Raw genomic sequence first — 55,495 nt, forward strand, 5'->3', positions numbered from 1 at the left:
AGATCACCTCCGGCCATCAGGAATGGCGCGACCGCGACTGTCATTTCATCTTCGGCGACGTCTGCACCGCCGTGCTGATGGAGCGCGTCGACGGCGAGGCGCCGGGCGCCTGGGAGATCCTGTCGACGCGCCTCGTCACCGAATTCTCCAACAACATCCGCAACAACAACGGCTTCCTGCGCCGCACGCACGACCAGATGGGCGAGCGCCGCGATATGCAGTTCATGCAGGAGGGCCGCAAGGTCTTCAAGCAGGTGGTGCCGATGGTGGCCGAGCTGATGCTGGGACATCTCGCCGACGAGGGCATGAAGCCGTCGGACCTGAGCCGCATGTGGCTGCACCAGGCCAACAAGAACATGAACGACTTCATCGGCCAGAAGGTGCTCGGCCGCGAGCCGTCGCGCGAGGAGCAGCCGAATGTGCTGCAGGACTATGCCAACACGTCGTCGGCCGGCTCGATCATCGCGTTCTCGAAATTCTCGGACGACCTGCCTGCCGGCAGCCGCGGCGTCATCTGCTCGTTCGGCGCGGGCTATTCTGCCGGCAGCGTGATCGTTCGGCGGATGTGACGCCGATGGCCGCCGACCAGCCCCGCAGCGCACGCGAGAAGATGGCGGCGGGCGAGTGGTACAGCTTCTGGGACCCGGAGCTGACGGCGCTGCGCGAGCGGGCGCAGGAGGCGATCTTCGAGCACAACACCCTGCCGCCGTCTAAGCGCGGCAACATCGCGCCGGCGCTGACCGCCATCCTCGGCGCGGTCGGCGAGGGCTGCCGGATCGAGCAGCCGTTCCATTGCGCCTACGGCGTCAACATCGCGATGGGAGACGGCGCCTATATGAACTTCGGCTGCGTGATCCTCGACCATGGCGGCGTCACCATCGGCCGCAAGGCGATGATCGGCCCAAGGGTGCAGATCTACACGGTGGAGCATCACAGGGAGCCCGACCTACGCAATGCCGGCGTGGAGGTCGCGCGGCCGGTGGTGATCGGCGACAATGTCTGGATCGGCGGCGGCGCGATCATTCTCGGCGGCGTGACCATCGGCGACGGCGCGATCGTGGCCGCCGGCTCGGTCGTCACACGCGACGTTCTGCCGGGAACAACCGTCGCCGGCAACCCGGCGCGGGCGGTCGGCTGAGCGCCCGGACGCCTATCGCGCGACGATCAGCGCCCAGTAGCGCCGGTCTCCTTCGCCCTTGGCGGAAGCGAGCCCGAAACGGGTGAAGCGGGGGTCGAGCATGTTGCGCCGGTGGCCCGGCGAATTGACCCAGGCCTTGAAGAGACCGTCGAGGCCGAACCGGCCATAGGCGATGTTCTCGGCGGCGGCGGTTTCGACCCCGTTGCCGCGCACGCGGGTGAGGAAGTCCTTTCCCCGGCCAGTCGTGTGCTTCATCCTGCCCGCGGCGGCCATCAGCTCGGCCTGCTGGCGCGCGGCGGCTTCAAGCTGGCTGTCGGGGGCGAGGGGGGAGAGGCCAGCGCCCTTGCGGATCGCGGCGAGATGTTGCTCTGCGCTGGCATTCGCGCCCGCGCCTTCGACCCGGAGCAGCGAGATCGACTGGCACCCCGAGAGCACCAGCGCCATCATCAGCGCCGCCATCGCGACGCCCAGGGGCCAGAAGATCTTCGCTACCGTCTTGGTCACAACACTACCCACTCGTGCACTGCGGCTTCCAAGAGCGCCGGATCATGGCTTTTTGCGGATCGCCGAAGCAGCAGCCACCGGGCTCCGTGCCCGGCGATGAACTTTTTGTGACGATCCGTGATGGCCGTGCCGGAAACTTGCGCGTGAAAGCACCCGTATCCAGATCAACCGCCCAATGATGGACGGGGAACACTGATCCAAGGTTAACAGGAGAGAAACCATGACGAAATTTGCACTCGCCGCCGCGCTGACCCTCATCGCCGGTTCCGCTTTCGCGCAGGAAGCGCCGTTCTGGATCGTCGATGGCGCTGTCGTCTACACCGGCCAGACCATGTCGAACGGCACGACCTTCGAGGGTGGCGCGTCGGCAACGGCTTCCCCCGCGTTCATGCTCGACGGCGGCAACATCAACTGGGACCAGAACTATAGCGGCAAGTAAGCCTTTCGCGACGTCAGCCTCAAACATCGAACGCCCGCCGAAAGGCGGGCGTTCGTGTGTCCGGATGCGAAAGGCCGATCGGTCAACTTGTTGTTACGGCATCCAATTTAGGTGCGATGAAACCCGATCGCGTCCCATCCGTTGACTGGGCAGACCGTCGCAGATCGGTCGACGAAGCCGAACCGGAAAAGGAGACTGTCATGAAGAAGATCATTCTCGCCGCCGCGATCACCGCCGCCGCTGCGGGCGCGGCCTTCGCTCAGGAGCCGCCCTACACCGTCATGAACGGCGAGGTAAAGTACCCCGGCCAGATGGAGCGGTATGAGCCGCGCGGCCCGTACTATGGTGACGTCTACTACGGCGATGCCTATGCGCAGGTCTCGCCCAGCTACTACGTCGAGGAGCCCGGCTACACGATGGAGCCGCGTTATTCCTATGAACGCGTGCCGTCCAGCGCCCCGGGCATCTACGTGTTCGATGGGCTGAACCTGAACAACGACCAGAACTACAGCGGCAAGTAAGCGCTGCATGCTGAATCGTCGAAACGCCCGCCGCGAGGCGGGCGTTTTCGCGTCAGAACCGGTCTCTGAGGGCGAACCAGGACAGGGCCAGGAACAGCAGCGGCGAGCGGAAACGCCGGCCGCCCGGGAAAGCCGGGATCTTCAGTTCCTCGAAGAGCTTCAGCCGGTCGCGGTTGCCGGAGACCGTCTCGGCGTAGAGCTTGCCCATGAAGTTGGACAGCATCACGCCATGGCCGGAATAGCCGCCGGCGGAGATGACGTTCGGCATCACTTCGCGCACGAACGGCTTGCGCGGCGCGGTGATGCCGACATAGCCGCCCCAGCCATGGGTGATCTCGACATCCTTGAGTGCCGGGTAGATCTCCGCGATCTGGCGGCGGATGTGCACATGAATGTCCTTCGGATCCTTCACGGCGTAGATCTCACGTCCGCCGAACAGGAGCTCGCCGCTCGGCGCACGCCGGAAATAGCGCACCACAAAGCGTGAATCCGACACCGACTCGCCGCCGGCCAGTACAGGGCTCTCGGCGCCGAGCGGCACCGTCGCGCCGATGAAAGAGCCGATCGGCATGATGTGGGCGGCACTCACCGGTTCGAGATTGTCGCCATAGGCGTTGGTCGCGATGAGGCATTTCTCCGCGGTAACCGTTCCGCGCGGCGTCGTGACCCGAACCTTTCTGGCCTGCGTGGCGATGTCCGTGGCGGGCGTCTTCTCGTGCAGGCGCGCACCCGCTTCGGCTGCCACCCGCGCGGTGCCGACAAGCAGCTTCATGGGGTGGATGTGGCCCGCGCCCGTATCGCGCACGCCGCCGACATAGTGCGTCGAGCCGATCCGCTCCGCAGTTTCGGCTGCGTCCATGAGGGACATGTGCGGATAGCCGAAGCGCGCCGCGGCCTCCATGTATTTGATGAAGTCGGGCAGCTCGCGCTTCTTGTGCGTGACGTTCAGATGGCCTGGACGAAAATCGATCTCGATCCGGTTCGTCGACGCGAATTCGAACAGATGCGCCTTCGCCTCCTCGGCCAGGTCGAACAGCGCCTTGGCGCGAGTGAAGCCGAGTTCCTCTTCCATCTCTTCCGGTCCGGCGCGCTGGCCGGTGCCGAGCTGGCCGCCATTGCGACCCGACGCGCCATCGCCGAAACGATGCGCTTCGAGAAGCACGACGCTGGTTCCCGCCTTGGCGAGATGGACGGCGGCGGAAAGACCGGTGTAGCCGCCGCCGATGATGACGACGTCGGTCACAACGTCGCCGTCGAGCGGCGGGTATTCGGGCCGTGCTCCGACGGTCGCCTCATACCAGGAATAGCCAGGGGAGATGGGGGAGGAATAAGGCATGATGCGTCTCAGTCGAATTTATCCGGCCATCGCTGCGCGCCGTGCATCACGGCAAGAATCTCGATCGTCTGCGAGACCCGGTAAGCGACCACGTAGGACGTGCCGCCAAGTACGAGTTCGCGCGTTTCGTCCACTCTGCCGGGCCGGCCGGCTTCGGGATTTGCGGCCAGCAGCTGCTCTGTCCGATCGATGATCTCGTTGATGAGCCTGTAGGCAGCGACAAGGTTGCGTGCCGCAACATAATCCTGGATTTCGTCCAGGTGCGAGAGGGCGGGACGGGTCCAGCGAACCCTCACGAAGGACGATATTTCTGCCGGACCCTGTCGATCTCGGCTTCGGTCGCGAAATCTCCCCGATCTGCCGCGGCGATCCCGTGCCTGATTTTCGCGAGGAAGCTCTCCTGCCAGTCGAGCGAATGGCCGTGCTCCAGCGCGTCGACGATCACCTGTGTCTCGGAACGACCGGATTTCTGCGCAATGTCGCTCACACGGCGCTGCATCTCGGGTGTTATGTCGACCTTTATCGTCATCGATCTTTTATCTCACGCTGTCCCGGTGTTGGGAAATGCGGCTGTGTCCCTAGACGTTCAGCAGCAGATACTCCCGCTCCCAGGGGCTAATCACCTCCATGAAGGTCTCGAACTCGGCCTTCTTGATGGCGGCATAGGTCGACACGAACACGTCGCCCAGCATCGCCCGCAGCTGCTCGTCGTTTTCGAACAGCTCCACGGCCTCAAGCAGGCCGCGCGGCAGGTCGATCTCGTCCTCGTTCGCCGTCGTTCCGACCGGCGCGTCCGGCCGGATCTTCTGCTGTATGCCGATCAGGCCGCAGGCGAGCGAGGCGGCGAGCGCCACGTAAGGGTTGGCGTCGGAGGAGGGGATGCGGTTCTCGACGCGGCGGGCCGCCGGGTCCGAACGCGGCACACGGAAAGCGGTCGTGCGGTTATCATAGCCCCACTTCGTGTTCACCGGCGCGGAGGCGGCCTGGGTCAGCCGCCGGTACGAGTTCACATAGGGTGCGAACATCACGAGTGCTGCAGGCACGTGCTTCTGCATGCCGCCGATGAAATGGCCGAACGCCTCCGTCTCCGAGCCGTCCTCCGCGGTGAAGACGTTCTTGCCGGTCTTCTTGTCCACGATCGACTGGTGGATGTGCATCGCGGACCCCGGCTGGCCCTGGATCGGCTTCGCCATGAAGGTCGCATACATGTCGTGCTTCAGCGCCGCCTCGCGGATCGTGCGCTTGAACATGAACACCTGGTCGGCGAGCTCGATCGGGTCGCCGTGGCGCAGGTTGATCTCGAGCTGTCCGGCACCCTCTTCGTGGATCAGCGTGTCGATCTCGAGACCCTGGCTGGCCGAGAAGTGGTAGATGTCGTCGATCAGTTCGTCGAACTCGTTGACGCCGGCGATCGAATAGCCCGACCCGCCGGCGATCGGCCGGCCCGAGCGTCCGACCGGCGGCGTGAGCGGATAGTCGGGATCGGGGTTCTTGCGCACGAGATAGAACTCGATCTCGGGCGCGACCACGGGCTTCAGCCCCATCCTGGTGTATTCGCCGAGCACCCGACGCAGCACGTTGCGCGGCGTGAACTCGACCAGCCGCCCGTCCTGGTGGACGAGGTCGCAGATGACCTGCGCCGTCGGGTCCGTCTCCCAGGGCACCAGCGACAGGGTCGAAAGATCCGGCACCAGCTTCAGGTCGCCGTCATCCTCCGGATATTCGAAACCGTTGCCGTCCTCCGGATAGTCGCCGGAGATCGTCATCATGAACGGGGCGGACGGCAATGCCAGCGAGGTGTTGGAGGTAAACTTCGTCGACGGCATCATCTTGCCGCGCGCGACGCCGGCCTGGTCCGGCGTGATGCATTCGATGTCCTCGATGCTGCGCCATTCCAGCCACTGGCTGGCTTCCTTCCAGTTCCTCACGCCGCGGTAGTTCTTCAGGAATGCGGGCGTGCGTCTTCCGCCGCCTCGGCCTGACGGTCGGACTTCCTTCTTCGCAGGAGGCATCAATCACCAAAAGATGTTGCTGGTAAAGCCGACTATAGCCGCGCCCTCCGTGACTTGGGAAGGCCCCGAGGCTGGATTCCCGCCGATTCCGGCTATTGCGGAGCGCCCGCAAGCACTGCGACGGCCGGCGGCCCCGCTTCGCGCCAGATGCGAATGGACCGGTCGTAGCCGCCCGTCAGCACGGTGCCCTCCGGCCCGAAGGCGACCGAATAGACCGGTCCGCGATGGCCGACATACTGGGCGATTTCGGCGCCGTTCTCGATATCCCACAGTCGCGCCGTGCCGTCGAGCGAGCCGCTGAGGATCCGCGTGCCGTCGCCCGACAGCGCGATCGCATAGACGGTCTGCGAATGCCCGTCGAACTGGCGCACAAGCCGCCCGCTCTCCAGGTCCCACAGCTTGATCGTCCGGTCGCCGCTGCCGGTCACCGCTAACTTTCCGTCGTGGGTGAAGGCCATGCCGTAGGTGCCGCGCTCGTGCCCGCCCCAGTAGCGCAGCAGCGTGCCTTCGTTGACATCCCAGAGCTTCAGATCGCCGTCGATGCTGCCGCTCAGCGCGCGGCTGCCATCGTCCGAGATCGCGACGCCGGCGACCGACCAGCCATGGGCGCGTTCGACGTGCAGCGGCACGAGCTTCTCGAGATCCCAGAACAGCACCGTCCCCGCCTCGTGCCCGCTCACCATCCGCCGGCCGTCGGGGGAGATCGCGATCTTGTTCACGCCGCCGTGGTCCTTGGCGGAGAACACGTGCAGTGGAGCCCCATCGGCCAGGTTCCTGACGACGATCTCGCCATCGTCGCCAGCCGTGACGATCCGCGCGCCGTCGGGCAGGAAGATGGCCGATCGCACCATGTCGGGATGGCTTGCGACGGTCCTGACCAGCTTCCTGTCCGGAATGCTCCAGAGCTTGACGGTCTTGTCCGTGCTGGCGCTGAGGAAGGACTTGCCGTCCGTCGCGAGCGACAGCCAGACCACGGCGTCGCGGTGACCTTCAGCCTGCGTCGGCATGGGGTCGGGTTTCGGCAGCGGCACGGTCGTGACCGGAGGGAGTGCCGGCGGGGCAATTTCGACAGGCGGTGCCGCAATCGGAGGCGCGGCGGCGGTCTCCTGGGGCGCGGGCGGGGAGACAGCAGGCTCGGCCGGCGCTTCGGGGGCGGCCGGCGCAGGCGAAGTCTTTTCCTCGACGCTCGCCGAAGGCGTCGCGGGTGCGGCCGGCGGCGCCTGAGAACCGGACGGGCCGGGTTCGCTCGACGCCTGTTGTCCAGAATCTGCGACGGGCTGTCCGGTCGTGCGCAGCAAGCCGAACTGATGGGTGCCAAGCGCCGCGATGCCGACCACGCCCGCAACGGCGAGGAGGGGCACCAGCAGCGACCGGCTGGGCTTGGTGTCGACCGCGAACCTGCCGAACTGCTGGGTGTTCTGGACGTCGACGCGCGGCCTGTCCGCCAGCCTCAGGAGTACGAGCATCGCTCCGAACAGGCAGACCACGCCGCTGGCGCCGAGGATCGCCACCAGAGCCGTATCGCCCGTCCATGACAGCGTCGACGACGTGCCGAGCAAAAGGTAGGCGGCGCGAAGGCACCAGATGCCGATCGCCGCCGCCACGATGGCGAGAATGGCTTGGGGAAGCCTGCCGACCTGCATCAGCTCAACCCTCCTCCCCGCACTCTATCCCGCATGACGCAACGAAAGCTACCTGGCCTCCGCGCTTCAGACGCGGCGATCTCGGACAGTCTCGATCAGGGGTTGCAGGCGCTCCGGCGTGACCGGCTTGGCGACGACGGAATCGATCAACCCACCCAGGTCCACGGCGTCCGGCGGCATGTTCTGCACGGTCAGTAGCACGACATGCGGCCTCGCGCCGTCAGACATGCGCTTCTGCGTCGCGATCGGGCCCAGCGCGACGTCGCATTCGTGCATGTCGCTGCCTCCGTCCAGGATAACCATCAGCGGATCGATGCGGGCGATATGGGGTCCGGCCCGTTCGGGTTCGCAGCTTACCGCCTTGAGACGCGCGCGCTCGACGATCCGCGACAGCACGATCAGGTTCACCGGCGACGCGCTGACGACGATCACGGTCTCGGACTGGGCGAGCGTCTGTCCGATGATCGCTTCGTGCGCTTCGTCGCGCGTGGCGATCGGGTCGACGTTCTCATTGGGCATCGGGCGGTACCGGCGGGCTGTTGGTGAGGATATTCCCGTAATCATGTCAGGACCGCGGCTCGCGTCGAGCCATGGGCCTAATGCTGAGGACGGATTTCAACTATAACGGGATTTCCTGTCAAGAAAAGCAAAAAGGCCGGTGGATTTCTCCATCGGCCTTCGCGTCATTATGTGTGGGAGCAGGACATTCAGCTCTTGTGCGATTGCGTCACGATCACCGGGATCAGCAGATCGCCCCAGTTGCCTTCGCCGCCGTGATGGCGGGCCGAACGGACCAGCTCGACCGATACACCGGCCTCGACGGCCTTCATCACCGACTGGTTCAGGCGGTGCAGGTCGTTGGCGACCATGCGGATCACCGCCTGCTGGTCGTCGTTCATCGACGAGGACTGTTCCTCGGCGCGTTCCTTGACACGGGTCCTTGGGGTCATGGCTGTCGTTCCTTAGACTTCTTGTGGCCGCTCCTGGGCGTTTCCTCTGTTACATCTCTCCGGGGCAGGTGTCCCGGAGATTTTTTCGCGGACGGACCGCTTACTCGGCGGCCGGACGGAACTGCTCGTGCTCCGTCGACTCGTGCATGGCGGTGGTCGACGACTTGCCGCCGGTGATCGCCATCGACACGGCGTCGAAGTAGCCGGTGCCGACCTCGCGCTGGTGCTTCGTCGCGGTGTAGCCGTTGGCCTCCGCCGCGAACTCGGCCTCCTGCAGCTCCGAATAGGCCGCCATCTGGCGATCCTTGTAGCCGCGGGCGAGCTCGAACATGCCGTAGTTGAGCTGGTGGAAGCCCGCCAGCGTGATGAACTGGAACTTGTAGCCCATAGCGCCGAGTTCACGCTGGAACTTGGCGATGGTCGCGTCGTCCAGGTTCTTCTTCCAGTTGAAGGACGGCGAGCAGTTGTAGGCCAGCATCTTGCCCGGATGCGCCTTGTGCACGGCCTCGGCGAACTTCCGCGCCTGGGCGAGGTCCGGCTTGCCGGTCTCCATCCAGATCAGGTCGCAGTTCGGCGCGTAGGCGATGGCGCGGGCGATGCACGGCTCGATGCCGTTGCGCACCTGGTAGAAGCCCTCGACCGTGCGGCCGGCGTCGTAGTCGACGAAGGGCTGGTCGCGCTCGTCGATGTCCGAGGTCAGGAGCTTCGCCGCCTCGGCGTCGGTGCGGGCGACGATCAGCGTCGAGGTGCCCATGACGTCGGCGGCGAGGCGTGCCGCGTTGAGGTTGCGGATATGCGCCGCGGTCGGGATCAGCACCTTGCCGCCGAGATGGCCGCACTTCTTCTCGGATGCCAGCTGGTCCTCGAAGTGGACGCCGGCCGCGCCTGCCTCAATGAACGCCTTCATGATCTCGAACGCGTTGAGCGGGCCGCCGAAGCCGGCTTCGGCATCCGCCACGATCGGGGCGAACCAGGTGTCGACCGACAGGCCATTGCCTTCAGAGGTTTCGATCTGGTCGGCGCGCTGCAGCGTGCGGTTGATGCGCTTGACGAGCTCCGGCGCCGCGTTGGCCGGGTAGAGCGACTGGTCCGGATACATGGCGGACGCCGTGTTGGCGTCGGCGGCGACCTGCCAGCCGGACAGGTAGATCGCCTTCAGGCCGGCGCGCACCTGCTGCATCGCCTGGTTGCCCGACATGGCGCCGAGCGCGTTGATGAAGTTCTCTTCGTGAAGGAGCTTCCAGAGGCGGTTTGCGCCCATCTCGGCCAGCGTCTGCCTGATCTGGACCGAGCCGCGCAGCCGCTTGACGTCTTCAGGGCTGTAGGGGCGCTCGATGCCCTCGTAGCGGCCTTCCGGTGCGGACGGGACGAGATTGTAAAAATCGGTCATTGCGAGTCTCCAGTGACAGGACGGGCATTTCGGTCCCGCCGTTTCCGATGTGACGGCATTTACATCGCAACGCACCAAAAGCCAGAAAACTTCGAAAAATCAGCCCGAAAATCAAGTCAGCCTGTGTTGCGATTTACTGTTGCGGTGTGTAAATCTGTAAAGTCTGTAAAAGCCGCGCGACCGCAGGATTGGTCAAAAGTTGTAAATCAGGGGTCGCGAGCCATTGGGAGCCGCCGTATGGCCGAGCAGAAGATCTTCGCCGGACCGCGCATCCGGCGCATCCGCAACGCCAAGGGATTAACCCAGACGGCGATGGCCGAGGGGCTGGGCATCTCGCCCTCCTATCTTAATCTGATCGAGCGCAACCAGCGGCCGCTGACCGTCCAGCTCATCCTCAAGCTCGCCTCCGTCTACAAGGTGGAACCCGACGAGTTGCAGGCCGAGGCGGGCGGCACGATTTCCGCCCTGAAGGAGGTGTTCGCCGACCCGCTCCTGGCCGGCGAACTGCCCGGCGACCAGGAACTGCTGGAGATCGCCGAAGCCGCGCCCAATGTCTCGTCGGGCGTGATCAAGCTTTTCCGCGCCTATCGCGAGCAGGCCGAGCGGCTGTCGGACCTGTCTGAGATGCTCGCGCGTGACGGCCGCGCCACGGCGCTGTCCTCAGCCCGCCTGCCGATCGACGAGGTGCACGAGGTGTTCGAGCGGCGGGCGAACCACTTCGCCTCGATCGAGGAGGAGGCGGAGGCATTCACGGCGCTGCTCCAGCCCGGCGATGACCTCGCCGGTGCGTTGAAGGCCTGGCTGAAGCGCGAGGCGGGGATCGTCGTGCGCGTGCTGCCGGTCGCCACCATGCCCAACTGGCGCCGCCGCTACGATCGCCATTCGCAGCGCCTGTTCATCTCGGAGCGGCTGTCGCCGTTCGACCAGCTGCGCGAGATCGCGATGGAGGCTTGCCTCGTGCGCATGAGCGTGGCGATCGGGGCCGAGCTCCAGGCGCTGAAACTGTCGTCGGACGAGGCGCGCAGGCTGGCGCGCTTCGAGCTGGCGCGCTACGCCGCCCATGCGCTGATGATGCCTTACGGCGCGTTCCATTCCGCGGCTGTGCGGGCGCGTTACGATATCGACGTGCTGCGCTCGCGCTTCGGCGTCTCCTTCGAGCAGGCGGCGAACCGGCTGACGATGCTGCAGCGGCCGGGCGCGCAGGGCGTGCCCTTCTTCATGCTGGAGGTCGACAATGCCGGCCACCGCTTCCGCAAGGCGGGCGCGCAAGGGTTCCCGCAGGCGCGCTTCGGCGGCGGCTGCCCGAAGCTCTCGGTCCACGCCGCGTTCGCCCAGCCGGCCCAGATCCTCGTCGAGGCTGTCGAGATGCCGGACGGGGCGGAATTCCTGACCATCGCCCGCACGCTCGAAGGCCCGCAGGGCGCCTTCAACGAACGCCCCCGCCGCACCGCGCTGCTGCTCGGCTGCGACATCGGCTTCAGGGAGGAGATCGTCTACGCCATGGCGCTGCCGGGCGGCCAGCCCGGCACGGCGGCAAAGCCCGGCCAGGTTCCGGCGACGCCCGTTGGGCCGGCCTGCCGTCTGTGCGAGCGCTCCGGCTGCCTGGCGCGGGCCGAACCGCCGGTGACGCGGCCATTGGGTTTGGACGAGATGGTGACGGGACTGAGCGCGTTCGATTTCAGGTGAGGAGATCGAGGACGATACCGTCTACGTCCCGTCGCGCATCGATGACCATCACGATATGGACACGGTCGGCGTTACCGATGACTTGATAGAAGATGATGTGATTACGATAGATCAATGCTCGAAACAGATCGTTGTAGCGTCGGCCCGATCGCGGAAAATCCGCAAGCTTTCTGCATGCGTTGACGAGACCTGATCGATATTTTCGTGCCGCTGCAGGGCTGGCTTCTGCTATATGCGCAATGATTTCGTCGAGGTTTTCCCTCGCTTCCTCGAGCCAAACGACTTCACTCGCCATACTTCTGCCGAAGCTCCTCGTAGAAAGTCTCGGCAGGGATTTCACCTCCACGACGAACCGCAGCTTCCAGCCGCGCGTCTATCCGCTTTCGAACGGCCATCTGGTGGAGAGCACGGGCGATCTCCTCCTGGTCCTTTTCAGGCAACGCTTCGACCTCTCGGATCGCGTCCCGCAAAGAGTGATTCATGGCTTTCTCCGATGCTCGGCGCAGCATATCACGGTCTCGTCCTGCGGATAAGAAGCTCACCCCACATCCAGCACCACGTTGCCGACCGACCTGCCGGCTTCGACCTCCTCATGCGCCCTCGCAATGTCGCGCAGCAGGAAGCGCGGGCCGATCGAGTGGCGGATGCCACCGTCCTCGAGCGCCTTGGTCAGTTCGGCGATCGTCGCCTTACGGTCCTCCGGCTTGAGCTCGTAGAGGAGGAAGAATTTCAGCGTGTAGCTGTTCCAGAGCAGGGCGAGGAAATTGAGCGCGATGTCGGTCGGCTGGTTCGAGCCGTAGCAGACCATCGTCCCGTGCGGCGCCATCACCGCTTCGGCTATCAGCCGCGCGGTCGAGGAGAGGTCCATGTCGATGATGCCGTCGACGCCCTTGCCCTTGGTCAGGTCCTTCACGACCTTGGCGACATCCTTGTTCTGGTAGTCGACAACGAAGTCGGCTCCGCCGCTGCGGGCATGCTCGGCCTTGGCCGCAGAGGCGGTGCCGATCACGCGCGCGCCGCGCGCCTTGGCGAACTGAGAGGCATAATAGCCGACCGACGATCCGGCGCCGGTGATGAGCAGCGTCTTGCCACCGACGGGGCCGAGCAGGCGCAGGGCCTGAAGCGCGGTCAGCGCGGGAATGCCCAGGCACGCGCCGGTCGCGAAGTCGATCTTCGAGGGAAGGTGCACCGCCTGCTCGGCGGGAAGCACGCAATATTCGGCCGCGGTGCCGAACGGCCGCTTCCACTGCCCGTTCCAGATCCAGACGCGCTCGCCGATGCGGGCATGGTCCACGCCCTTGCCGACGGCGTCGATCACGCCGGCCCCGTCCGAATGCGGGATGATGCGCGGCCACATCAGCGGCCGCCCGCGCCGGCTCTTGACGTCGGAAGGGTTCACGCCCGAGGTGTGGATCTTCACCCGCACCTCGTTCAGCCCCGGTTCGGGCGTCTCCATCTCGCCGACATGCAGCACCTGTGCTGCGGCGCCGTTGTGTTCGTACCAGGCTGCTTGCATGGGATGTCTCCTCCGAAACGATGGTCTGCCCGAACTCAATTGGAGAGGTAGCGGATCAGGTTTGGAATGTCGCGTCTTCCATCGATGACGTCCGCCACGAAGACGCGATCCGATTGCGTGTCGACGACATAAGGATCACGTGATTGCGAAAAACGAGGATCCGCCGCTTGCTGTCGAAACGCCGCCCCTTGTCCGGAAATTCGGCGAGCGATGCGACTGCTATCCTCAGCTCGGAGATGTAGCGTGCGGCAGCGTTGGGACTGCGTGCCCGGATATATTCTTCGATCTCGTTGAGATGGCGGACAGCGCGATCCCGCCAGACGATGCTAGCCACGCGTTTTCTTCATCAGCGTATCGAAGACCTCGTCATGTGGCGTCTCCCCGCCCTCTTCTTCCGAGGCTGCAAATATCGCGTCGATTTTCTTGCGGAGCGCCATCTCCATCAGTGCGTGGCCGAGCTCCTCCTGTTCCTCTTCAGGCAGGTTTTCCGCTTCCGTGACGGCGCGCTTCAATATCTGGTTCATGACCGGCTCCTGTCTTTCAGATTAGCACGGAAAACAGGCGGGAAGAAATGTCGTGCGACACGCGCCAGCCAGAGCCCGGCCAGCGGCCCGAAGTGGACCAAGGCTTCGAATGGCGACGCAGATAGAAGCAGCCAGTGAGCGAGTGTCAATGCAGCCGACACATAGGCGAGGCGCTGGATACGCTTCCACCATCGTCCGAGCCGTGTGACGGCCGTCTGGTTCGATATGGCTGCAATCCCTGCCAGCAGCGCGAAGGCGATCCAGCCGGTCCACATCGAGGCGAAGGCCATGCCCTGGATGATCCAGTCGAGCCGGCCGATGCTGGCAGAGAAGACGACCACGTGGAACAGCGCATAGAAGAAGGCCGAGAGGCCGAAGACCCGGCGGCGCGAGACCAGCCAGGCGATCCAGCGGCCCTGCGGGAACAGGGCGCGCAGCGGCGAGATGCAGAGCGTGACGACCAGAAGCTTCGTCGCGACGTCGCCAGACGGGCGGATCGCGAAGCGCCAGGGCTCTCCGCCTGCGAGTCCCGCCGCGAGCAGCATCGCCGGCAGCGCCAGCAGCAGGCAGAGAACGGTACTGGATCGCGAAAGGGTCGGCATGTGTCCCGTGTCGCAGGTGATACAAATCAAAGCGCGGGCTGGATCACGCCCCGCTTCGCCTTCTGCTCTAACGCGATAGGAGGATTCGCTCAGGCCGCGCAACCGCGCGGCCGGCAGCATACGGCACCGGGTCATGGCAGAGACGGCAGTTCAGGCTTCGCCGACGCGCGGCGACGAGAGACTGGGGTTCATCCTGGTCACGCTGTCGGCGCTGTTCTGGAGCTTTGGCGGAGCGATCGCGCGGTTCGTCGAGGCGGGCGACAGCTGGACCGTGGTGTTCTGGCGCTCGGTCTGGGCGGCGGCGTTCCTCATCGGCTTTATGGTCTGGCGCGACGGCGTGCGTGGCACGCTGGCGCTGTTCAGGGACATGGGCCTGCCGGGCGTCGCCGTCGGCGTCTGTTTCGCGATCGCCTCGACCAGCTTCGTGGTCGCGCTCGCTTACACGACGGTCGCGAACGTGGTGCTGATGCAGGCCGGCGTGCCGCTGCTTGCCGCCCTGATGGGCTGGATCATCTTCCGCGAACGGGTTTCGCTTCCGACCTGGTTCGCCATCGCGGCGGTGATCGCCGGCGTGGCGATCATGGTGTCCGAGTCCTTCACCGGCGACGTGTCCCCGATCGGCGACGGGCTGGCGCTGTTGATCGCGGTCGCCTTCTCCTCGGCGACCGTGATGACGCGCAGGTTCGCCCATGTGCGGATGACGCCGGCGACCTGTCTCGGCACGCTAATCGCGGCGGTATTCGCCGCGACGCAAGTCTCGACCGTCCTGGTGAGCGGCATCGACATGGCGTGGCTGTTCGCCTTCGGCGCGCTCAATCTCGGCCTCGGCCTCGCGCTCTTCGCCACCGGCGCGCGGCTGATTCCGGCGGCCTTCGCAGCACTGCTGGGAACGCTCGAAACCGTGCTCGGCCCGGTCTGGGTGTGGCTGATCCACGGCGAAACGCCGTCGGCGCGCACCGTGCTCGGCGGAACGGTGATCTTCGCTGCCCTTCTCGTCCACATCGCGCTCGAATTCCGCCGCCAGGCGCAGCCGCGCAAGCCGGGCGTCACCGGCATGCCGGCGCCGCGCTGAGGCCCCCCTTGTCCGCCTCTGGCCGGTTGCCGTTCCCTCCTGGATTTCGAGGCTTGCCGCACTGCGAAAACGCCAATAGGCTGCGCACAAACCCGGCCCTGAAGGACCGCTGTGGGAGCCGGGATTGGGGTTAAGACAGAGGAGAATACTCGATGCGCAAGGCAATCGGGATCACGGCCGCGACCGCACTGGCAAGCATCTTCGCCTACGGCGCCTTCGCTCAGGAAAAAGTCGTCAACGTCTACAACTGGTCTGACTATATCGACGATTCCATCCTCGAGGACTTCACTAAGGAGACCGGGATCAAGGTCGTCTACGACGTGTTCGACTCCAACGAGATCCTCGAGACCAAGCTGCTCGCGGGCGGCACTGGCTACGACGTCGTCGTTCCCACCGGCGCGTTCCTCGCGCGTCAGATCGAGGCTGGCGTGTTCCAGAAGCTCGACAAGGCGAAGCTGCCGAACATCTCCAACATGTGGGACGTGGTGGCGACGCAGACGGCGAAATACGATCCGGACAACGCCTATTCGGTCAATTACATGTGGGGCACGACCGGCATCGGCTACAACGTCAAGAAGATCCAGGACGCGCTCGGCGTCGACAAGATCGACTCGTGGAAGACCGTGTTCGATCCGGAAGCGATGAAGAAGCTCAACGAGTGCGGCGTCTACATGCTCGACGCGCCGCAGGAGATCATCCCGACGGCCCTCAACTTCCTCGGCCTCAATCCGGATAGCCGCGACCCGGCCGAGCTCGCCAAGGCTGAGGAACTGCTGCTGGCCATTCGGCCCTACGTGCGCAAGTTCCATTCGTCCGAATATATCAACGCGCTCGCCAATGGCGACATCTGCCTCGCCGTCGGCTGGTCGGGCGACGTGTTCCAGGCGCGCGACCGCGCGGCGGAAGCCGACCAGGGCGTCGAGATCGCCTATTCCATCCCCGCGGAGGGTGCGGAGATGTGGTTCGACCAGCTGGCGATCCCGGCGGACGCCAAGCATGTCGACGAGGCGCATGCCTTCATCAACTACATCATGAAGCCGGAAGTGGCCGCCAAGGCCTCCAACTACGTCTTCTACGCCAACGGCAACAAGGCCTCGCAGGAGCTTCTCGACAAGGAGGTGCTCGACGACCCGGCCATCTATCCGGACGAAGCGACGATGGCGAAACTCTTCATCACGCTGCCCTACGACCCGAAGACGCAGCGGCTTATCACCCGGAGCTGGACCAAGATCGTTTCGGGACAGTGACATGAGAAAGCCCCGGCACGACCGGGGCTTTTTTCTTCGGGAACAGGGGGCGGGGGACGCCACATGAAATCGCTCGGCAGCATTCGCAGAAGCTTCGCGCCCTGGACGGACGCGACGGCGAAGCCTTACATCGTGTTCGAGAACGTCACCAAGAAGTTCTCCGACTTCGTCGCGGTCAACAACCTGTCGCTCTCTATCTACGAGCGCGAATTCTTCGCACTGCTGGGAGGCTCCGGCTCGGGAAAGTCGACGCTGCTGCGCATGCTGGCCGGGTTCGACGAGCCGACATCGGGCCGCATTCTGCTGGACGGCCAGGACCTGCGCGGCATCCCGCCCTACAAGCGGCCACTCAACATGATGTTCCAGTCCTATGCGCTGTTCCCGCATATGACGGTGGCACAGAACATCGGCTTCGGCCTCAAGCAGGAGGGCGTGGCGAAAGCCGAGATCGAAAAGCGCGTCGCCGACATGCTCAAGCTGGTCAAGCTCGAGCAGTTCGCGCAGCGCAAGCCGCATCAGCTCTCCGGCGGCCAGCGGCAGCGCGTGGCGCTGGCACGCTCGGTGGCGAAACGGCCGAAAGTGCTTCTGCTCGACGAGCCGCTCGGCGCGCTCGACAAGAAGCTGCGCGAGGAAACCCAGTTCGAGCTGATGGACCTGCAGCAGAACCTCGGCCTTACCTTCATCGTCGTCACGCACGACCAGGAAGAGGCGATGACGATGGCCGACCGCATCGCCATCCTCGACAAGGGACAGCTGATGCAGGTCGCGACCCCGGCGGAAGTCTACGAGGCGCCGGTGTCGCGCTTCGTCGCCAACTTCGTCGGCAATGTGAACATGCTCGAAGGAAAGGTCGCCGAGAGGGTCGAGAAGACCGCTCGGATAACCGGCGCGAGTGGCGCGCAGATCAACGTCGAGAATGCAGGCGAGGCAAAGGCCGGCGACGAAGTGACCTTTGCGATCAGGCCCGAGAAGATCAAGGTGTCGTCGCGCCGGCCCGAAGGGGCCGCGAATGCGATGGAGGGAGAGATCTACGACCTCGCCTACCTCGGCGACATGACGGTGTACCACGTCAGGCTGGCGGACGGTCAGGTGGTGAAGGCAAGCGCGCTGAACAGCGCGCGCGTCACCGAGGATCCGCTCACCTGGAACGACAAGGCCTGGATTTCCTTCGCGCCCGACGCCGGCGTCGTGCTGACGCGCTAGGAGAAGGCGCATGTCCGATCTCAGCACGTCCCTCCCGCAAGCCACCGCTCCACGACCCGATGTCGTGACGCATACGCTGTGGGGCGCGATCAGCAGCCGCCTGGTGATCGCCGTTCCCTATCTGTGGCTGCTTCTGCTCTTCCTCATCCCTTTCCTGATCGTCTTCAAGATCTCGCTGTCGCAGACGGCGATCGCGATGCCGCCTTACACGCCGACCTTCGACCTCTCGGCCGGTATTTCGGGCCTGTGGGAGGGGATCAGGGAATTCTCCTTCGACAACTATCTCTGGCTCGTCGACGACCCGCTTTACTTCAACGCCTATGTGTCGAGCGTGGTCATTGCGGGCATCTCGACCTTCCTCGCCCTTCTCGTCGGATTCCCCATCGCCTACGGCATGGCGCGCGCGCCGACGACGCTGCGCCCGCTGCTGCTGATGCTGGTCATCCTGCCGTTCTGGACCAGCTTCCTGATCCGCGTCTACGCCTGGATCGGGATCCTGAAGCCCGAGGGCCTGCTCAACCAGTTCCTGATCTGGACCGGCATCATCGACCAGCCGCTGATCATCCTGAATACGCATACGGCGATCTTCATCGGCATCGTCTATTCCTACCTGCCCTTCATGGTCCTGCCGCTCTATTCGACGCTGGAGAAGATGGACTATTCGCTGATCGAGGCGGCGCAGGATCTCGGCTGCCCGCCCATCGCGGCGTTCTGGAAGATCACCTTCCCGTTGGCCATGCCCGGTATCGTCGCCGGCTGCCTGCTGGTCTTCATTCCCGCGACCGGCGAGTTCGTCATCCCGGACCTGCTTGGCGGCTCGCAGACGCTGATGATCGGCAAGACGCTGTGGAACGAGTTCTTCGCCAACCGCGACTGGCCGGTCTCCTCGGCCGTGGCGGTCATTCTGCTGCTGCTGCTGGTCGTGCCGATGATGTTCTTCCAGCGGGCGCAGGCCAAGGCGCAGGAAGAGGGGCGTTGAGATGAACCCGACCTGGTCCCGCTTCAATATCGCCTCGGTCGTGCTGGGCTTCGCCTTCCTCTACCTGCCGATCGTCCTTCTGGTGATCTTCTCGTTCAACGAATCGAAGCTCGTTACCGTCTGGGCCGGCTTCTCGACCAAGTGGTACGGCGAACTGTTCCGCAACCAGAGCCTCATGGATGCGGCCTGGGTGACGGCGCGCGTGGCCTTCCTGTCCGCGACCTTCGCCACCATCCTCGGCACGATGGCAGCGCTGGCGCTCACCCGCTACACCCGCTTCCGCGGCCGCATGCTGTTCTCGGGCATGGTCTTCGCGCCGCTGGTGATGCCTGAAGTGATCACCGGCCTGTCGCTGCTCTTGCTGTTCGTCGCCGTCGGCCTCGACCGCGGCTTCCTTACCGTGACGCTGGCGCACATCACCTTCTCGATGTGCTTCGTCGCCGTCGTCGTGCAGTCGCGGCTGATGACGTTCGACCGCTCGCTGGAGGAAGCGGCGATGGACCTCGGCGCTACGCCGACGAAGACCTTTTTCCAGATCACGCTGCCGGTGATCCTGCCGGCGGTCGTTTCGGGCTGGATGCTCGCCTTCACGCTGTCGCTCGACGACCTGGTCATCGCCAGTTTCACCTCGGGCCCTGGCGCCACGACGCTGCCGATGAAGATCTATAGCCAGGTGCGCCTCGGCGTGACACCCGAGATCAATGCGGCGTGCACGATCCTGATCGGCATCGTGGCGACCGGCGTCATCATCATGTCCATCGTCAACAAGCGCCGAGAGGTCCAGCGGCTTCGCGACGAGAGGGCAGCCGAACGCGAGGTCGGCTAGGGACCTCGCGGCGGCCGCAGAAGGGCGACCACCAGCCAGATCGGCAGGATCACCATCGAGCCGAGGATGAGGTTCGGCAGCGCCCAGGCCGCACCCTGCTGCAGGAGCGCAAGCGTCCGCTCCGGCGTGAGGCCCAGTTCGATCAGGATGTCGGCGGCGGACAGGTCGAGCGCCGACAGCGCTGCACCCGTCAGCAGCGATACGACCACGATCTTGAATACGCCGGAAATGATTCTGAACATTCCGCGTCCCGCCCGCAGGGGAGACTATAGCGATTCGCCGCTGAGTTGAATCTCTCTCGCGCCGGCTACGGCTCGAATGTCGACAGAACCGCCGACATGTAGGGCGCCTCCCAGGATCCGCCGATGAAGAAGAACCTGGGCTCCTCTGTCGGAGGTTGTGCCGGCTGTGCGCCCGCAGGCGCACGCTTGTCGAGGCTGAGCGAGAGAGCGAGGCTGCGGCCGACGAAGGGCACGATGCCGTTGAACGTCAGCACATCGCCGGAGGTCCACGCCTTGGCCGCGTCGATCCGTGCGACCCCGCTGCCGATCGTCGCCTTGAACTCCGCGCCCTCGATCGCGAGGGCGCCGCCTCCGACCGCGCTGAGCGGGAAGAACCCCGCGCCCGGCTGGTTGGCTCTCAGTTTGTCGAGGTTGAAGTCTTGCAGTGCGCCCGGCCCAAGCTTGCCGCTGATCGTGCCCTCGGTCGTGTAGGGCAGGGAGGTCGTGTCGGTGATCGGGCTCTTGAGCACGACACTCAGCGATCCTTTCGCCTGCGGGGCATTCCGGCTCCAGCCGATCCGCTCCGCCATCTGCGCCCAGTCGATTCCGACCGCCGAGACCCGCATCTCGCCGATCTCACCCTCCGGCTTCCGGTCGACCCGGAATCCGGCCTGGATCTCGCCGCCGAGCGCGGTCGCGTCGGAGATGTCGAACGCGGCGAAGCCGCTTCTGACCTGCGCGGTCGCGGCGACGTTGCTCAACTGGATGTCGCCGCCGGTCGCGCGCGCCGCCGAAAGGCGCAGGTCCAGGCTCAACTGGTCGGTGAAGGCGAGGTCGAAGACGGGACGCTTCGAGGTCTGGCTGAGAGGGGTGGAGAAAGCGGCAAGGAAGCGGCCGAGATCGAGCGTCTCGAAGGCGAGCGTGCCCGACACGCTGGGCACCGGTCCGGCAAGGGCGAATTCCAGCGCGCCCACACCCGGATTCTCATTGATCGACAGGCGCGCGTCGGAGAGTTTCACCCCGTTCATGTCGCCGGACGCATTGCCGGTGAGGGACAGCGCGCCCATCGCGGCCCCCGGTGGGATGTTGGTCTGCGACCATTCGAGCGCCCGGCGCACGGAAGGCGAGCTCGCCGTCAGTGATCCGTCGAAGGAGAAGCCTTCGCTGCGCGATACGACACCCGAAAATGCGGCCTTGAACGGATCGGACTCGAAGGACGCCGTTACCGCGGTCGCATCGCGGGCTGCGAGCTTCAACGGGGAATCCACCCGGACCGCGTATCGAATGGATTCGCCCCGCCATATTCCGCTGCCGTTGAGCAGCGCCGGCGAGCCCGCCGTGCTCCATTCCGCGAGGCCGGTCAGGTCGGTCGCGATGTCGCGATCGCCTTTCGCGCTGACCAGGCGTCCCTCCGAGAATCGGATGACGCCGAGCGCGGGGCCATTCCGCGGCATATCCTTTCCGGCCGATTTGAGAATCTCGGCAAGGCGTCCGCCGTCGGGCAGGAAGGGGAGTTGGAAACGCTGGCTGATCTGCTCGACGCGCAGCACGGGGCGCTCCAGCGTCACCATGTCGAACTCGATCCATCCGAGCAGCGCCTGCCAGGTCGACAGGTTGACGACCAGCCGTTCGGTCTCGAGCACCGGCGGAGCGTCGGGCGCGCCCCAGCGGCGGAAGCTGACATTCTCGAAGACGGCCTTGAGCGAGGGCCACAGGACCAGATCAGGGGCCTCGCCGAGCGTCACCCGATATCCGGTGCGCGCCGACAGTTCCTGCGAGATGCGGGTGCGCACGATCTGCGTGGAGGCGATGAGCGGCAGGGAAACCAGCACGAGCGCAATCACGACGCAGACTGCGACGACCGCCCAGATGGCTTTCCTGACAAGGGGAGCCGGCATACATCCTCGATGTCGGTCACTTAGCCGCCGACATGCCCCGTTTATCGTATGGAAGTGCCTTTTCAAGCCATTGTGGCTGGTCAATGACGGTTGCGCACAGGCCTTGCGTATTTCTGCGACTTGCCCTCGATGGACGCGACATGCATAACCCGGTCGCTTCCGGGAGAGAGTTGCCGATGACCGCCGCCAAGCCCTTGTGGACCCCTTCCTCCGCCTCGGTGGAGGCCGCGCCGATGACGCGCTTCATGCGCGCGGCCGAGAAGGCGGGCGCCGGCCCGTTGTCCGGCTTCGACGACCTTCATCGCTGGTCGATCGAGGACCGCGAGGCGTTCTGGAACCTTGTCTGGGATTTCACCGGCATCGTCGGAGAAAAAGGGTCACGCGTGCTGGTCGACGGCGACCGCATGCCGGGCGGGTCCTTCTTCCCCGACGCGAAGCTGAACTTCGCCGAGAACCTTCTTAAGATGCGCGGCGCGGGCGACGCCATCGTCTTCAAGGGCGAAGACAAGGTCTCGCGCCGGATGTCGTGGGACGAGCTGCGCGCGCTGGTCTCGCGGCTGCAGCAGGTGTTCGCGGCGGCCGGCGTCAAGGCTGGCGACCGCGTCGCGGCGATGATGCCCAATATGCCGGAGACGGTGGCGTGCATGCTGGCGACGGCTTCGCTCGGCGCCATCTGGTCGTCCTGTTCGCCTGATTTCGGCGAGCAGGGCGTGCTCGACCGTTTCGGCCAGATCGAGCCGGTGGTCTTCGTCGCACCCGATGGCTACTGGTACAACGGCAAGCAGAACAATGTCGTCGGCAAGGTGAAGGCGGTCCTGCAACAGCTGCCGACCGTTCGCCAGGCGATCATCGTCGACTATCTCGGAACGGCGTCGCAGGCGGTGACGGATCTGCCGAACGCGGTGACGCTCGAAACCGCGATCGAGGCGCTCTCCGCGGCCGAGCCGACCTTCGTCCGGCTGCCCTTCGCGCATCCGCTCTACATCCTCTTTTCCTCCGGCACGACCGGCATTCCGAAATGCATCGTCCATTCGGCCGGCGGCACGCTGATCCAGCATGCCAAAGAGCATCGGCTCCATGCCGGCGTCGAGGACGGCGACCGCGTGTTCTATTTCACCACCTGCGGCTGGATGATGTGGAACTGGCTCGTCTCGGCGCTGGCGTCGAACGCCACCCTGCTGCTCTACGACGGCTCGCCGTTCCATCCGGACGGCAACGTGCTGTTCGATTTCGCCCAGGCCGAGAAGATGACCTATTTCGGCACCTCGGCGAAGTTCATCGACGCCCTGCGCAAGGCGGGGCTTTCGCCGAAGGACACGCATGATCTGTCGACCGTGCGCGTGATCTCGTCCACCGGCTCGCCGCTGTCGCCGGAAGGGTTCGCCTACGTCTACGAGGCGATCAAGCAGGACGTGCATCTTGCCTCGATTTCCGGCGGCACCGATATCGTCTCGTGCTTCGTGCTTGGCGTGCCGCTGAAGCCGGTCTGGATCGGCGAGATCCAGGGGCCCGGCCTCGGCATGGCGGTGGATGTCTGGGACGACGACGGCAAGCACGTGGTTGGAGAGAAGGGTGAGCTCGTCTGCACCCGCGCCTTCCCGTCCATGCCGGTGATGTTCTGGAACGATCCGGACGGCGCGAAGTATCATGCGGCCTATTTCGACCGCTTCGACAATGTCTGGTGCCATGGCGATTTCGCCGAATGGACCGAGCATGGCGGCATGATCATCCATGGCCGGTCGGATGCGACGCTCAATCCGGGCGGCGTGCGCATCGGCACGGCGGAAATCTACAACCAGGTCGAGCAGATGCCCGAGATCATCGAGGCGCTCTGTATCGGCCAGGACTGGGACAACGACGTGCGCGTCGTGCTGTTCGTCCGCCTCGCCTCCGGCGTGGCGCTGGACGAGGACCTGGAGAAGCGCATCCGCACGAAGATCCGTACAGGTGCCACGCCGCGGCACGTGCCGGCCCGCATCGTAGAGGTCGCCGACATCCCGCGCACCAAATCGGGAAAGATCACCGAACTCGCGGTGCGCGACGTGGTGCACGGGCGGGGCGTGAAGAACAAGGAAGCACTCGCCAACCCCGAGGCGCTGGATCTCTTTCGGGACCTGCCGCAGCTGCGCGGCTAGGCTCCGGCTTGGTTAACGCTTCGTGACGGAGAAATTTACCTAGACTTCAGGTGTGGTACACTTCGGTAAACAACCGGATAAGCAGGTAAGGAGTTGTTAAGAAACGACCCCGATAGTCGTATGTAACTTGAGGGAGAAATCCCTGTGTCCGGTCAGGCCGGATTCAGCCATTCGCTCAAGCCCCGTGTGACAGCAAATCTGACTGAGGCGCCATCGGCGCCTCTCTTTTTGTCTAGAGTTCCGCGTCGCGGTCGCGCATCAGGGCGCCCGACAAAAGCGCCACGGGCACCAGCGACGTCGCGATGATGGCCAGCGCGGCGATCGCCCCGTCCTCGACGACCCCGCGCGAAGCGTTCTCGTAGACATAGGTCGCGAGCGTGTTGAAGCCGAAGGGCCTGAGCAGGATCGTGGCCGAGAGCTCCTTGATCGTGTCGACGAACACCAGCACCGTCGCGGTGAAGATCGCGGGGCCGAGCAACGGCAGGATCACCGTCGCCGCACTCTGCATCGGCGTGCGACCGAGGCTGCGGGCGGCCTCGTCGAGATTGGGCGGCAGCTTCTCTATCCCCGACCGGATCGAGCCTTCGGCGAGCGCGAGGAAGCGCAGCGAGCAGGCGAGGATCACGGCCATCGCCGATCCGGAGATCAACAGTCCGGTCGAAACGCCGAGATATTGCCGCGCCAGCGCGTCGACACCGTTGTCGAAGCGGGCGAGCACGAACAGCAGGCCGAGGCCGAGGATTGTGCCGGGCAGGGCGTATCCCAGCGTCGCAAGCCGGACCAGCATCCCCATATCGCGCGTGCGCGCCAGCCGCAGCGCATAGGTGAGCAGCAGGGCCGCCGAGACGGTGATGGCCGCCGTGCCCGTCGCCGCCACGACGCTATGGAACAGTGCCCAGCCGAGCGTGGGATCGAAGAACTGGTCGAGCCGCCGCATGGCATAGCGCGCGAAGACGTAGAGCGGGATGCCGAAGCCGGCGAGAACGGGCAGGGCGGCCGCGGCCATCGCGAGCAGCGCCCGCCAGCCCCGCAGGACGGTGCGCGGCGGCCTGACCTTCATCTGCGTCGCGCGCGCCGAGTGGAAGCGCTGGTTGCGCCGCGCCCAACGCTCCGCCCACAGCACGGCGAAGACGATGGCGAGCATCAGGAGCGCGATCTGGGCCGCACCTTCGAGGCTGCCGCGATTGAGCCAGGTGGAATAGACGGAGAAGGTGAGCGTGCGCACGCCGAGATATTCCGACGCGCCGATGTCGTTCAGCGTCTCCATCAGCACCAGCGCCACGCCGGCCGCGATCGCGGGCTTGGCCACCGGCAAAAGGATGCGCGTCAGCACCTTGAAGGGCGAGGCGCCGAGCGTGCGCGCCACGTCTGCTATGTTGCGACCCTGCATGATGAAGACGATGCGGGTCGTCATATAGACATAGGGAAACAGCACCGCCGACATGACCAGCGCAGCTCCAGCGGTCGAGCGGATGTCGGGGAACCAGTAGTCCGCGCGGCTCTGGAAGCCGAACAGCGCCCGGATCGCGCTCTGGACTGGGCCGGAGAAATGGAAGAACTCCGCGAAGGCATAGGCTGCCAGATAGGGCGGCACCGCGAAGGGCAGCACCAGCGCCCAGGACAGGAGACGGCGGAACGGAAAGTCGAACGCCACCACCAGCCAAGCACTGACCACGCCGATGGAGGCGGTGCCGAGCGTCACGAGGAAGAGCAGCAGCGCCGTGGTCCGCACGGCTCCCGGCAGCACGTTGCGGATCAGGTGGGGCCAGTCCTCTCCGCTGCCCGACAGGGCGATGAAAGCGAGTGCGACGACAGGCGCGAGCACGGCGGCCGCGATCAGCACCGCCGGCAGGAGCGCCAGCGCATGGCGCGGGCGTCGAACGCGCAGCGGACGGTCGGTATGTGCCTTTTCCACCAGAGTCATGCGGTTTCCGTCACGACGAAGGCCGGGAAGGTCGCCCCGCCCGGCCTTCGCAGATCATTGTCGTCCGTCTCAGCTCGCCGGGCCGTCGTCGAGGCCGACGCGGTCGACCATCTCGGAGGCTGCCTTACGATTCTTGGCGATGTCGGCGAGCGGCAGCGTGTCGGCGTTCAGCGCGCCGAAGCCCTTGACGATGTCGGACGGCGCCAGGCCGGGCTCGACCGGATATTCGAACACCTGCTGGGCATAGACCTGCTGCGCCTCATGCGAGGACAGGAACTGGATGAGCTTCACCGCATTGTCGCGGTTCGGTGCGTTCTTGGCCAGCGCCACGCCCGACACGTTCACATGCGTGCCGCCGTTCTCGAAGGTCGGGAAGACGACCTTGATGGCTTTCGCCCAGTCCTTCTGCTCCGGATCCTTCTCGTTGGTCATCATCAGGCCGACATAATAGGTGTTGCCGAGCGCGATGTCGCATTCGCCGGCCGCAATCGCCTTCGCCTGGTCGCGGTCGCCGCCGTCGGGCTTGCGCGCCAGATTGGCCTTCACGCCCTTCAGCCACTCCTCGGTCTTGGCCTCGCCCCAATGCGCGATGGCGGCCGAGATGAGCGCCAGATTGTAGTCGTGCTGGCCCGAGCGGATGCAGATCTTGCCCTTCCACTTCGGGTCGGCGAGGTCGGCATAGGTGATTGCGTTGTCGCTGACGCGGTCCTTTGACGCGTAGACGACGCGAGCGCGCTTGGTCAGACCGAACCAGTTGCCGGACGGGTCGCGGTATTCGGCGGGGATGTTGCCGTTGACGGTGGCGTCGTCGAGGGGCTGGGTCACGCCCGCGTCGACCGTCTTGGCAAGGCGGGCGATGTCGACGGTGAGGATCACGTCGGCCGGCGAGTTGACGCCCTCGGCGGCGATGCGCTCTTCGAGGCCCTTGTCGAGGAACAGCACCTCGGTCTTGATCCCGGTCTCGGCCGTGAAGGCGTCGAGCACCGGCTTGATCAGGTCCGGCTGGCGGTAGGAATAGATGTTGACGGTCTGCGCGGACGCGCCCGAGGCGGCCAGCCCGATCGCGAGAGTGACACCGGCGAATGCGGCGTTGCGTGCGAAGGCTCGTATCATGGTCGTCTCCTGCCCTTCATAATGAGTTTTCCCGTCAGCCGGGACAGCCGCCGGGGCGGAAATCCTGACTGCGCGGCTCCTCAATGAAGCGAAAGGCGTTTTCCGTCAAGGAAAACGTAGTGAATTCAGTGGTTTAGAAACTTTCTAAACAACTTTCCTCATGTTTTTCAGGGACTTGCCGGCCGAGTCTGAGGCATCAGCCGGCGAGGACGCGCTGCGAGGGGAAGACGATCTCGACCATCGTTCCCTCGCCCGGGACCGAACTGATGGAGAAGCGCGCCCGATTTGCCTCGACCATGGCCTTTGTCAGCGGCAGCCCGAGCCCGGTTCCTTCGCCGCGCGGCCGTTTCAGCGCGTTGATCTGCTTGAACGGCTTCAACGCCTGCTCGATCTCGCCCTGCGACATGCCGACGCCGGTGTCGCGCACCCTGAGCACCACGTCGCCGGTGGGCTCGTACGACGTCGACACGATCACCTGTCCCCCGGCCTGCGTGTAACGCACCGCATTGGAGAGCAGGTTGAGGGCGATCTGGCGGATCGAGCGGAGATCGGCCACGACGTCGGGCAGCCGCGAGACGAAGGAGGACCGGATGATGACCCGGTCGCGGTTGGCCTGCGGCTGCATCATCGCGACGGCCTCGGCGAGCGTCTCGTTGAGCGAGACCGCCTCGTAGGACATCTCCTGCTCGCCCGCCTCGATCTTCGAGATGTCGAGCAGGTCGTTGACGAGGTCGAGCACGTGGTTGCCCGACTTGTTGATGTCGCGCAAGTAGTCGCGGTAGCGGTCGTTGACGATCGGCCCGAACTTCTCGTCGATCATCAGCTCGGAGAAGCCGATGATGGCGTTGAGCGGCGTGCGGATCTCGTGGCTGATGCGGGCCAGGAATTCGGTCTTCTGCGAGGAGGCGCGTTCGGCTTCGGCGCGCGCCTGGGTCAGTTCCTCCTCGGCGCGCTTCCACTGGGTGATGTCGCGCAGCACCGCGCAGTAGCCGTTGGCGCCGGGCAGCCGGCCGATGGTCATGAACAGCGGAATGAAGCCGCCCTGGGCCTCGCGGCCGATCACCTCGCGGCCGTCATTGAGCACGCTCGCCACCCCGTTGTCGGAGAGGCCGGTGAGATAGTCGCGCGCGGCGCGCTGACTCTCGACCGCGAACAGCGAGACGAACGGCTTGCCCGCGACTTCGGTGCTGTCGAAGCCGAACAGCGCCTCGGCGGGCCGGCTGATCGAGCGGATCGAGCCGTCATTGCCGATGATGACGATCCCGTCCGTCGCCGTGTCGAGGATGGTGCTCATCTCGTTGACACGCGATTCCAGGTCCTCGAGCTCCTCGAAGGTCGCAACGGGAGCCGAGGGTGCCGGCGAGGTGCGCAAAGCGAGCAGCAGCGCCTTGCCGCCCTTCCACGGAACCGATTGCAGCAGCGCGTCGACGGGGAACTCCTCGCCGCCCTTGGTGCGCAGGCGCCGGCGATGGTCTTCCGGATCGCGATCCGGACTGTCCTCGCCGTCGACGAACAGGGCGTCGAGACCGCCGGCCATGTCCAGTTCGGCCAGCGAGGCATAGCCGGTGAGGTCGTGGAACTCCTGATTGGCGAAATGCAGCACGTCGCCCGCATGGATCAGGACCGGCACCGGCAGTCGGTCGAGCAGCGACGTGTCGACGGAGCGCGGGAGCACCTCGGCGGGAGGTGCGATGTCTTCATATTCAGCCGCATACTCCGCCGCAGCGAGCGAATATTCGTCCGCCTCGGCGGCCGGCTCCGTTGGCGGGACGGCCTCGTCTGAGTCTTCGTCGACGGTCTCCTGCTCCGAAGGCTCGTCCTCGATGCTCGCCGTCGCGATCTCGTCGGGCTCCGGCGCGTGGGGATCGAGATGGTCCTCGATCAGGCCATCGCCGTCGGTTTCGTCGGGCGTCTCGTCCTGCCAGGCGTCGGCCTCGTCGGGGCCGGGCAAGTCGTCGGAATAAAGACGCGGCTCGACCTCGGCGGGCCGCTCGTCCTCCGATTCAGTCTCCCGTCCTTCGTCTGCCGGCGGCTGCGAGGGTTCGGACGCTTCAGCCTCCGGCGACGCCTCGGCGCCCGCCTTCTTGAGGCGCACGCCGATCTCGCGGAAGGCGTTCTTCTCGGTCGGCGTCAGCCCGCGCTCGTTTGCGGCGGGGCGGTGCTCGGCGAGACGAATGATCTTGTCCGCCTGCCGCCGTTCCGGCGTCGCGTCGACCGAGATCGCCGGAGTCTCGCCCGCGAAAGGATCGTTCGCCTCCGTCGGCTCCGCAGCCGTCTCGGAGGAGGGTGCTTCGTCGCTTTTGCGGAGAGAAAAGCCGGTGGCTTCCTCGTCGACCACGGCGTCGCCGACGCGAACCACGCCGAAGCCCCGGAAGCCCTCGAAGGATCGGTCGCGCGCATAGACCGGCAAGGCGGCGAGGTCGACGGGGACCCGCAGATCCGTCCCCTCGATCGGCCACATCACCGACCGCCCCGACCATGTGTCGCGCCGGTCCAGCAGGCCGTTGATCTCGCCGTCCGGATCGAGACCGAATGCGTCCGCCACCTCGCGGAACGACTTGCCGACGACGTCGGCCGCGCTCGCGCCGACGCTGCGGGCGAACTCGTCGGAAACGGTGCTGAAACGCCCCTGCGCGTCGGTGCGCCAGACGAAGCGGATCGGGCCGGAACGAAGGTCGGGCCGGAAGACGGCGTCGTCCGCGTCGGTATCATCGTCCGGGGAGGCCGCATCGGAGACGACAGGCGCATCCTCTGCCGCACTGGTTTCGGGCGACTGCTCTTCGGAAAGATCGGCTGAAGCGTCGACAGGCTCGGACTCGTTGAGCTCCGCAGCTTCCGGGGGGATTGCCGCGGCCGGCTGCTCGGCGGACAGCACGTCCTCGTCCGTATCGCCGAAATCCTCGGCGGCTTCTGCGAACTCAGCCTGCGGTTCATCGTCGGGCTCGGACGTGCCGGTCCCGGTGTCGTCTTCGATGGCTTCGGGAGCCTCGGCCTCGTCCGAAATCTCGACGGACGGCTTGTCCTCGATCGTGTCGTCGAAATCCTCGTCGACGATGAACCTTGCCGCGATGTCGGAAACCGCCGCGAGCGTCAGCGGACCGTCGAGATCGGGCAGTGCGGCCTCGTCGTCGGCCGTGTCGGCGTCTTCCTCATCGACGGGGTTCGCGGTCGGCTCCGGACCGGCGCCGTCCTCCGAAAGTGGTTCGGCGAGCGGTGTCGGCGCAAGGGCCGGGGCGACGGCCGGCGTGTCGTCGAAATACCAGGTGTCGCTTTCGGCAGCGGGCACTGCGGCAGCCTTGGCCGGAGGCGATGGCGGGAGGGCGGGAGGCGTGGGAACCGTGGGAGCTGCCTCTTCCACGGACACTTCACCCGTTTCGGCCGGCTGCGGATCGTCTACGACGATGACGAGGTTGCGCTCGGGGTCGTCCGAAAGGTGGGCGATCCCCACCGGATAGACCATGTCGCCGATGGGCACGAGCCGCTTGATCAGGCGGTCGGCCTCGTTGCGCACGTCGCTTGCCAGTCCGGCCAGCACCTCGCGGGAGGGTCCCGTCGTCATGAAGCCGGGGGAGGCGGCGATGGCCGCTCCGCTGCCGTCGATCAGGGCGGCATGGTGCCCGGCCTCGCCGATGCCATGGATCGCGCGCGCGCCCGTCTCCTCGGGGCTGCGCCTGCCGGCTTCGAGATCGGGCGCGACAAGCATGATGGCAAGCGCGCCGTCGGGGAGGGTGACCTCGCTGGCGAGGAAGCCGACCGCATGGCTGCTCAGGCGCTGGGTCACGCGCACGATCAGCGACCGCTTCGAGCCGATCGCGGGGAAGCCGGGCATGCCGGCGATCTGCCGCCGCGCGGCGAGGCCGAGATTGGATGCGCCGCCGCGCGCCTCCTCGATATCGTCATGGCCGAGCAGCGCAGCACCTGCGCCGTTCGCCCAGACGACCGTATCGAGGTCGACGCTCAGGATCACCACCGCGTCGCCCGCAAGGAAATGCGGGCGGACGGGATCCAACACGGCGACGTCGATGAACGGATAGATCTGTGTCGGCATCTCGACCGTCACTCTGCTCCACCCCTCGCGCGAATGGTTGTAGTTAACAGACGTTTAATACCGGGAGTCGACCGCCCGCGTCCATCTTCCGTGCGCATCGGGACGCGGGTTTCGGCGTCTGTGGTTAATCCGGCGCAGCGGTTCCGCTGCATTGCAACAAATATATTGCACTGCACAATAATATGGTCTATATTGGAATCATCGATTGGGGTCGATGCCTACGTGTCGCGTCCCAGCCATTAAGGAAACGCTAGGAAGGAAGATAAAATGAGCAAGACCGCCAAGGACACCATTGAATTCCCCACCTTCGACGCTTCGAAAGCCACCGAGCAGCTGCGTGATTTCACGGAGAAGGGCATGGAGCAGACGAAGGAAGTCTACGCGAAGCTGAAGTCCGGCGCCGAAGAGGCCCAGAAGACGTTCGAATCCACCTATGAAACCGCCAAGACCTCGAGCGCCGACCTGTCGCTGAAGACGATCGGTGCGATGCGCGCCAATGCCGAGTCGGCCTTCGCGCATCTCGAAGCGCTCGTCGGCGTGAAGTCGGTCTCCGAGTTCATCGAGCTGCAGACCGCCTGGCTGCGCAAGAGCGTCGAGATGGGCGTCGAGCAGGCCAAGGACATCCAGGCCGCCTCCACGAAGGCCGCCGAGGACGTCGCCAAGCCGTTCAAGACCGCCTTCGAGAAGTCGCTGAAGGACCTCAAGGTCGCCTGACGATCTCAGGCGCAAGCAATCCCGCGAGCGGTTCTCCTCCTCCCAACCGCTCCGGGTCGGTGGCCGGCTTCTCCTCCCGCCGGCGATCATGGAAAGGACCGGGTCCTCCCCCCGGTCTTTTTCTTTTTGGCTTCCCCGCAGCCGCATCTCGTGGATTCGGCCGGGCTGAAAAGCCTTGAAATGTGCCGCGGCACGACGTATGAGCCCTGCGTCGCCGACAGGCCCAGTGCCGTTGTAGCTCAGATGGTTAGAGCGCCGGATTGTGGATCCGGAGGTCCTCGGTTCGATCCCGAGCAACGGTACCATTTTTTCCAGCCGCCCAGACAGAACGATGCCAGGCCTTGTCGCGGGTGCGACATGTTTGCGGCAAGCTCAGGCGAGAACCGGTTCTTCCGGCCTGGGACCAGTCGGCTTCCCGGGTTTCTCCGCAATCCGCCGCGTTCGCAAGTGCTACGGCCCCGCTCGACAGGACGGGTAAGCAGAGCTGTCCTTGTTTGGTCACAGTGCCGCTCTACTGCACACAATGTTAACTCTATCAATTCACCATATGTCGTGCGCCAAGGATCAAGCCGGCGTTGTCTTTTGCGAGTGTCGCGGTGCGCGTGAATATGTCGAGATTTGTCCTGCACGGGTCCCGCCGGTCTGACAGGTTTGCTTCGAGGGTCTTCGACATCGCGTTGAACGCGGCGGCGATGCTCCTGGTCGGCACCGCGCTGGCCGAGGCCGCCGATGGCGGCCGTCTCAGCGACGGCGGTCGGCACCGTCCGATCGTGGCGTCGATCGAGCCTTCGCTGATAGCCAAGGTCTCGCCTTCCCGTTTCATGCGCATGTCGGCGCTTGCCGTCGCGCCCGTTCCGGCGACGGCGGCGCCCGAGCGGTATGCCCGCTTCGACCATCTGGACATGCGCACGCAGCAGGTTGCGTCGTTTGTCAGCTCGCACCGAACGGAGGCGACGGCGGACGCCGGTGGCGACCGGTTCATCTCCGACCAGGCGAAGCCCATGGTCGCCTCTCTGGGCTTCCCCGCAAAGGAGCCTGCTTCGGCGGACGCGCTCGCTTATGCCAGCGCGTCTCCTCGCGCCGAAGGCGGCGCGCTTGCTGCGATCAATTCCGCCGCTGGCATCGGGGCCGACATCTACGACGAAGAGGACGAAGACGCCGAGGCTCTGCTGCTGCCGCAGGTCGTCCCCCTCCCGCAGGCACGGCCGCTTGCCCCTGCGGCGAACACCTCGGATGCAGACGCCGAGGCGACGCGTCGGACCGAAAAGCCGAATTCGGACGGTCGGTCTCCTGTCGGGAAGGCCGATGCGGAGCAAGAGGTCAAGACACCGGATTCCTCGCGCCCGGCACCGAAGGCCGTCGCCATGGTGCGCCCGAACCTCAAGGGCGGACAGGACGAAGAGTCGTCGCCCGGCCTGTTCAAGAAGCTGTTCTCCGGACGGCCTCGCGCCGGCAACGGCGTTGCCGTCTACGATATCAGCGCCGGCAAGGTCTACATGCCCGACGGCAGCGTGCTGGCGGCGGCCTCCGGCATCGGCAAGATGGCCAACAACCCCAAATACGCTCACGTGAAGATGAACGGCCCGACGCCGCCGCACACCTACAATCTCAGAATGCGCGAGACGCGGTTCCACGGGGTGGAAGCGATCCGCATGTTGCCGGTCGACGGCAAGAACAAGTACGGCCGCGACGGCTTCCTCGCGCACACGCAGCTCCTGCGCGGCCGGCCGGGCCAATCGCATGGCTGCGTCGCCTTTGAGGATTACGAGAAGTTCCTTCGGGCGTTCAAGCAGGGCAAGGTCAAGCAGATGGTCGTCGTCCCCGGAGGAGGGGCAGGCGTGTTCGCCCGGAAGGCGGGGAAGGATAACGACGTCTAAACGTCGGCCGCTACCCGCGACCTTCCCTGACCACCTGAGCCCTGACCGCCTGCGATTGCCAATTGCGATCGATCCACCGATTTGAGACACGGCGTGTCGCGTCCGAGGTGGTCGGGCGTTCGCATTTTTGACAAAAAGACCGCCATGAAGACCTACACGCTCACCGTCACCTGCCAGTCCCGTCGCGGCATCGTCGCCGCCATCGCGAGCTTTCTCGCCGAGAACGGTTGCAACATCACCGACAGCTCGCAGTTCGACGATCGGGAGACCGGCCGCTTCTTCATGCGCGTCAGCTTCGTCAGCGAGGAAGGCTGCGACATCGATACGCTGCGCACTGGCTTCGCGTCCGCCGCGGCTGCCTTCGACATGGTTCACGCCTTCCACGACGAAGGCGAGAAGACGAAGGTCGTCATCATGGTCTCGCGCTTCGGCCACTGCCTGAACGACCTTTTGTATCGCTGGCGGATCGGTGCGCTGCCGATCGACATCGTCGCCGTGATCTCGAACCATATGGACTACCAGAAGGTGGTGGTGAACCACGACATTCCGTTCCACTGCATCAAGGTCACCAAGGAGAACAAGGCCCGCGCCGAGGCCGACCAGATGCGCATCGTCGAGGAGAGCGGCGCCGAGCTGATCGTGCTGGCGCGCTATATGCAGGTGCTCTCGGACGAGATGTGCCGGAAGATGTCGGGGCGGATCATCAATATCCACCACTCCTTCCTGCCGTCGTTCAAGGGCGCGAACCCCTACAAGCAGGCCTTCGCGCGCGGCGTGAAGCTGATCGGGGCGACATCGCACTACGTCACCGCCGATCTCGACGAGGGCCCGATCATCGACCAGGACATCATCCGCGTCACGCACGCGCAGAGCGTCGAGGACTATGTCAGCCTGGGGCGCGACGTGGAAAGCCAGGTGCTCGCACGGGCGATCCATGCGCACATCCATCGCCGGGTGTTCCTGAACGGCGACAAGACCGTGGTCTTCCCCGCCTCGCCGGGCTCCTACGCCTCGGAACGCATGGGCTGAGCGGCCGGGCAGGAGCGCCGTCCGTCAGAGGCGGCTGAGCCTGCCATGGCGGCGATCGCCGCCGCCCTTTGCAGCTTGGGTACGTATTGCCGCTCGATCTGTTAGAGCGGCGGCGTTGCGTGCGGCGACGATGTTGAAGCAGCACCGCAGTGCGCCATCCGTCCTTTTTCGTCGGTCGTGTCCTCGCCCTCGACGGCGCCTGCGGCTTCGCGGACATCTCGATCTTCCGGCTGGCGCGCTTGGCGGGATTGGAGCCCGACTTTCGCGAACTCCAGGGCTGGTAGGCGCTGCACGCGGACGCCGCCCGGGCGCATTAGGGATGGGAGGCCGGGAGGGCGCGCCGCATTCGCGACGATCTCTGCCGCATCCGCGCGCATCTTTGCGCCCCGGTCGGAATTGCCTGGATCTAAAATCGGCGACCGGTCCCCAAGGATGTCCCGAATGGATGCAGACGCCCGACTGTTCATCGAGAATTCGACGCTTCTCTTCATCGCCTCCCGCAATGCAGAAGGCGCGATGGATGTCTCGCCCCGGGGCGGGCAGCCTTGCGTCATGCGCGTGGGCGACGACGGGAAGCTGCGGTTGCCCGACTACAACGGCAACCGCCGGCTGGACACGATCGGCAATCTTCTGAACGATCCGCATGTCGCGCTGATCGTGCTCAACCGCGGCAGCGACCGGTATCTGCGCATCGTCGCCACTGCCGAAGTGTCGTTTCGGGCCGAGGATCTGGCGTGTTTTCCCGCCGACGAAAACCCGCCGATCAGCGTGCTGGTCCTGACGCCGGCCTCGGTCGAGTTCGTCGACACCGCGGCCTTCGCGCGCGTCGATTTCTGGCTCGATCCGGAGCTGCGCAAGAAGCCTGCGCTCGATCTCGCCTCCGTCGTCGGCGGCGACAAGGTGGCCCAGGCCACCGCCGGCTTCGCGCCGGTCCTCAAGAACGAGGCGGAAGAACGCCTGCTGGCGCAGTCGGGCGTGCGCAACGTGTACGGCACGCCAAGCGACGGCGTGCAGAAGAAGGTCTGCGACGTCGCAGGTCCCGGCGGGCTCGATTTCATCGGCGAGGCGAGCTTCGTCGTCATGGCGCATCAGGACGAGAATGGCGGGATCACCATCGACCTGACGGCAGAGGCGCCGCTGTCGGTCATTCCTTTCGACAACCGCCATGCCTACCGGCTGAGGCTGTCTCCCGACATCAGCACGGGCGAGGAAGGCGAGTGCGCGCTCCTGACCGTGACGCCGGGCCGCAATGAACTGCTTCGCGTCAACGGACGGTTCGAGGGAGAGACGCGCGCGGTGAAGATCGTGCCGCGCGAGGTGTTCTTCCACTGCTCCTCCGCCTTCTCCCGCTCGCGGGTCTGGCAGCGCGACAAGCGCACCTACTGGTCCGGCAAACGCCGCTTCGTCTGCGTCGAGCGGATCTGCGAAAGCCCGGATGTCTCTTCCTTCATCCTGACGCCTGTGGACAATGCGCCGATCGGCCCGGTCGAGCCGGGGCAGTATGTTCCCGTCTCTCTCCCCGGCGAGACGGGTGCAGCGCGGCAGAGAAGCTATTCCGTCTCCCGCCGGCCGGACGGGCGGAGCCTGCGCATCTCGGTGCGACGCATCGGCGCCGGAGGCATGTCGGACCTGTTGCACGAGAAGGTCGGGCCGGGCTCCGAACTGCTCGTCGGCGTGCCGGTCGGCCGGTTCGTGCTGTCGAGCCCGCCCGGCCGCCCTGTCGTTCTCCTCAGCGCCGGCGTCGGGATCACGCCGCTTCTTCCCATGCTGGATCAGCTGGCGCGAGAGGACAGCGGTCGCGAGGTGTGGTTCATCCAAGCCGCCCGCGACGGCGCGCATCATCTGTTCGAAGGCGAGGCGCGCAGCATCGCCGAGAACGCGAAGAATGGCGGCATCCGCCTCCTGTCGTGCTACTCCCGTCCACGGGAGCAGGATCGATCCGACCTCGTCGGCCGCATCGATGCCGCGGCCATCGCAAACCTTCTGCCGGTCGACGCCGCCGATTTCTACATCTGCGGCCCGGAAGCCTTCATGACGTCGCTTCGCGACGGGCTCGTCGCCCGCGGCGCTGCGCCGGAGAACATCCGGTTCGAGGCGTTCGCGGCTGCGGAAGGCGGCCTGCTCGACCTTTCGGGCACGCAGATAGTCCCTGAAAGCAAGGTCACGTTCGCGAAATCGGGCAGGACTGCGACCTGGACGCCGGGCGAAGGCTCACTGCTCGATCTCGCACTGCGCAACAGAATCGAGGTCGATTATTCATGCCGGATGGGCGACTGCCAGTCCTGCGTCAAGCGCGTCGCCAGCGGGGTTGTCGACTATCCCGTAGGCGAACTGCCGCTGCTGCCGTACAATCACATCCTGCTCTGCCAGGCTATTCCGCGTGGCGATCTGGTGCTCGACTGCTGATCCGCTCGCCGCGATACGAGGTCGGCGCGACACCGGCGACCCGCCGGAACATGGCCGCGAATGCGCTCGGGCTGTCGTAGCCGGACCGCCACGCGACTTCCTGGACCGAGTGGCGCGCCTCGAGCAGCGGAATGGCGGCGCGCACCCGGCAGCTCTCCCGCCATTCGGAAAAGCTCATTCCGGTCTCGTCCTGGAAGCCGCGCTCCAGCACGCGCCGGCTCGCCCCCGCCACTCTCGCCCATTCGGCCAGCGTCCGCCGGTCGCCCGGGTTCTCCTCGAGCGCATGGCAGATGCGAAGCAGCCGGCGGTCGGCGGGCATTGGCAATTGATGTCGCTCGTCGCGTCCATGCTTCAGCTCGCTCAGGATCAGCGACGCCAGATGCGGATAGGTCGCGGGGTCTCCTTCGCCGGCATAAAGATCAACCACCCGCTGCATCAGCTCGCCGAGGAACGGCGAGACACGCATAACGCTGATGTCGCGCGGCAGGTCCGAGGCGAGGTCGGGTCGGACATAGATCGAGTGATAAAGCGGCGCCTGGGTGGACGACACGCCATGCTCGACCCAGCCCGGCAGCCACGCCGCATCGCCCGGCCGGAGCAGGATCTGGCCCGAACGGATGCGAATGGCTGTCGGCGACGTCACGGATCGGATCAGCTGCGCCCGCGGATGGCTGTGCATCTCTCCGTGGAGGGCGCCCTCGTACCGCATCTTCTGTCCGAAGACGGGCTCGGAACAGACCTGCAGCGCGTCGAAGCTGCGGTTGGGAGGAAATGACATGCTCGGCGATGACATGGGTCCTCGGCGTTCACACCTGGCTATGCTGTCGGCGTTCGGGACGATCCGGCAGGACAGGCGGGACGGCTCGAACGCACCCGGAAGATAGGCGACGCCGTCCCGCGGCGCCACCCCGCCATTCCATAAGTCCTGCCTATCAATCTAGCTGGAAACCGCGAATTGAAGCAATGCGTTGGCGTGACATAATGGCCGCGAAGGACTTGGTGATGGCGGCAGGACAGGTCCTTTTCATGGAGGAGGCCGCTTTCCCCGACGCCTTCTTGCGGCGGGAAGAAGCTGCTCAATCCCGCAGCATGACGTCGATACAGGGGGGCGAGATAGGACCGCTTTCAGGCATAAAGGTCATCGACCTGACCTCGGTTCTGATGGGACCGTACGCGACCCAGTATATGGGTGATTTCGGCGCGGACGTCATCAAGATCGAGCCTCCGGCCGGCGACCTGATCCGCAATGTCGGGCCGTCGCGTTCCGCGTCGATGGGGCCGCTGTTTCTCAACGCGAACCGCTCAAAGCGCTCGGTCGTGCTCAACCTCAAGACCCCGGAGGGACGCGAACTGCTGCTGGACCTGTGCCGCGACGCGGACGTCATGGTCTACAATGTGCGGCCCGCCGCGATGAAGCGCCTCGGCCTGTCGTGGGAAGAGGTCCGGGCCGTCAATCCGCGGCTGATCTATGCCGGGCTCTGTGGCTACGGGCAGCAGGGCCGTTATGCGGCGCGCCCGGCCTATGACGACCTGATCCAGGGCGGCGCGACGCTGTCGCATCTGTTCATGCTCTCTGGCTCGGAGGAGCCGCGCTACGTTCCGACCGCCATCGCCGACCGCGTCGTCGGGCTCACGGCGCTGGGCGGCATCCTCGCCGCGATCATCGAGCGCAACCGGTCCGGCGTGGGTCAGCGTGTCGACGTGCCGATGTTCGAGACCATGGTCTCCTTCGTCCTGAGCGACCATCTCGGCGGGCTGACCTTTGACCCGCCACTGGATCGCGGCGGCTATGCCCGCCAGCTCGCTCGCGACCGCCGCCCGCTGCCGACGGCAGACGGCCATGTCTGCGCTCTGGTCTACACCGACGAGCATTGGCGGCGCTTCCTCAAGGCGGTAGGCCAGGACGAGCTGATGGAGATCGATTCCCGTTTCGCCAGCTTCGGCGCCCGCATGCAGAACCTCACCTTCGTCTATGGCTGGCTGGCGGAGATCTTCCGCACGCGTACCTCCGGCGAATGGATCGATCTCCTCGACGAGGCCGACGTCCCGGTGATGGCGATGCACACTTTCGAGACCATCCTGCGCGATCCGCATCTGGCGGATGTCGGTTTCTTCGCCGCGGTGGAACATCCGAGCGAGGGCGGAACCATCGCGATGGCCAATCCGGTGCAGATGTCGGCCACTCCGGTCGAGATCGCCCGCTTCGCGCCGAGGCTGGGCGAGCATACGGTCGAGGTGCTGCGGGAGCTCGGCCTGCCGCCGGACCGGATCGCGAATCTGCTCGACCGCGGTATCGTCGCCGAGTCGGCCGCCGCGACCGTCGATTGACTGGACGGGCCGATCAGGGACCATACGAGACCAACCGCTCGGGCTTGCCCCGACCTAGAAACGGGAGAACGAAGATGCCTCTCAATCCGCCAGGCCCGCTCAGCCTCGTTCCGTTCGTCAGCGTCCAGCACATGATGCAGCTGGTCGTCGAGTCCGGCGTCGAGCGGATGCTCGCCGATCTCGCCGCCTATATCGAGCAGGACTTCCGCCGCTGGGAGCAGTTCGACAAGACGCCGCGCATCGCCTCGCATTCCAGCGCCGGCGTGATCGAGCTGATGCCGACCAGCGACGGCGTCACCTATGCCTTCAAATACGTCAACGGCCACCCGAAGAACATGCGCAGCGGGCGGCAGACCGTCACCGCCTTCGGCGTCCTGGCCGATGTCGACACCGGCTATCCGCTGCTCCTGACGGAGATGACGCTGCTGACGGCGCTGCGCACCGCCGCGACCTCGGCCGTCGCGGCGAAATACCTTGCGCCCGCGAACAGCCGCGTCATGGCGGTCATCGGCAATGGCGCGCAATGCGAGTTCCAGGCGCTGGCCTTCAAGGCGATCTGCGGCATCGACACCGTGCGCCTCTACGACATCGACAGCCGGGCGACGGCGAAGGCGGTTCAGAACCTGATCGGGAGCGGGCTGACGGTCGTTCCCTGCACGAGCGCCGAGCAGGCGGTCGAGGGCGCGCAGGTCATCACCACCTGCACCGCCGACAAGCAATATGCGACGATCCTGTCCGACAACATGGTGGGCACAGGCGTCCACCTGAACGCCATCGGCGGCGACTGTCCGGGCAAGACGGAGCTGCATCGCGACATCCTGCTGCGGTCGGAGATCTTCGTCGAATATCCTCCCCAGACCCGCATCGAGGGCGAGATCCAGCAGCTGGCGCCCGAGCATCCGGTGACCGAGCTTTGGCAGGTCATCACCGGTGCTGCGACCGGCCGCGCCGACCCGCGCCAGGTGACGCTGTTCGACAGCGTCGGCTTCGCGATCGAGGATTTCTCCGCCCTGCGCTACGTCCACGACCGGATCAAGGGGACCGCGCTCTACACGCCCCTGGACCTGCTCGCGGACCCGGACGAACCCCGCGATCTCTATGGAATGCTTCTGAGAGCCGCCGCCTGACATGACCAACAGACTGTCCTTTCCCCAGCCAACCGAAAACGACATTCGCGAGCTGACTGCCTTCCGCCATGAGCTTCACCGCGCGCCAGAGCTGTCCGGCGAGGAGAGGGAGACCGCGCGTCGCGTCTGCGAGATGCTGGCACCGACGAAGCCGGACAAGATCCTGACGGGACTGGGCGGCCATGGCGTCGCGGCGATCTACGACAGCGGCAAGCCGGGGCCGACCATCCTCTTCCGATCGGAGCTGGATGCCCTGCCGATCCAGGAACTCGGCAAGGTCGAATACCGGTCGCAGGTACCCGGCAAGGCGCATCTGTGCGGGCATGACGGCCATTCGACCATCCTGCTCGGCTTCGGCCGCATCCTGTCGCGAGCGCGTCCGACCAGCGGCCGGGTGGTGCTGATGTTCCAGCCGGCCGAGGAGAACGGCGCGGGCGCCGTCGCGGTGGTCAGGGACCCGCGCTATGCCGAGATCAAGCCGGACTGGGCGTTCTCGCTGCACAACGCGCCGGACGTGGAGTTCGGCTTCGCCAAGCTGGGCGTCGGCCCGGCGAACTGTGCCTCGCGCGGCATCCGCATCCGGCTCACCGGCAGTACCGCGCATGCTTCGCGGCCCGCCGACGGCCGCTCGCCGATGCTGGCGATCTCCGAACTGATGCCGGCATTGCAGGCCTGCGGCAGCGGCAAGCCGCTGGGGCCTGGCTTCTCGATGGTCACGGTCACGCATGCCTCGATGGGCGCGGAATCCTTCGGCGTCGCACCGGGCGAGGCGAAGATCATGGCAACGCTGCGCACCGTCTACGACGACGATATGGAAAACCTCGTCGCGCGGGTGGAGGAATTGGTCCGCGACGCCGCGCGGCGCCACGGCCTGTCCTGCGCATGGGAATATGACGACGTCTTCGCCGCGTCGGTCAACGATGCGGAAGCGACGGCCATCCTCTCCGACGGCATGGAGCGGGCGGGCATCGGCCGGCACGACCAGACCGTGCCGTCGGTCGGCTCGGAGGATTTCGGCCAGTTCGGGCTCAGCGGCGCCAAGGCCGCGATGCTCTTCCTCGGCTCCGGTCCGGGCTGGCCGCGCGTCCATACACCCGAATACGACTTTCGCGACGAATTGATCCCGGTCGGCATCCGCATCTTCTCGGAGACGCTGGCGACGTGCCTGGAAAACAGCTGAGCGGCTCATTCCGACACAGCGGGCCGGTATGAGCGGCGACCGCGCCGGTCTCCTGCGCGGCCTGCAATTCAATTCAGTCCTTCGAGCCATTCCTCAAGGAGCGCGGATGCCGCCGCGGCCAGCGCGCGGCCATGTTGCGCGGCGTCGTCCCGCAGCCGGTTGATGTCGATCCTCGCCCCTGCGAGTTCGGCCGCGTGCCCGACCAGCCATTGCTCGATACGCGAGGCGTCGGCCTCGGGATGGAACTGGACCGCCAGCAGGCTCTTACCGCGCGAAAAGGCCTGGTTCGGGCAGAGCGGCGTCGAGGCGAGGTGCGTGCAGCCGTCCGGGATCTCGAACGCGTCACCGTGCCAGTGCAGTACCTGCACGCCGTCGAGATGGCGCAGCGGACTTTTCAAGCCGTCTGCCGACAGGGTGAGGGGCGAGAAGCCGATTTCCTTGACCCCGGTCGGCGCCACTCGCGCGCCCATCGTGGCCGCGATCTGCTGCCCGCCGAGGCAGACGCCGAGCAGCGGCCGGCCCGAAGCCAGGCGGCGGGCGATCAGGTCGCGTTCCACGGCGAGGAAGGGATAGATGTCCGTCTCGTAGACGCCGACAGGCGCGCCAAGCACGATCAGCAGGTCCGGCGTGAGCGGGTCGAGCGCGGCAAGGTCGTCGACGCCCACGTCGCAATAGCGGATGTCGTAGCCCGCTTCGGCAAGTACCGGCCCGAACGTGCCGAGATCCTCGAATTGGACGTGCCGTATCGCGACGGCCGTCTTGCGCGCGGGATCTGTCATTGTCCATGTCCTGTGATCGAGTTGCTCTCAGGCAAGTGCTGCGGCCGCGCGCTCCAGCGCGCCGGAGCCGTGCGGAATGCCAAGCGCCGCCATGCCGGCCTCGATCGCGCCGAGCATGCCAAGCGTCATATGGGTGTTCACATGCCCCATATGGGCGACGCGCATGAAGCCGTCGCCGGCGGGGTCGCCGTCCGGGGCCATGCCCAGCCCGATGCCCAGCGTCACGCCGGCATTGGCCTTCACCCATGTCCTCAGGTCGGTGGCGAGAGGGGCAGAAAACTTTACGGTGGTGACCGCATGGGAGCGGTTCGAGGGATCGGCTATGTTCAACCCTATGCTCGATCTCTTCCCGTCTCCCTCGCCCCAGGCGTCGAAGGCGGCCCACACTGCCCCCGCCAACCGCTGGTGGCGCCGCCACGCGGCCTCCACCCCTTCCTCGCGTACCAGCATGTCCAGCGATGCGCGCAAGCCGAACAGGTGGTGCGTCGGCGCGGTGCCGCCGAAGAGGTGGTAGAATTGGCTCGGGTCGGTCCGCAGCGTCCAGTCCCAATAGGGCGTGCGCCAGCGCGACCTGGCCCCGGCCTTTTTCGCCTTGTCGGTCATCCAGACAAAGCCGAGGCCGGGCGGCGTCATCATGCCCTTCTGGCTGGCGCAGACCATCACGTCGACGCCCCACAGGTCCATCTCGAACACGTCGCAGCCGAGCGAGGCGATGCAGTCGACCGCGAGCAGGGCAGGGTGGCCGGCCCGGTCGATCGCCGCGCGCACCGCTGCCACGTCGTTGCGCACCGATGTGGTCGTGTCGACATGCGACATGAGCACGACCTTGATCTTCCCTTCTGTATCGGACTGGAGGGCGGCGGCCACCTGATCGGCGTCGACCGGCGCCTGCTTGCCGAAGTTCAGCCGCTGCACGCTGACGCCGAGCGCCTCCACCGACAGCGCCCAGCCTTCGCCGAACCGTCCGGTCACCAGCGCGAGCGCCTGGTCACCGGGGCTGAACATGTTGGTATTCGCGGCTTCCCAGGCGCCATGCCCGTTGGCGATATAGATCGCGACGTGATGTCTGGTGCGCGCAAGCCGCTTCAGGTCCTCGTAGATGCCCGGGACGATCTCGTGCAGCTCGCCCGAATAGATGTCCGGCGAGGCGCGATGCATCGCGTTGAGCACGCGGTCGGGCACGACGGAAGGTCCGGGGATGGCGAGGTAGTGGCGTCCGGTCACGGTCATTCAAGGGATCCGAATTGCATCCGCTGCCGGTATCGCGGGGGTCTCGGCGAGGTCAAGCGTGCAGATCGACGCTTGGTCGACTATGGCCGTCATTCGACCGAGGGTCCGCTCGCATGGGCGTTGCGGTAGGTGGTGCAGTAGCGCAGGAAGCTCTTGGCCGGCTGGGACGGCTCCGACCTCCGGAACGCCACCGACAGGTCGGCATAGACGGGCCTGTCGGCAAGCGGCCGGTAGCAGACGCCGGGGATGTCGAGGCAGCCGCACGAGCGCGGCACGAGCGCGACGCCGAGGCCGATCGCCACCATCGAGACGATGGTGACGAAATGCGCCGCCTGCGGCCCCATGCGCGGCACGAAGCCGGCGGCCAGGCAGGCGTCGGTCGTGTGCTTGTGGAAGCTGACGTTCGGCGCGTGCTTCGGCGTGATGAACACCTCGTCGCGCAGCCTGGCGAGCGGAACGGCGTCAAGGCTCGCCAGAGGATGGCGGCTTGGCAGCGCAAGCGACAGTTCTTCGCGAACCAGCAGCGAGCTGCCGATCCCGAGCGGCAGCTCGATCGGCGGGCGGATGAAGCCGATGTCGAGCTTGCCGGCCGCGATTTCGTGGACCTGGTGCTCCATCTCCTGTTCCGAGAGCTCGATCTCCACATCGGGGAAATCGTCGCGGAACGCGCCGAGGATCGAGACCAGCACGCCCGTGTAGGTCGCAGAGCCGACATAGCCGATCGCCAGGCGGCCGATCTCGCCGCGGCCGGCGCGCCGGGCCGCGACGAGCGCGGTGTCGGCATGCGCGAGCGTCTGGCGCGCCTCTTCAAGAAAATGCTCTCCCGCGCTGGTGAGCCGGACCGACCGTTGCGTCCGGTTGAACAGGCGCGCGCCGACGATCTCTTCGAGCGACTTGATCTGCTGGCTGAGATTCGGCTGCGCGATGCCCAGCCGCTCCGCCGCCCGGCCGAAGTTCAATTCTTCCGCGACGGCGAGAAAATAGCGCATGTGCCGCAGTTCGATGAGATGCCGCGACGCCTGTCGTCCGGCTCTGGATGGCATGGGGGCTGCCGACATTCGAGGCTTCCACGATAAGCTGGGAGTATAAAAACCGACGTTATCTCATATTGGACCTATCCTTCGATAGCTTCCAGTATCGGCGCCTGGGAAAACCGCGAAGAGAGAGGGATTTCAGGCCCCGAACACGGTCCATGTCGGCTGTGCGGGCGCATCCGTGAACGAGATCGAACTTTCGGGTCGTCAGCTTGAGGGCGCGCGACCAGTCGTGAGCCAAAATGCGGCAAGAAATGCCGGACAAAAAAGGGGACACTGCAATGAGAACACGCAAATTTCTGGCGTCCGCCGCGATGGCAGCGCTCATGTTCGGCGCCTCTTCCGCATGGGCGGAGAACGTCGTGACGATGGCCACCGGCCAGATCTTCCGCAGCATCGACCCGGCCAAGGTCACCGACTACACCGACTATATGGGCGTCGTGAACCTCTATGACGGCCTCACCAGCGTGGAGCCGGACGGCTCCATCGTCCCCGAACTGGCTGAAAGCTGGGAAGTCTCGCCCGACGCGAAGGAAGTGACCTACAAGCTTCGGGCCGACGCCAAGTTCTCCGACGGCTCTCCGGTCGAGGCGAGCGACGTCGTCTACTCGGTCGAGCGGTTGCTGAAGATCAACCAGGGTCCCGCCACGATGCTGGCCGGCGTGCTCACGCCCGGTTCCGTGACGGCGGTCGACGCCAAGACGGTAAAGTTCACCCTGGCCAAGAACTTCGCCCCTTTCCTCGCCGTGGTGCCTGCGATCTTCATCCTCAACGAGGAGGCGGTGAAGCCGCATCTCGGTGATGACGACGGCCAGGCGTGGCTCGCAACCAATGCCGCCGGCGCCGGACCATTCACGCTGAAGCTCTTCGACCGCGGCGCGGCGATGACGGTGGTGCGCAACAAGGACTACTACAAGGGCTTTCCCGAGAACCCGATCGACGAGGTTCGTTGGGTCGTGCAGGCCGACGAATCGAGCGTGCGCTCGATGGCGGCATCGGGCGAACTGACCATGACCGGCCCATTCCAGTCGCCGGATACCTACCAGGCGCTCGAAGGCATGGGCTACAAGGTCGAGAGCCACCAGACGACCTCGACGCTCTACCTCAAGCTGAACAGCAAGATCGCGCCGACCGACGACGTGCACATCCGCAAGGCGATCGCGCTCGCGACCGACTATGCGACGATCCGCGAGGTCATCTTCCCCGGCAACAAGCTGACGACACCGCTGCCCGACACGTTCAAGCAGTTCCATGCCGACGACATTCCGGAGCCGAAGTTCGACCTCGAGGCGGCCAAGGCGGAAGTCGCCAAGTCGAAATATGCCGGCCAGCCGATCCCGATCACGCTCGGCTATCTCACCGGCATCAAATACCAGGAGGAGATCAGCCTTCTGATGCAGTCCAACCTCGAGCAGATCGGCTTCACCGTGAAGCAGGAGGCCAATCCGTGGAACCGGGTCACTGAACTCGCGACCAAGGTCGAGACGACGCCCGCGGCGAGCCAGATCTTCTTCAGCGCCACCTATCCGTCGCCGGATTCGATGTTCTACTCGCAGTACCACTCCAAGGCGAACGGCACCTGGGCGTCGATGGAATGGATCGCCGATCCCGAGGTCGACCGCCTGATCGACGAAGCTCGCGGCGCCGGCGACACGACCAGGCAGATCGAACTCTACAAGGAATTGCAGCACAAGCTGGTCGACATGCAGTCGGATGTGTTCCTGCTGACGCAGGTTTCCAAGCATGCGCTGAACAAGTGCCTGCAGGGACTGTCCATCATCCCGATGCGCTCGTTCGGCTACGACTTCAGCCGCTACAGCTGGAAATGTGACTGACCGCTCTCGCCGATCTCAGTCTCCTCCTCGCACAGGCGCGGAGGAGACCCGCTGTGGTATCGTCCCGGCTGGAATTGAGGTCTGATCTTTGTCGGGCGGACGCGGCCTCGGCCGCGATCGCCGACGGGTCTGTCAGATAGGCTGGTACGCCACGGATGGAATTCCTCAGCTTTCTCGTGCGACGCATTCTCTGGTCGCTCCTTGTCCTTCTCGGACTGTCGATCGTCATCTTCGCGATCGCGCGGGGCATTCCCGGCGATCCGGCCCGCATCTCGCTCGGACCGTCGGCGACGGCGGAACAGGTGGCGGACCTGCGCGGCCGGCTCGGCCTCGACCGCCCGTTGATCGAGCAGTACGGCCTCTTTGTCGGAGGCCTGGTGCAGGGCGATCTCGGTCGTTCGCTGCTGACCGAGCGCCCCGTCGGCTCCGACATACGCGATACGTTCGCGGCGACGTTTGAACTGGTCCTCGTCACGATCACCGTAGCACTTCTCGGCGGCGTGCCGATGGGCGTGGCGGCCGCGACGTGGCGAAACCGCTGGCCGGATCATGTCGTTCAGTTCGTCTCGATCTTTTCGGCGGTCACGCCCACTTTTCTCAAGGCGCTGCTGCTGCAGATCCTGGCCGGCTATGTGCTGCATGTCCTGCCAACGACCGGGCGCCTGTCGCCGGGCATCGACTTCTCGGCCGACCTGACGGGGATGATGCTGATCGATTCCATTCTGCGCGGCCGGGCGGACGTGTTCCTCGACGCCGTGCGCCATCTGCTGCTGCCGGTCATCGCGCTGTCGCTCGCCTCGATGGGGCAGATCGCGCGTATCACGCGGGCGTCGATGATCGACGTCTCGGGCCAGGACTACATCGAGGCGAACCGCGCCTTTGGCGTGCCCGAACATGTGCGGATATTCAAATACACGCTGCGGCCGAGCTTCGTGCCGCCGCTGACTATCCTCGGCCTGCAATTCTCGGCGCTGATCGGCAACGCGTTCGTCGTCGAGCTGATCTTCGCCTGGCCGGGCATGGCCGCCTACGGCATCCGCGCGATCCTGCAGAAGGACCTGAACGCGGTGATGGGCGTCGTCATGGTCTCCGGCGTGTTCTTCGTCATCGTCAACCTCGTCATCGACATATTGGTCGGGTTCGTCGATCCGAGGGTGCGCATCAGGGGGCGGCGCTGATGTCGGATCTGACCCAGACCATGGACGAGCCGCAGCGCCTCTCCAACGCCTACCAGAACTGGTATCGCTTCTCGCGCAACCCGAGCGCCGTCATCGGCGCGGCGATCGTCATCATCTGCATCCTGGCGGCGATCTTCGCGCCGCTGATCACGCCCTATCCGGAGCATGTCGGCGCGGTGGTCAATTTCCGCGCCCGGCATCTGCCGCCGTCGGCGGAATACTGGTTCGGCACCGACAATGTCGGCCGCGACATCTTCACCCGCGTCGTCTTTGGCATGCGCATCTCGCTGCTACTTGCGCTTGTGGTGCTCGGCACGGCGGTGCCGGTCGGCACCGTGCTCGGCCTGCTCGCCGGCTATTACGGCGGCTGGGTCGAGATCGTCATCATGCGCTTCACCGACATCGCGCTGGCGATCCCGGGCCTCGTCATGGTGATGGCCGTCGCGGCAGTGCTGTCGCCGGACCTGCTCACGTCCATGATCGCGATCGCCGCGCTGTGGTGGACCTGGCACACACGGCTGATCTATTCGATCACGCGGCAGATCCGCATCCAGGACTATATCGAGGCAGCCGAGACGCTGGGCGCGGGCAAGTTCCACATCCTCTTCCGCGAAATCCTGCCGAACTGCGTCTCCGCACTCGCGGTCAAGACCTCGCTCGACTGCGGCTTCGTCATCCTCATCGGCGCGTCGCTGTCCTTCCTCGGCCTCGGCATCCAGCCGCCGACGCCCGACCTCGGCACGATGGTCGCTTCGGGCGCTGCGTTCCTGCCCAGCTACTGGTGGGAATCGATCCTGCCCGGCTGCGCGATCCTGTTCGTCTCATTGGGCTTCAACCTGCTCGGCGACGGCCTGCGCGACATGTTCGACGTGGAGGACGTGCGATGAGCGAGGCTCTCCTCAGCGTCCGCGACCTCTGCGTCGAGTTCACCACCTACAACCAGACCACCAAGGTGCTGAAGGGCGTCAACCTCGACATCCCGGCGCACTCGCAGATCGCGCTGGTCGGCGAGAGTGGTTCGGGCAAGTCGGTCACGATGAAGGCGATCATGGGCCTGCTGCGCCAGCCGCCGGCCAGGATCACCAGCGGCCAGATTTTCTACGACGGGCGCGACCTGCTGACGATGCCGGACCGCGACCGCGTCGCGCTGCGCGGCACAGCGATGTCGATGATCTTCCAGGACCCGATGACGTCGCTCAATCCCGTCTTCACCATCGGCGACCAGATGGGCACGATCCTCAAATATGCCGACCGCCGGCTCGGACGCGCCCGCAACGGGCGCGAGCGCAAGGCGAGGGTGCTCGAAGTCCTGGGCCAGGTTCGGATGCGCGATCCCGAGCGCGTCTTCCAGTCCTATCCGATCATGCTGTCGGGCGGTATGCGCCAGCGCGTGCTGATCGCGATGGCGCTGCTGAGCGAGCCGAAGCTCTTGATCGCCGACGAGCCGGGCACGGCGCTCGACGTCACAACCCAGGCGCAGATCCTTAAGCTCCTGAAGGACCTCGTGGTCGAGCGCGGCCTCGCCCTTCTGATGATCACCCACAATCTCGGTGTCGTGCGCGAGACGTGCAGCTATGTCTACGTCATGAACAAGGGCGTCGTGGTCGAGCACAGCTCGACGGCCGACCTCTTCGCCGCTCCGAAAGAGGACTACACAAAGGCCTTGATTGGCGCCGTGCCGCGCCTTACCGGCGGCACTCGCTTCGGCAGCGCGGAGGCCGCGACATGAACCGGCCGATGCTGGAAGTGGTCGACCTGTGCAAGACCTTCCCTGTCCGCTCCGCGCTCGGCCGGGTGACGGGGGAGGTCAAGGCGGTCAGCCATGTCTCGTTCTCGATCGGACGCGGCAAGGTGTACGGTCTCGCCGGCGAAAGCGGCTCCGGCAAGTCGACCATCGCGCGGATGATCATGGGCCTGACGCCTCCGACCAGCGGTGACATCCTGCTCGACGGCGAGAACATCGGCACCACCGGCGGCACGGCGGCGCACAAGCGCAAGGTGCAGATGGTGTTCCAGAACCCCGGCTCCTCGCTCAACCCGCGCCGCAGCGTGGCGCAGTCGATTACGGTGCCGCTCCACGCTAATGGTTTTCCCCGTGCCGATCGGGCGCGTCGGATCACCGAACTGCTCGACATGGTGCAACTGCCGGCCAACTATGCCGAGCGCTATCCGCACGAACTGTCCGGCGGACAGAAGCAGCGCGTGGCGATTGCGCGCGCCCTCGCGGTCGCGCCGAAGCTGCTCGTCCTTGACGAGCCGACATCCGCGCTCGACGTGTCGGTGCAAGCGAAGGTGATCGACCTGCTGGTGGACCTGGGGCGCCAGCTCGACCTGACCTTCCTGTTCATCTCGCACGATCTCAGCCTGATGCGGAATTTTGCCGAGGAAGTGGGCGTGCTCTATCTCGGCGGCCTGGTGGAGACCGGTACGACCTCCGCCGTGTTCGAGAACCCGCAGCACGACTATACGCGGCTGCTCCTGGCTTCAGTCCCGGTCGTCTCGACCGAGGAGGAGGCCATGCGGCCCAAGATCCCGCTGATCGACGGCGAGATCCCCACCGCCGAACAGCTGCTTGCGCTCAGGCAGGCGGGGCGAATTCAAGAGTGACAAGGGAAATGACATGATCAGGATCGGTATCGATGTCGGCGGTACCAATACGGACGCCGTCGCGATGGATTCGTCCGGCGTGATCGCGGGCATCAAGGCCTCCACCACGGCGGACGTGATGACGGGCGTCGTCAATGCGCTGCGTGCGATCCTGGACGCCTCGAAGCTCGAGGCAGATGCGATCGATGCGGTGATGATCGGCACCACGCATTTCACCAACGCCGTCGTGCAGCGCCGCGACCTGGCGCAGACGGCGGCCGTGCGGCTCGGCCTGCCGGCGACGGCGTCGCTGCCGCCGATGGTCGACTGGCCGGACGATCTGAAGGCTGCCATCGGCAACAATGCCTGGCTGGCGCATGGCGGTAACGAGTTCGACGGCCGCCCTATCTCCGAGCTGGATGAGGCGGAATTGCTCGGCATCGCGGCCGAGATCGCCCGACGCGGCATCCGCTCGATCGCGATCACCTCCGTCTTCTCGCCAGTGAGCGCGGAGATGGAGAGGCGGGCTGCCGAGATCTTCGAGAGAGCAATTCCCGGCGTCTACGTCACGCTGTCGAGCGAGATCGGGCGCATTGGCCTCCTGGAGCGCGAGAATGCGGCGATCATGAACGCCTGCCTGCGCGAGCTGTCCACGCATGTCATCGATGCGTTCCGGGCCGCCATTGCGCAGACGGGCATCAAGGGCCGCTTCTATCTCACGCAGAACGACGGCACCTTGATGGACGCCGCCTTCGCGGAGAAGTTCCCCGTGCTCACCTTCGCATCGGGCCCGACCAACTCGATGCGCGGCGCGGCTTTCCTCTCCGGCGTCAAGGAGGCGATCGTGGTCGACATCGGCGGCACGACCTCGGATGTTGGCGCCCTGCACAAGGGTTTCCCGCGACAGGCCACGACGGCCGTCGAAGTCGGCGGCGTGCGCACGAACTTCCGCATGCCGGATGTCTTCTCGATTGGCCTCGGCGGCGGCTCGCGCGTCGTCGAGACCGGCAACGGCATCGAGGTTGGCCCGACGTCGGTCGGCTACAGGCTGCTCCAGGAGGCGCTGATCTTCGGCGGCTCGACGCTCACCACATCGGACATTGCCGTCGCCTCGGGCAGTGCAGAGCTCGGCGACCCGGCGAAGGTCGCCCATCTCAAGCAGGAGTTCATCGGCAAGGTGCGCGAGAAGATGCGCGACATGCTGGAGGGCTGCGTCGAGCGTTCGCGGCTGTCCGACACGCCGCTGCCGGTGATCGTGGTCGGTGGCGGCTCGATCCTGGTCGACGGACCGATCGGCGACCTCGAAGTGATCAAGCCGAACCACTACGCGGTCGCCAACGCGGTTGGAGCCGCGATCGCTCAGGTCTCGGGCGAGGTCGACCGCGTCTACGTCCTGTCGCAAACCACGCGCGACCAGGCGCTGGATGACGCCAAGGCGCAGGCCGTCGACGCGGCCGTGGCCGCGGGCGCGAGCCGCGAGACCATCGAAATCGTGGATGTCGAGGACGTGCCGCTGGCTTACCTGCCGGGCAACGCCACCCGCATCCGTATCAAGGCAGTAGGTGAACTCCATGTCGACTAAGGGCTACACTCTCACCGAGCGCGACCTCGTGCCGCTTTCGATCGGCGCGGCCTTCCTCGGCACAGGCGGCGGCGGCAACCCCTATCTCGGCATGCTGCGCACCCGCGAGGTGATCCGCAACGGCGGTGTCGCGCGCATCGTACCGCTCGATGCGTTACCCGACGATGCGTGGGTCGGCGCCGTCGGCGGCATCGGCGCGCCGGTGATCGGCTTCGAGAAACTCGCGGAGGGCGGCGAGTGCTATCGCGCCATGCGCGCCGTCGAGAGCGCCACGGGTAAAACGATGTCCGCGCTGATTCCGGTCGAGATCGGCGGGGCCAATGCGATGGCGCCGATCATCGCGGCGATGATGGCCGGCCTGCCGGTGGTCGACGGCGACGGCATGGGCCGGGCATTCCCCGAGGGACAGATGACGACGTTCTCGATCTATTCGGACGGCCGCCGCGACGGGCCGTCGGCGCTGGCCGACGACAAGGGCAACGTCGTCGTCCTCCAGCACGCGATCAACGCCGTGTGGAGCGAGCGCATCATGCGCACCGTCACCGTCGCCATGGGCGCGGGCGCTGGTGCAGCCGGCGCGCCGATGTCGATGGAGCTCGTGCGCCGCGCCGCGATCCCGAACACCATCACCCAGGCGATCGAGATCGGCCAGACCGTGGTCGATGCGCGTACGAAGCGCCAGAACGTGGTCGAGCGGGTGGTGGAGGCGACGGGCGGCACGCTGTTCTTCGCTGGCAAGGTCACCGACATCCGCCGCGAGCTCACCGGCGGCTTCTCGCGCGGCGAGGCGGTCATTGCCGGCATCGACCAGTGGGCCGGGGCGGAGGGTCGGATCGCGATCCAGAACGAGAACCTCGTGCTGTGGATCGATGGGAAGCCGGTGATCACCGTGCCCGACCTGATCATCAACGTCGAGCTGGACACCGGCGAGCCGCTGACCACCGAAGTGCTGCGCTACGGCCAGCGCATCGCCGTCATCGGGCTTCCCGCCCACGATCTGTTGAAGACGCCGGAGGCGCTGAAGGTGGTCGGCCCGAAGGCGTTCGGCTATCCGGAGCTCACCTTCAGCCCGCTGGCGTTCAAACGGGCCGCGGCGGCCTGAACGATCAGCAAGCCCGGGTTCCGAGGACGTGCCCGGGGAGGCTTTCCTTATGCGGATTGGTCAGAACAGGTCGCCCTGTCCGCTCGGCGGCTTTGCGGTGCCCGACTTCGTACGTTGGCGTGGCGCCTCGCCACCGGCTGAGCTATCGCCAGCCACCGCGCTCCTCGTCCCGTCGGCGAACCGCAGCGCCAGCCGCATGCCGTCCGAAATCTCCGCCGCCCGCTTGGCAAGCGTGCCGTCCTCATGTTCCACCAGCGCAAAGCCGCGGTCGAGGACCGATTTCACCGACAGCGAATCCACCAGCCGTGTCGCCTGCGCCAGACGCTTGCGGCGCTCGGCGAGGAGGGTGTCGACCACCCGCGGCAGGCGAAGCGCCGTGCGCTCCAGCCCGCGGCGGGCCTCGGCGTTGCGGCGCGCGAAAGGTTCGATGGTCAGCCGCGCCGCCGCCGTTTGCAGCCGCAGCCTGCGCCGCTCGAAATAGGCGTCGGCGCATTTCGGCAGTTGTGCTGCGCTGCGCGCGAGATGCCGGCGCGCTTCGGCGATGCCGCGCTCCAGCGTGGCGGGCGAGAGCCGGATCGCGGAAAGCCGCGCCCGCCGCCGCTCGGCCGCTGCAACGGCCGCGCGGTCGAGCCGTCCGGCGGTCTCGTCGAAGCGGCGGCGCGGCAGAGCGAAGAGCTGGTCGGGCGAGGGCAGGGCGCGCGCCGCGCTCCGCACCGCCTGCCGCTGCCTGTCGAGATGCCGCGAGGTGCAGGTTCTGAGCCGCGCGCCGAGCGAGGCGAGCGTTGCCTCCAGCTCGGCCTTGACCGGCACCGCCATTTCGGCCGCACCCGTCGGTGTCGGCGCGCGCATGTCCGCCGCGAGGTCGATCAGCGTCCAGTCGGTTTCGTGGCCCACCGCCGAAATCACCGGGATGTCGGACGCCGCCACTGCGCGCACCACCGCCTCGTCGTTGAAGCCCCAAAGGTCCTCCAGGCTGCCGCCGCCGCGCGCGACGATGATCACGTCCGGCCGGGCGATGCCGCCATCCTCGGGCAGGGCGTTGAAGCCAGCGACGGCATTCGCCACCTCCGCGCCCGTCGTCTCGCCTTGCACACGCACGGGCCAGACCACGACATGCAGCGGGAAACGGTCCGAGATGCGGTGGATGATGTCGCGGATCACCGCCCCCGTCGGCGACGTCACCACGCCGATGACGCGCGGCAGATAGGGCAGCAGCTGTTTGCGGCCGGCATCGAACAGGCCCTCGGCCTGCAGCCGGCGCTTGCGCTCCTCCAGAAGCGCCATCAACGCGCCGGCGCCCGCCGGCTCCAGGTTGTCGATGACGATCTGGTATTTCGACGATCCGGGATAGGTGGTGAGCTTGCCGGTGGCGATCACCTCCATGCCCTCTTCGGGCCGGAATTTCAGCTTGCCGAACGTGCCCTTCCAGATCACCGCCTCTATGCGCGACCGGTCGTCCTTGAGCGAGAAATAGGCGTGGCCGGAAGAATGCGGGCCGCGATAGCCAGAAATCTCGCCGCGCACCCGCACATTGCCGAACGCGTCCTCGACTGTCCGCTTGAGCGCGATCGAGATCTCGCTGACGGAATATTCGTGCGCGTTGGTCGGGGAATCGATAGTTTCGTCCATGGTCGCATGGATCGTCCCTCGGCTCGACGCAGTCAAGCTTGCGGCCGGTCGCCTCCTTCCCCTCTTGTCGGAAGGGGGAGGGGTCGGGGTATTGTCGCGCCCGATCGCATTCGCCGGAGACCGACATGGAAGACAGACCGAGCCTTACGCTGCGCCGCCGCTTCGCCGCCGTGCCGCGACTCGTCTACAAGGCCTGGACCGATCCCGCAATGATCGTCATGTGGTGGGGGCCGACGGGCGCGAAGACGCTTTCCGCCGAGACCGACCCGCGCCCCGGCGGCCGCTATCACATCGTCTTCACCACGCCCGACGGCGAGACTCACGATGTCAGCGGCGAATACCAGGAGGCCGAGGAGTTCTCGATACTGTCCTTCGGCTGGATGTGGCGAACGCTTCCCGATCGCGCCTCCTTCGTGCGGCTGACCTTCGTCGACGACGGCAAGGGCGGTACGGAGTTCACGATGCATCACAGCCAATTCTACGACGAGCCCGCGCGTGACCGTCACATCGAAGGCTGGACTGGCGCGCTGGACAAGCTGGAGGCACTGATGGCGGGAATGGGACGCTCTACCACCCCGGCATGACCTGCCCCGGCCGTAGCCGCTTGCTGCGCGCGCCGTTGAGCGCGGCGAAGTCGAAGGCGTGCTCGTCGGCGGCGGGCGCAGTGATGTTGTCCAGGCTTTCGGTGATGTGGCGCGCCACCGCGTCGATCAGTTCCCGCTGGCCGGTGTGGCCGCGCAGGATGCCGATCTGGCAGTCGGGCAGGGGGGCGAAGCCGTCCGCCTCGCCGAGCACGCGCATGCCGGGCCTGAGCGCGCATTCGGGCAGGACCGATACGGCGAGCCCCGACAGCACGCTGGCGATCACGACGGTCGCCGACCACGACGTGAAGAGCACGCGGTATTCGCGGCCGGAGCGCTGCAGCGTCTCGGTCGCCGAACGCCGCCACTGA

The 55,495-nt window shown here is 65.9% G+C and carries 52 protein-coding genes and 1 tRNA gene (2 of these 53 only partly in view); 27 read left to right on the forward strand and 26 right to left on the reverse strand.

Going from position 1 to position 55,495, the window contains the following annotated elements:
• Together B9Z03_RS10520 and B9Z03_RS10525 are read left to right on the forward strand one after the other, a co-directional pair.
• On the forward strand, positions 1–569 hold the 3' portion of the coding sequence (locus B9Z03_RS10520) for a beta-ketoacyl-ACP synthase III (protein WP_085464167.1). The gene continues 550 nt to the left of window position 1, outside the view; only the last 569 of its 1,119 coding nucleotides appear in the window; the start codon falls outside the window, past its left edge; the stop codon is at positions 567–569.
• A gap of 5 nt (positions 570–574) precedes the next feature.
• Entirely contained in the window at positions 575–1,138 is a 564-nt protein-coding gene (locus tag B9Z03_RS10525) for a sugar O-acetyltransferase (RefSeq protein WP_085464168.1), read from the forward strand.
• Positions 1,139–1,150: 12 nt separating this feature from the next.
• Here B9Z03_RS10525 and B9Z03_RS10530 read toward each other — a convergent pair whose 3' ends face one another.
• Positions 1,151–1,642: a CAP domain-containing protein gene (locus B9Z03_RS10530; protein ID WP_244561713.1), complete on the reverse strand. Its 492-nt coding sequence runs from the start codon at positions 1,640–1,642 to the stop codon at positions 1,151–1,153.
• 220 nt (positions 1,643–1,862) lie between these two features.
• On the opposite strand from B9Z03_RS10530, the gene B9Z03_RS10535 reads away from it, so the two are divergent.
• Positions 1,863–2,081 carry a hypothetical protein gene (locus B9Z03_RS10535; protein WP_085464169.1) on the forward strand — a complete coding sequence of 73 codons (219 nt, stop codon included), beginning with the start codon at positions 1,863–1,865 and terminating at the stop codon, positions 2,079–2,081.
• 200 nt (positions 2,082–2,281) lie between these two features.
• Positions 2,282–2,602 (forward strand): hypothetical protein, encoded by a 321-nt coding sequence (locus B9Z03_RS10540; protein WP_085464170.1) that lies wholly within the window; start codon positions 2,282–2,284, stop codon positions 2,600–2,602.
• A gap of 52 nt (positions 2,603–2,654) precedes the next feature.
• Here B9Z03_RS10540 and B9Z03_RS10545 read toward each other — a convergent pair whose 3' ends face one another.
• The 8 genes from B9Z03_RS10545 to aceA all read right to left on the reverse strand — a co-directional run bounded on the left by B9Z03_RS10545 (position 2,655) and on the right by aceA (position 9,933).
• Entirely contained in the window at positions 2,655–3,938 is a 1,284-nt protein-coding gene (locus tag B9Z03_RS10545) for an NAD(P)/FAD-dependent oxidoreductase (RefSeq protein ID WP_085464171.1), read from the reverse strand.
• Between the two features lie 8 nt (positions 3,939–3,946).
• Positions 3,947–4,234: a type II toxin-antitoxin system RelE/ParE family toxin gene (locus B9Z03_RS10550; protein WP_085464172.1), complete on the reverse strand. Its 288-nt coding sequence runs from the start codon at positions 4,232–4,234 to the stop codon at positions 3,947–3,949.
• Positions 4,231–4,467 (reverse strand): hypothetical protein, encoded by a 237-nt coding sequence (locus B9Z03_RS10555; protein WP_085464173.1) that lies wholly within the window; start codon positions 4,465–4,467, stop codon positions 4,231–4,233. Before B9Z03_RS10555 ends, B9Z03_RS10550 begins: the two co-directional genes overlap by 4 nt.
• A 49-nt stretch (positions 4,468–4,516) precedes the next feature.
• Positions 4,517–5,950 carry a glutamine synthetase family protein gene (locus tag B9Z03_RS10560; protein WP_085464174.1) on the reverse strand — a complete coding sequence of 478 codons (1,434 nt, stop codon included), beginning with the start codon at positions 5,948–5,950 and terminating at the stop codon, positions 4,517–4,519.
• A 92-nt stretch (positions 5,951–6,042) separates the two neighbouring features.
• A complete protein-coding gene (locus B9Z03_RS30405) occupies positions 6,043–7,593 on the reverse strand; it encodes a WD40 repeat domain-containing protein (protein ID WP_085464175.1) in 1,551 nt (516 codons plus the stop codon).
• 66 nt (positions 7,594–7,659) lie between these two features.
• On the reverse strand, positions 7,660–8,112 hold the full coding sequence (locus tag B9Z03_RS10570) for a hypothetical protein (protein WP_085464176.1): 453 nt from the start codon (positions 8,110–8,112) through the stop codon (positions 7,660–7,662).
• A gap of 188 nt (positions 8,113–8,300) precedes the next feature.
• The gene (locus B9Z03_RS10575; RefSeq protein WP_085464177.1) at positions 8,301–8,543 is read right to left on the reverse strand and encodes an SMc00767 family acetate metabolism repressor; all 243 of its coding nucleotides are present in this window, start codon (positions 8,541–8,543) and stop codon (positions 8,301–8,303) included.
• A 100-nt stretch (positions 8,544–8,643) separates the two neighbouring features.
• Positions 8,644–9,933 carry an isocitrate lyase gene (aceA, locus tag B9Z03_RS10580; protein ID WP_085464178.1) on the reverse strand — a complete coding sequence of 430 codons (1,290 nt, stop codon included), beginning with the start codon at positions 9,931–9,933 and terminating at the stop codon, positions 8,644–8,646.
• Between the two features lie 237 nt (positions 9,934–10,170).
• On the opposite strand from aceA, the gene B9Z03_RS10585 reads away from it, so the two are divergent.
• Positions 10,171–11,619, forward strand: coding sequence for a helix-turn-helix domain-containing protein (locus B9Z03_RS10585; protein ID WP_085464179.1), 1,449 nt, complete (start codon positions 10,171–10,173; stop codon positions 11,617–11,619).
• Here the strand turns inward: B9Z03_RS10585 and B9Z03_RS10590 are convergent.
• Genes B9Z03_RS10590 through B9Z03_RS10615 form a run of 6 tightly spaced genes read right to left on the reverse strand, consistent with a single transcriptional unit; the run spans position 11,612 to position 14,261 of the window.
• On the reverse strand, positions 11,612–11,914 hold the full coding sequence (locus B9Z03_RS10590; protein WP_085464180.1) for a type II toxin-antitoxin system RelE/ParE family toxin: 303 nt from the start codon (positions 11,912–11,914) through the stop codon (positions 11,612–11,614). The genes B9Z03_RS10585 and B9Z03_RS10590 overlap by 8 nt on opposite strands.
• Complete coding sequence (locus B9Z03_RS10595; RefSeq protein ID WP_085464181.1) at positions 11,904–12,101, reverse strand: hypothetical protein; 198 nt, start codon at positions 12,099–12,101, stop codon at positions 11,904–11,906. The genes B9Z03_RS10590 and B9Z03_RS10595 overlap by 11 nt, the downstream gene beginning before the upstream one ends.
• Before the next feature lie 56 nt (positions 12,102–12,157).
• Positions 12,158–13,135: an NADPH:quinone reductase gene (locus B9Z03_RS10600; RefSeq protein ID WP_085464182.1), complete on the reverse strand. Its 978-nt coding sequence runs from the start codon at positions 13,133–13,135 to the stop codon at positions 12,158–12,160.
• A 55-nt stretch (positions 13,136–13,190) separates the two neighbouring features.
• Entirely contained in the window at positions 13,191–13,469 is a 279-nt protein-coding gene (locus tag B9Z03_RS10605; protein WP_085464183.1) for a type II toxin-antitoxin system RelE/ParE family toxin, read from the reverse strand.
• Positions 13,462–13,659 (reverse strand): hypothetical protein, encoded by a 198-nt coding sequence (locus B9Z03_RS10610; protein WP_085464184.1) that lies wholly within the window; start codon positions 13,657–13,659, stop codon positions 13,462–13,464. The genes B9Z03_RS10605 and B9Z03_RS10610 overlap by 8 nt, the downstream gene beginning before the upstream one ends.
• Positions 13,656–14,261 carry a ferric reductase-like transmembrane domain-containing protein gene (locus B9Z03_RS10615; RefSeq protein WP_176247489.1) on the reverse strand — a complete coding sequence of 202 codons (606 nt, stop codon included), beginning with the start codon at positions 14,259–14,261 and terminating at the stop codon, positions 13,656–13,658. The genes B9Z03_RS10610 and B9Z03_RS10615 overlap by 4 nt, the downstream gene beginning before the upstream one ends.
• A gap of 133 nt (positions 14,262–14,394) precedes the next feature.
• On the opposite strand from B9Z03_RS10615, the gene B9Z03_RS10620 reads away from it, so the two are divergent.
• The 5 genes from B9Z03_RS10620 (at position 14,395) to B9Z03_RS10640 (ending at position 19,588) form a co-directional block, all read left to right on the forward strand.
• Entirely contained in the window at positions 14,395–15,333 is a 939-nt protein-coding gene (locus B9Z03_RS10620) for a DMT family transporter (RefSeq protein WP_085464186.1), read from the forward strand.
• Positions 15,334–15,485: 152 nt separating this feature from the next.
• Entirely contained in the window at positions 15,486–16,580 is a 1,095-nt protein-coding gene (locus B9Z03_RS10625; protein WP_085464187.1) for a polyamine ABC transporter substrate-binding protein, read from the forward strand.
• A 63-nt stretch (positions 16,581–16,643) separates the two neighbouring features.
• Complete coding sequence (locus B9Z03_RS10630; protein WP_085464188.1) at positions 16,644–17,783, forward strand: ABC transporter ATP-binding protein; 1,140 nt, start codon at positions 16,644–16,646, stop codon at positions 17,781–17,783.
• 10 nt (positions 17,784–17,793) lie between these two features.
• Entirely contained in the window at positions 17,794–18,762 is a 969-nt protein-coding gene (locus tag B9Z03_RS10635; RefSeq protein ID WP_085464189.1) for an ABC transporter permease subunit, read from the forward strand.
• A 1-nt stretch (position 18,763) separates the two neighbouring features.
• Positions 18,764–19,588: an ABC transporter permease gene (locus B9Z03_RS10640; RefSeq protein ID WP_085464190.1), complete on the forward strand. Its 825-nt coding sequence runs from the start codon at positions 18,764–18,766 to the stop codon at positions 19,586–19,588.
• Here B9Z03_RS10640 and B9Z03_RS10645 read toward each other — a convergent pair.
• Entirely contained in the window at positions 19,585–19,830 is a 246-nt protein-coding gene (locus B9Z03_RS10645; protein ID WP_085464191.1) for a hypothetical protein, read from the reverse strand. The two genes, B9Z03_RS10640 and B9Z03_RS10645, sit on opposite strands and share 4 nt — an antisense overlap.
• Before the next feature lie 65 nt (positions 19,831–19,895).
• Positions 19,896–21,707: an AsmA family protein gene (locus tag B9Z03_RS10650; protein ID WP_085464192.1), complete on the reverse strand. Its 1,812-nt coding sequence runs from the start codon at positions 21,705–21,707 to the stop codon at positions 19,896–19,898.
• A 176-nt stretch (positions 21,708–21,883) separates the two neighbouring features.
• Here B9Z03_RS10650 and B9Z03_RS10655 point away from each other — a divergent pair, with 176 nt between their 5' ends.
• Positions 21,884–23,842 carry an acetoacetate--CoA ligase gene (locus B9Z03_RS10655; protein ID WP_085464193.1) on the forward strand — a complete coding sequence of 653 codons (1,959 nt, stop codon included), beginning with the start codon at positions 21,884–21,886 and terminating at the stop codon, positions 23,840–23,842.
• Positions 23,843–24,074: 232 nt separating this feature from the next.
• Here the strand turns inward: B9Z03_RS10655 and B9Z03_RS10660 are convergent, their stop codons facing one another.
• From B9Z03_RS10660 to B9Z03_RS10670, 3 genes are all read right to left on the reverse strand, one after another.
• Positions 24,075–25,766 (reverse strand): ABC transporter permease, encoded by a 1,692-nt coding sequence (locus B9Z03_RS10660; protein ID WP_085464194.1) that lies wholly within the window; start codon positions 25,764–25,766, stop codon positions 24,075–24,077.
• A gap of 69 nt (positions 25,767–25,835) precedes the next feature.
• Positions 25,836–26,879 carry a Fe(3+) ABC transporter substrate-binding protein gene (locus tag B9Z03_RS10665; protein ID WP_085464195.1) on the reverse strand — a complete coding sequence of 348 codons (1,044 nt, stop codon included), beginning with the start codon at positions 26,877–26,879 and terminating at the stop codon, positions 25,836–25,838.
• A 196-nt stretch (positions 26,880–27,075) separates the two neighbouring features.
• A complete protein-coding gene (locus tag B9Z03_RS10670) occupies positions 27,076–30,927 on the reverse strand; it encodes a PAS domain S-box protein (protein ID WP_085467596.1) in 3,852 nt (1,283 codons plus the stop codon).
• Between the two features lie 267 nt (positions 30,928–31,194).
• Between B9Z03_RS10670 and B9Z03_RS10675 the strand changes: the two genes are divergently transcribed.
• The 5 genes from B9Z03_RS10675 (at position 31,195) to B9Z03_RS10695 (ending at position 36,953) form a co-directional block, all read left to right on the forward strand.
• Positions 31,195–31,641 (forward strand): phasin, encoded by a 447-nt coding sequence (locus tag B9Z03_RS10675; RefSeq protein ID WP_085464196.1) that lies wholly within the window; start codon positions 31,195–31,197, stop codon positions 31,639–31,641.
• A gap of 228 nt (positions 31,642–31,869) precedes the next feature.
• Positions 31,870–31,946, forward strand: a tRNA-His gene (locus B9Z03_RS10680).
• 303 nt (positions 31,947–32,249) lie between these two features.
• Entirely contained in the window at positions 32,250–33,518 is a 1,269-nt protein-coding gene (locus tag B9Z03_RS10685) for a DUF2778 domain-containing protein (RefSeq protein WP_085467597.1), read from the forward strand.
• Positions 33,519–33,662: 144 nt separating this feature from the next.
• Positions 33,663–34,547: a formyltetrahydrofolate deformylase gene (gene purU / locus B9Z03_RS10690; RefSeq protein ID WP_085464197.1), complete on the forward strand. Its 885-nt coding sequence runs from the start codon at positions 33,663–33,665 to the stop codon at positions 34,545–34,547.
• A 441-nt stretch (positions 34,548–34,988) separates the two neighbouring features.
• Complete coding sequence (locus tag B9Z03_RS10695) at positions 34,989–36,953, forward strand: pyridoxamine 5'-phosphate oxidase family protein (protein WP_176247490.1); 1,965 nt, start codon at positions 34,989–34,991, stop codon at positions 36,951–36,953.
• Here the strand turns inward: B9Z03_RS10695 and B9Z03_RS10700 are convergent.
• On the reverse strand, positions 36,919–37,860 hold the full coding sequence (locus B9Z03_RS10700; RefSeq protein WP_139832224.1) for an AraC family transcriptional regulator: 942 nt from the start codon (positions 37,858–37,860) through the stop codon (positions 36,919–36,921). The two genes, B9Z03_RS10695 and B9Z03_RS10700, sit on opposite strands and share 35 nt — an antisense overlap.
• 95 nt (positions 37,861–37,955) lie before the next feature.
• Here B9Z03_RS10700 and B9Z03_RS10705 point away from each other — a divergent pair, with 95 nt between their 5' ends.
• The 3 genes from B9Z03_RS10705 to B9Z03_RS10715 all read left to right on the forward strand — a co-directional run bounded on the left by B9Z03_RS10705 (position 37,956) and on the right by B9Z03_RS10715 (position 41,588).
• Positions 37,956–39,281 carry a CaiB/BaiF CoA transferase family protein gene (locus B9Z03_RS10705; RefSeq protein WP_348529007.1) on the forward strand — a complete coding sequence of 442 codons (1,326 nt, stop codon included), beginning with the start codon at positions 37,956–37,958 and terminating at the stop codon, positions 39,279–39,281.
• 74 nt (positions 39,282–39,355) lie between these two features.
• Entirely contained in the window at positions 39,356–40,408 is a 1,053-nt protein-coding gene (locus tag B9Z03_RS10710; RefSeq protein ID WP_085464200.1) for an ornithine cyclodeaminase, read from the forward strand.
• 1 nt (position 40,409) lies between these two features.
• Positions 40,410–41,588: an amidohydrolase gene (locus tag B9Z03_RS10715; RefSeq protein WP_085464201.1), complete on the forward strand. Its 1,179-nt coding sequence runs from the start codon at positions 40,410–40,412 to the stop codon at positions 41,586–41,588.
• A gap of 68 nt (positions 41,589–41,656) precedes the next feature.
• On the opposite strand, the gene B9Z03_RS10720 is transcribed toward B9Z03_RS10715, so the two are convergent.
• The 3 genes from B9Z03_RS10720 to B9Z03_RS10730 all read right to left on the reverse strand — a co-directional run bounded on the left by B9Z03_RS10720 (position 41,657) and on the right by B9Z03_RS10730 (position 44,640).
• Positions 41,657–42,367 carry a glutamine amidotransferase gene (locus B9Z03_RS10720; protein WP_085464202.1) on the reverse strand — a complete coding sequence of 237 codons (711 nt, stop codon included), beginning with the start codon at positions 42,365–42,367 and terminating at the stop codon, positions 41,657–41,659.
• A 27-nt stretch (positions 42,368–42,394) separates the two neighbouring features.
• Entirely contained in the window at positions 42,395–43,597 is a 1,203-nt protein-coding gene (locus B9Z03_RS10725) for a pyridoxal-phosphate-dependent aminotransferase family protein (RefSeq protein WP_085464203.1), read from the reverse strand.
• A gap of 89 nt (positions 43,598–43,686) precedes the next feature.
• Positions 43,687–44,640 (reverse strand): LysR substrate-binding domain-containing protein, encoded by a 954-nt coding sequence (locus tag B9Z03_RS10730; protein ID WP_085467599.1) that lies wholly within the window; start codon positions 44,638–44,640, stop codon positions 43,687–43,689.
• Positions 44,641–44,912: 272 nt separating this feature from the next.
• Here B9Z03_RS10730 and B9Z03_RS10735 point away from each other — a divergent pair, with 272 nt between their 5' ends.
• The 7 genes from B9Z03_RS10735 (at position 44,913) to B9Z03_RS10765 (ending at position 52,914) form a co-directional block, all read left to right on the forward strand.
• Complete coding sequence (locus B9Z03_RS10735; RefSeq protein WP_085464204.1) at positions 44,913–46,466, forward strand: ABC transporter substrate-binding protein; 1,554 nt, start codon at positions 44,913–44,915, stop codon at positions 46,464–46,466.
• Between the two features lie 155 nt (positions 46,467–46,621).
• The gene (locus B9Z03_RS10740; protein ID WP_085464205.1) at positions 46,622–47,644 is read left to right on the forward strand and encodes an ABC transporter permease; all 1,023 of its coding nucleotides are present in this window, start codon (positions 46,622–46,624) and stop codon (positions 47,642–47,644) included.
• The gene (locus B9Z03_RS10745; RefSeq protein WP_085464206.1) at positions 47,644–48,531 is read left to right on the forward strand and encodes an ABC transporter permease; all 888 of its coding nucleotides are present in this window, start codon (positions 47,644–47,646) and stop codon (positions 48,529–48,531) included. The genes B9Z03_RS10740 and B9Z03_RS10745 overlap by 1 nt, the downstream gene beginning before the upstream one ends.
• Complete coding sequence (locus B9Z03_RS10750) at positions 48,528–49,373, forward strand: ABC transporter ATP-binding protein (protein WP_085464207.1); 846 nt, start codon at positions 48,528–48,530, stop codon at positions 49,371–49,373. The genes B9Z03_RS10745 and B9Z03_RS10750 overlap by 4 nt, the downstream gene beginning before the upstream one ends.
• Positions 49,370–50,251, forward strand: coding sequence for an ATP-binding cassette domain-containing protein (locus B9Z03_RS10755; RefSeq protein ID WP_085464208.1), 882 nt, complete (start codon positions 49,370–49,372; stop codon positions 50,249–50,251). The genes B9Z03_RS10750 and B9Z03_RS10755 overlap by 4 nt, the downstream gene beginning before the upstream one ends.
• Before the next feature lie 13 nt (positions 50,252–50,264).
• Positions 50,265–51,812 carry a hydantoinase/oxoprolinase N-terminal domain-containing protein gene (locus B9Z03_RS10760; RefSeq protein WP_085464209.1) on the forward strand — a complete coding sequence of 516 codons (1,548 nt, stop codon included), beginning with the start codon at positions 50,265–50,267 and terminating at the stop codon, positions 51,810–51,812.
• The gene (locus B9Z03_RS10765) at positions 51,802–52,914 is read left to right on the forward strand and encodes a DUF917 domain-containing protein (protein WP_085464210.1); all 1,113 of its coding nucleotides are present in this window, start codon (positions 51,802–51,804) and stop codon (positions 52,912–52,914) included. Before B9Z03_RS10760 ends, B9Z03_RS10765 begins: the two co-directional genes overlap by 11 nt.
• Before the next feature lie 60 nt (positions 52,915–52,974).
• Here B9Z03_RS10765 and xseA read toward each other — a convergent pair whose 3' ends face one another.
• Positions 52,975–54,543: an exodeoxyribonuclease VII large subunit gene (gene xseA / locus B9Z03_RS10770; protein WP_085464211.1), complete on the reverse strand. Its 1,569-nt coding sequence runs from the start codon at positions 54,541–54,543 to the stop codon at positions 52,975–52,977.
• A gap of 125 nt (positions 54,544–54,668) precedes the next feature.
• On the opposite strand from xseA, the gene B9Z03_RS10775 reads away from it, so the two are divergent.
• Positions 54,669–55,127 (forward strand): SRPBCC family protein, encoded by a 459-nt coding sequence (locus B9Z03_RS10775; protein WP_085464212.1) that lies wholly within the window; start codon positions 54,669–54,671, stop codon positions 55,125–55,127.
• Here the strand turns inward: B9Z03_RS10775 and B9Z03_RS10780 are convergent.
• Positions 55,111–55,495: the 3' portion of a LysR substrate-binding domain-containing protein gene (locus tag B9Z03_RS10780; RefSeq protein ID WP_085464213.1), read on the reverse strand. Its footprint extends 569 nt past the window's final position; the window shows 385 of its 954 coding nt (coding positions 570–954); its start codon lies beyond the right edge, outside the window — the gene reads right to left on this strand; its stop codon occupies positions 55,111–55,113. The genes B9Z03_RS10775 and B9Z03_RS10780 overlap by 17 nt on opposite strands.

The sequence above is a fragment of the Mesorhizobium australicum genome (assembly GCF_900177325.1).
GTDB lineage: Bacteria > Pseudomonadota > Alphaproteobacteria > Rhizobiales > Rhizobiaceae > Mesorhizobium_A > Mesorhizobium_A australicum_A.

Excerpts from the sequence above, each read along its gene's own strand:
- B9Z03_RS10525 (WP_085464168.1), top strand. The coding sequence starts at position 575 with ATGGCCGCCGACCAGCCCCGCAGCGCACGCGAGAAGATGGCGGCGGGC.
- B9Z03_RS10535 (WP_085464169.1), top strand. The coding sequence starts at position 1,863 with ATGACGAAATTTGCACTCGCCGCCGCGCTGACCCTCATCGCCGGTTCC.
- B9Z03_RS10540 (WP_085464170.1), top strand. The coding sequence starts at position 2,282 with ATGAAGAAGATCATTCTCGCCGCCGCGATCACCGCCGCCGCTGCGGGC.
- B9Z03_RS10545 (WP_085464171.1), bottom strand. The coding sequence starts at position 3,938 with ATGCCTTATTCCTCCCCCATCTCCCCTGGCTATTCCTGGTATGAGGCG.
- B9Z03_RS10555 (WP_085464173.1), bottom strand. The coding sequence starts at position 4,467 with ATGACGATAAAGGTCGACATAACACCCGAGATGCAGCGCCGTGTGAGC.
- B9Z03_RS10560 (WP_085464174.1), bottom strand. The coding sequence starts at position 5,950 with ATGCCTCCTGCGAAGAAGGAAGTCCGACCGTCAGGCCGAGGCGGCGGA.
- B9Z03_RS30405 (WP_085464175.1), bottom strand. The coding sequence starts at position 7,593 with ATGCAGGTCGGCAGGCTTCCCCAAGCCATTCTCGCCATCGTGGCGGCG.
- B9Z03_RS10570 (WP_085464176.1), bottom strand. The coding sequence starts at position 8,112 with ATGCCCAATGAGAACGTCGACCCGATCGCCACGCGCGACGAAGCGCAC.
- B9Z03_RS10575 (WP_085464177.1), bottom strand. The coding sequence starts at position 8,543 with ATGACCCCAAGGACCCGTGTCAAGGAACGCGCCGAGGAACAGTCCTCG.
- aceA (WP_085464178.1), bottom strand. The coding sequence starts at position 9,933 with ATGACCGATTTTTACAATCTCGTCCCGTCCGCACCGGAAGGCCGCTAC.
- B9Z03_RS10585 (WP_085464179.1), top strand. The coding sequence starts at position 10,171 with ATGGCCGAGCAGAAGATCTTCGCCGGACCGCGCATCCGGCGCATCCGC.
- B9Z03_RS10590 (WP_085464180.1), bottom strand. The coding sequence starts at position 11,914 with ATGGCGAGTGAAGTCGTTTGGCTCGAGGAAGCGAGGGAAAACCTCGAC.
- B9Z03_RS10595 (WP_085464181.1), bottom strand. The coding sequence starts at position 12,101 with ATGAATCACTCTTTGCGGGACGCGATCCGAGAGGTCGAAGCGTTGCCT.
- B9Z03_RS10600 (WP_085464182.1), bottom strand. The coding sequence starts at position 13,135 with ATGCAAGCAGCCTGGTACGAACACAACGGCGCCGCAGCACAGGTGCTG.
- B9Z03_RS10610 (WP_085464184.1), bottom strand. The coding sequence starts at position 13,659 with ATGAACCAGATATTGAAGCGCGCCGTCACGGAAGCGGAAAACCTGCCT.
- B9Z03_RS10615 (WP_176247489.1), bottom strand. The coding sequence starts at position 14,261 with ATGCCGACCCTTTCGCGATCCAGTACCGTTCTCTGCCTGCTGCTGGCG.
- B9Z03_RS10620 (WP_085464186.1), top strand. The coding sequence starts at position 14,395 with ATGGCAGAGACGGCAGTTCAGGCTTCGCCGACGCGCGGCGACGAGAGA.
- B9Z03_RS10625 (WP_085464187.1), top strand. The coding sequence starts at position 15,486 with ATGCGCAAGGCAATCGGGATCACGGCCGCGACCGCACTGGCAAGCATC.
- B9Z03_RS10630 (WP_085464188.1), top strand. The coding sequence starts at position 16,644 with ATGAAATCGCTCGGCAGCATTCGCAGAAGCTTCGCGCCCTGGACGGAC.
- B9Z03_RS10635 (WP_085464189.1), top strand. The coding sequence starts at position 17,794 with ATGTCCGATCTCAGCACGTCCCTCCCGCAAGCCACCGCTCCACGACCC.
- B9Z03_RS10640 (WP_085464190.1), top strand. The coding sequence starts at position 18,764 with ATGAACCCGACCTGGTCCCGCTTCAATATCGCCTCGGTCGTGCTGGGC.
- B9Z03_RS10645 (WP_085464191.1), bottom strand. The coding sequence starts at position 19,830 with ATGTTCAGAATCATTTCCGGCGTATTCAAGATCGTGGTCGTATCGCTG.
- B9Z03_RS10650 (WP_085464192.1), bottom strand. The coding sequence starts at position 21,707 with ATGCCGGCTCCCCTTGTCAGGAAAGCCATCTGGGCGGTCGTCGCAGTC.
- B9Z03_RS10655 (WP_085464193.1), top strand. The coding sequence starts at position 21,884 with ATGACCGCCGCCAAGCCCTTGTGGACCCCTTCCTCCGCCTCGGTGGAG.
- B9Z03_RS10660 (WP_085464194.1), bottom strand. The coding sequence starts at position 25,766 with ATGACTCTGGTGGAAAAGGCACATACCGACCGTCCGCTGCGCGTTCGA.
- B9Z03_RS10665 (WP_085464195.1), bottom strand. The coding sequence starts at position 26,879 with ATGATACGAGCCTTCGCACGCAACGCCGCATTCGCCGGTGTCACTCTC.
- B9Z03_RS10670 (WP_085467596.1), bottom strand. The coding sequence starts at position 30,927 with ATGCCGACACAGATCTATCCGTTCATCGACGTCGCCGTGTTGGATCCC.
- B9Z03_RS10675 (WP_085464196.1), top strand. The coding sequence starts at position 31,195 with ATGAGCAAGACCGCCAAGGACACCATTGAATTCCCCACCTTCGACGCT.
- B9Z03_RS10685 (WP_085467597.1), top strand. The coding sequence starts at position 32,250 with ATGTCGAGATTTGTCCTGCACGGGTCCCGCCGGTCTGACAGGTTTGCT.
- purU (WP_085464197.1), top strand. The coding sequence starts at position 33,663 with ATGAAGACCTACACGCTCACCGTCACCTGCCAGTCCCGTCGCGGCATC.
- B9Z03_RS10695 (WP_176247490.1), top strand. The coding sequence starts at position 34,989 with ATGGATGCAGACGCCCGACTGTTCATCGAGAATTCGACGCTTCTCTTC.
- B9Z03_RS10705 (WP_348529007.1), top strand. The coding sequence starts at position 37,956 with ATGGCGGCAGGACAGGTCCTTTTCATGGAGGAGGCCGCTTTCCCCGAC.
- B9Z03_RS10710 (WP_085464200.1), top strand. The coding sequence starts at position 39,356 with ATGCCTCTCAATCCGCCAGGCCCGCTCAGCCTCGTTCCGTTCGTCAGC.
- B9Z03_RS10715 (WP_085464201.1), top strand. The coding sequence starts at position 40,410 with ATGACCAACAGACTGTCCTTTCCCCAGCCAACCGAAAACGACATTCGC.
- B9Z03_RS10720 (WP_085464202.1), bottom strand. The coding sequence starts at position 42,367 with ATGACAGATCCCGCGCGCAAGACGGCCGTCGCGATACGGCACGTCCAA.
- B9Z03_RS10725 (WP_085464203.1), bottom strand. The coding sequence starts at position 43,597 with ATGACCGTGACCGGACGCCACTACCTCGCCATCCCCGGACCTTCCGTC.
- B9Z03_RS10730 (WP_085467599.1), bottom strand. The coding sequence starts at position 44,640 with ATGCCATCCAGAGCCGGACGACAGGCGTCGCGGCATCTCATCGAACTG.
- B9Z03_RS10735 (WP_085464204.1), top strand. The coding sequence starts at position 44,913 with ATGAGAACACGCAAATTTCTGGCGTCCGCCGCGATGGCAGCGCTCATG.
- B9Z03_RS10740 (WP_085464205.1), top strand. The coding sequence starts at position 46,622 with ATGGAATTCCTCAGCTTTCTCGTGCGACGCATTCTCTGGTCGCTCCTT.
- B9Z03_RS10745 (WP_085464206.1), top strand. The coding sequence starts at position 47,644 with ATGTCGGATCTGACCCAGACCATGGACGAGCCGCAGCGCCTCTCCAAC.
- B9Z03_RS10750 (WP_085464207.1), top strand. The coding sequence starts at position 48,528 with ATGAGCGAGGCTCTCCTCAGCGTCCGCGACCTCTGCGTCGAGTTCACC.
- B9Z03_RS10755 (WP_085464208.1), top strand. The coding sequence starts at position 49,370 with ATGAACCGGCCGATGCTGGAAGTGGTCGACCTGTGCAAGACCTTCCCT.
- B9Z03_RS10760 (WP_085464209.1), top strand. The coding sequence starts at position 50,265 with ATGATCAGGATCGGTATCGATGTCGGCGGTACCAATACGGACGCCGTC.
- B9Z03_RS10765 (WP_085464210.1), top strand. The coding sequence starts at position 51,802 with ATGTCGACTAAGGGCTACACTCTCACCGAGCGCGACCTCGTGCCGCTT.
- xseA (WP_085464211.1), bottom strand. The coding sequence starts at position 54,543 with ATGGACGAAACTATCGATTCCCCGACCAACGCGCACGAATATTCCGTC.
- B9Z03_RS10775 (WP_085464212.1), top strand. The coding sequence starts at position 54,669 with ATGGAAGACAGACCGAGCCTTACGCTGCGCCGCCGCTTCGCCGCCGTG.